The organism is Mesorhizobium sp. B2-6-4, from assembly GCF_006441495.1.
GTDB lineage: Bacteria > Pseudomonadota > Alphaproteobacteria > Rhizobiales > Rhizobiaceae > Mesorhizobium.
On record NZ_VFUE01000014.1, the window covers coordinates 1 to 57,000 of the forward strand.

General features: G+C 63.2%; 53 protein-coding genes (1 of these 53 only partly in view). 27 read left to right on the forward strand and 26 right to left on the reverse strand.

From position 1 onward, the window contains the following. Both FJ426_RS19910 and FJ426_RS19915 read left to right on the forward strand, forming a co-directional pair. A partial coding sequence (locus FJ426_RS19910; RefSeq protein ID WP_140732253.1) for an FAD-dependent oxidoreductase occupies nucleotides 1-1,816 on the forward strand: 1,816 nt, incomplete at its 5' end. Nucleotides 1,817-1,825: 9 nt separating this feature from the next. Continuing rightward, nucleotides 1,826-3,181, forward strand: coding sequence for a Xaa-Pro peptidase family protein (locus tag FJ426_RS19915; RefSeq protein WP_140559624.1), 1,356 nt, complete (start codon nucleotides 1,826-1,828; stop codon nucleotides 3,179-3,181). Here FJ426_RS19915 and FJ426_RS19920 read toward each other — a convergent pair. Both FJ426_RS19920 and FJ426_RS19925 read right to left on the reverse strand, forming a co-directional pair. After that, nucleotides 3,146-3,976, reverse strand: coding sequence for a PhnD/SsuA/transferrin family substrate-binding protein (locus tag FJ426_RS19920; protein ID WP_140559623.1), 831 nt, complete (start codon nucleotides 3,974-3,976; stop codon nucleotides 3,146-3,148). The genes FJ426_RS19915 and FJ426_RS19920 overlap by 36 nt on opposite strands. A gap of 91 nt (nucleotides 3,977-4,067) precedes the next feature. After that, nucleotides 4,068-5,075, reverse strand: coding sequence for a fatty acid desaturase (locus FJ426_RS19925; protein WP_140555051.1), 1,008 nt, complete (start codon nucleotides 5,073-5,075; stop codon nucleotides 4,068-4,070). A gap of 229 nt (nucleotides 5,076-5,304) precedes the next feature. Here FJ426_RS19925 and FJ426_RS19930 point away from each other — a divergent pair, with 229 nt between their 5' ends. After that, nucleotides 5,305-6,162, forward strand: a complete 858-nt coding sequence (locus FJ426_RS19930; RefSeq protein ID WP_140495665.1) for a helix-turn-helix transcriptional regulator — start codon at nucleotides 5,305-5,307, stop codon at nucleotides 6,160-6,162. A 115-nt stretch (nucleotides 6,163-6,277) separates the two neighbouring features. Then, nucleotides 6,278-7,300 (forward strand): betaine--homocysteine S-methyltransferase, encoded by a 1,023-nt coding sequence (bmt, locus tag FJ426_RS19935; RefSeq protein ID WP_181167334.1) that lies wholly within the window; start codon nucleotides 6,278-6,280, stop codon nucleotides 7,298-7,300. Nucleotides 7,301-7,316: 16 nt separating this feature from the next. Here bmt and FJ426_RS31450 read toward each other — a convergent pair whose 3' ends face one another. From FJ426_RS31450 to FJ426_RS19965, 6 genes are all read right to left on the reverse strand, one after another. Beyond that, nucleotides 7,317-7,580: a hypothetical protein gene (locus FJ426_RS31450; protein WP_181170866.1), complete on the reverse strand. Its 264-nt coding sequence runs from the start codon at nucleotides 7,578-7,580 to the stop codon at nucleotides 7,317-7,319. Nucleotides 7,581-7,788: 208 nt separating this feature from the next. Further along, nucleotides 7,789-9,903 (reverse strand): VWA domain-containing protein, encoded by a 2,115-nt coding sequence (locus FJ426_RS19945; protein ID WP_140559621.1) that lies wholly within the window; start codon nucleotides 9,901-9,903, stop codon nucleotides 7,789-7,791. Between the two features lie 2 nt (nucleotides 9,904-9,905). After that, complete coding sequence (locus FJ426_RS19950) at nucleotides 9,906-10,466, reverse strand: RNA polymerase sigma factor (RefSeq protein ID WP_140495662.1); 561 nt, start codon at nucleotides 10,464-10,466, stop codon at nucleotides 9,906-9,908. Nucleotides 10,467-10,612: 146 nt separating this feature from the next. Further along, entirely contained in the window at nucleotides 10,613-11,350 is a 738-nt protein-coding gene (locus FJ426_RS19955) for a dienelactone hydrolase family protein (protein WP_140559620.1), read from the reverse strand. 105 nt (nucleotides 11,351-11,455) lie between these two features. Continuing rightward, nucleotides 11,456-12,145, reverse strand: coding sequence for a 4Fe-4S dicluster domain-containing protein (locus FJ426_RS19960; protein WP_140559619.1), 690 nt, complete (start codon nucleotides 12,143-12,145; stop codon nucleotides 11,456-11,458). 89 nt (nucleotides 12,146-12,234) lie between these two features. Then, nucleotides 12,235-13,809, reverse strand: a complete 1,575-nt coding sequence (locus FJ426_RS19965) for a trimethylamine methyltransferase family protein (RefSeq protein WP_140559618.1) — start codon at nucleotides 13,807-13,809, stop codon at nucleotides 12,235-12,237. 289 nt (nucleotides 13,810-14,098) lie between these two features. On the opposite strand from FJ426_RS19965, the gene FJ426_RS19970 reads away from it, so the two are divergent. From FJ426_RS19970 to FJ426_RS20025, 11 genes are all read left to right on the forward strand, one after another. Next, nucleotides 14,099-14,797 carry a B12-binding domain-containing protein gene (locus FJ426_RS19970; protein ID WP_140495658.1) on the forward strand — a complete coding sequence of 233 codons (699 nt, stop codon included), beginning with the start codon at nucleotides 14,099-14,101 and terminating at the stop codon, nucleotides 14,795-14,797. A gap of 285 nt (nucleotides 14,798-15,082) precedes the next feature. Further along, nucleotides 15,083-15,709 (forward strand): DUF1638 domain-containing protein, encoded by a 627-nt coding sequence (locus tag FJ426_RS19980; RefSeq protein WP_140555044.1) that lies wholly within the window; start codon nucleotides 15,083-15,085, stop codon nucleotides 15,707-15,709. Between the two features lie 262 nt (nucleotides 15,710-15,971). Further along, entirely contained in the window at nucleotides 15,972-16,547 is a 576-nt protein-coding gene (locus FJ426_RS19985) for a DUF4893 domain-containing protein (protein ID WP_140559617.1), read from the forward strand. A gap of 93 nt (nucleotides 16,548-16,640) precedes the next feature. After that, complete coding sequence (locus FJ426_RS19990) at nucleotides 16,641-17,423, forward strand: formyl transferase (RefSeq protein ID WP_140559616.1); 783 nt, start codon at nucleotides 16,641-16,643, stop codon at nucleotides 17,421-17,423. A gap of 56 nt (nucleotides 17,424-17,479) precedes the next feature. Next, nucleotides 17,480-17,746 (forward strand): DUF6290 family protein, encoded by a 267-nt coding sequence (locus FJ426_RS19995; RefSeq protein ID WP_140559615.1) that lies wholly within the window; start codon nucleotides 17,480-17,482, stop codon nucleotides 17,744-17,746. Beyond that, nucleotides 17,734-18,264, forward strand: coding sequence for a GNAT family N-acetyltransferase (locus FJ426_RS20000; RefSeq protein WP_140559614.1), 531 nt, complete (start codon nucleotides 17,734-17,736; stop codon nucleotides 18,262-18,264). The genes FJ426_RS19995 and FJ426_RS20000 overlap by 13 nt, the downstream gene beginning before the upstream one ends. A gap of 142 nt (nucleotides 18,265-18,406) precedes the next feature. After that, on the forward strand, nucleotides 18,407-18,709 hold the full coding sequence (locus FJ426_RS20005; protein ID WP_140516337.1) for a virulence factor: 303 nt from the start codon (nucleotides 18,407-18,409) through the stop codon (nucleotides 18,707-18,709). Then, the gene (locus FJ426_RS20010; RefSeq protein WP_140555039.1) at nucleotides 18,702-19,325 is read left to right on the forward strand and encodes a methylenetetrahydrofolate reductase C-terminal domain-containing protein; all 624 of its coding nucleotides are present in this window, start codon (nucleotides 18,702-18,704) and stop codon (nucleotides 19,323-19,325) included. The genes FJ426_RS20005 and FJ426_RS20010 overlap by 8 nt, the downstream gene beginning before the upstream one ends. Beyond that, nucleotides 19,322-20,413 carry a methylenetetrahydrofolate reductase gene (locus FJ426_RS20015; RefSeq protein WP_140516341.1) on the forward strand — a complete coding sequence of 364 codons (1,092 nt, stop codon included), beginning with the start codon at nucleotides 19,322-19,324 and terminating at the stop codon, nucleotides 20,411-20,413. The genes FJ426_RS20010 and FJ426_RS20015 overlap by 4 nt, the downstream gene beginning before the upstream one ends. A gap of 81 nt (nucleotides 20,414-20,494) precedes the next feature. Next, entirely contained in the window at nucleotides 20,495-21,469 is a 975-nt protein-coding gene (locus tag FJ426_RS20020; protein ID WP_140495648.1) for a methyltetrahydrofolate cobalamin methyltransferase, read from the forward strand. After that, nucleotides 21,420-23,549 carry an ASKHA domain-containing protein gene (locus FJ426_RS20025; protein ID WP_140559613.1) on the forward strand — a complete coding sequence of 710 codons (2,130 nt, stop codon included), beginning with the start codon at nucleotides 21,420-21,422 and terminating at the stop codon, nucleotides 23,547-23,549. The genes FJ426_RS20020 and FJ426_RS20025 overlap by 50 nt, the downstream gene beginning before the upstream one ends. Nucleotides 23,550-23,590: 41 nt before the next feature. Here FJ426_RS20025 and FJ426_RS20030 read toward each other — a convergent pair whose 3' ends face one another. Further along, entirely contained in the window at nucleotides 23,591-24,619 is a 1,029-nt protein-coding gene (locus FJ426_RS20030) for an acyltransferase (RefSeq protein ID WP_246675576.1), read from the reverse strand. Between the two features lie 132 nt (nucleotides 24,620-24,751). Between FJ426_RS20030 and FJ426_RS32190 the strand changes: the two genes are divergently transcribed. Together FJ426_RS32190 and FJ426_RS20040 are read left to right on the forward strand one after the other, a co-directional pair. Next, complete coding sequence (locus FJ426_RS32190; protein ID WP_318012538.1) at nucleotides 24,752-25,111, forward strand: hypothetical protein; 360 nt, start codon at nucleotides 24,752-24,754, stop codon at nucleotides 25,109-25,111. Between the two features lie 246 nt (nucleotides 25,112-25,357). Beyond that, a complete protein-coding gene (locus FJ426_RS20040) occupies nucleotides 25,358-26,338 on the forward strand; it encodes an alpha/beta hydrolase (RefSeq protein ID WP_140559611.1) in 981 nt (326 codons plus the stop codon). Here FJ426_RS20040 and FJ426_RS20045 read toward each other — a convergent pair whose 3' ends face one another. Beyond that, nucleotides 26,339-27,238, reverse strand: coding sequence for a LysR substrate-binding domain-containing protein (locus FJ426_RS20045; protein WP_140495644.1), 900 nt, complete (start codon nucleotides 27,236-27,238; stop codon nucleotides 26,339-26,341). A 217-nt stretch (nucleotides 27,239-27,455) separates the two neighbouring features. On the opposite strand from FJ426_RS20045, the gene FJ426_RS20050 reads away from it, so the two are divergent. From FJ426_RS20050 to FJ426_RS20060, 3 genes are all read left to right on the forward strand, one after another. Next, entirely contained in the window at nucleotides 27,456-27,641 is a 186-nt protein-coding gene (locus FJ426_RS20050; protein ID WP_140495643.1) for a hypothetical protein, read from the forward strand. Between the two features lie 358 nt (nucleotides 27,642-27,999). Further along, complete coding sequence (locus FJ426_RS32065) at nucleotides 28,000-28,134, forward strand: hypothetical protein (protein WP_127853696.1); 135 nt, start codon at nucleotides 28,000-28,002, stop codon at nucleotides 28,132-28,134. Nucleotides 28,135-28,406: 272 nt separating this feature from the next. Then, nucleotides 28,407-29,408, forward strand: a complete 1,002-nt coding sequence (locus FJ426_RS20060; protein ID WP_140495642.1) for a GlxA family transcriptional regulator — start codon at nucleotides 28,407-28,409, stop codon at nucleotides 29,406-29,408. 9 nt (nucleotides 29,409-29,417) lie between these two features. On the opposite strand, the gene FJ426_RS20065 is transcribed toward FJ426_RS20060, so the two are convergent. From FJ426_RS20065 to FJ426_RS20135, 15 genes are all read right to left on the reverse strand, one after another. Next, entirely contained in the window at nucleotides 29,418-30,203 is a 786-nt protein-coding gene (locus FJ426_RS20065) for an ABC transporter ATP-binding protein (RefSeq protein WP_140559610.1), read from the reverse strand. After that, nucleotides 30,200-30,976 carry an ABC transporter permease gene (locus FJ426_RS20070; RefSeq protein WP_140495640.1) on the reverse strand — a complete coding sequence of 259 codons (777 nt, stop codon included), beginning with the start codon at nucleotides 30,974-30,976 and terminating at the stop codon, nucleotides 30,200-30,202. Before FJ426_RS20070 ends, FJ426_RS20065 begins: the two co-directional genes overlap by 4 nt. A gap of 62 nt (nucleotides 30,977-31,038) precedes the next feature. Next, complete coding sequence (locus FJ426_RS20075) at nucleotides 31,039-31,983, reverse strand: ABC transporter substrate-binding protein (RefSeq protein WP_140516347.1); 945 nt, start codon at nucleotides 31,981-31,983, stop codon at nucleotides 31,039-31,041. A gap of 140 nt (nucleotides 31,984-32,123) precedes the next feature. Continuing rightward, on the reverse strand, nucleotides 32,124-32,468 hold the full coding sequence (locus FJ426_RS20080; protein WP_140495638.1) for a peptidase inhibitor family I36 protein: 345 nt from the start codon (nucleotides 32,466-32,468) through the stop codon (nucleotides 32,124-32,126). A gap of 210 nt (nucleotides 32,469-32,678) precedes the next feature. Next, on the reverse strand, nucleotides 32,679-33,524 hold the full coding sequence (locus FJ426_RS20085; RefSeq protein ID WP_140495637.1) for a DUF1194 domain-containing protein: 846 nt from the start codon (nucleotides 33,522-33,524) through the stop codon (nucleotides 32,679-32,681). Nucleotides 33,525-33,624: 100 nt separating this feature from the next. Beyond that, nucleotides 33,625-36,186, reverse strand: a complete 2,562-nt coding sequence (locus tag FJ426_RS20090; protein WP_140559609.1) for an FAD-dependent oxidoreductase — start codon at nucleotides 36,184-36,186, stop codon at nucleotides 33,625-33,627. A gap of 148 nt (nucleotides 36,187-36,334) precedes the next feature. Continuing rightward, complete coding sequence (locus FJ426_RS20095; protein WP_140521114.1) at nucleotides 36,335-37,093, reverse strand: FkbM family methyltransferase; 759 nt, start codon at nucleotides 37,091-37,093, stop codon at nucleotides 36,335-36,337. After that, nucleotides 37,090-38,322, reverse strand: coding sequence for a DUF2029 domain-containing protein (locus FJ426_RS20100; RefSeq protein ID WP_140825514.1), 1,233 nt, complete (start codon nucleotides 38,320-38,322; stop codon nucleotides 37,090-37,092). Before FJ426_RS20100 ends, FJ426_RS20095 begins: the two co-directional genes overlap by 4 nt. An 11-nt stretch (nucleotides 38,323-38,333) precedes the next feature. Beyond that, nucleotides 38,334-39,764, reverse strand: a complete 1,431-nt coding sequence (locus FJ426_RS20105) for an aspartate aminotransferase family protein (protein WP_246675578.1) — start codon at nucleotides 39,762-39,764, stop codon at nucleotides 38,334-38,336. A gap of 104 nt (nucleotides 39,765-39,868) precedes the next feature. Then, a complete protein-coding gene (locus FJ426_RS20110) occupies nucleotides 39,869-40,876 on the reverse strand; it encodes an NAD(P)-dependent oxidoreductase (RefSeq protein ID WP_140559607.1) in 1,008 nt (335 codons plus the stop codon). Next, complete coding sequence (locus FJ426_RS20115; RefSeq protein WP_140559606.1) at nucleotides 40,873-41,322, reverse strand: EamA family transporter; 450 nt, start codon at nucleotides 41,320-41,322, stop codon at nucleotides 40,873-40,875. The genes FJ426_RS20110 and FJ426_RS20115 overlap by 4 nt, the downstream gene beginning before the upstream one ends. A 123-nt stretch (nucleotides 41,323-41,445) precedes the next feature. Then, a complete protein-coding gene (locus tag FJ426_RS20120) occupies nucleotides 41,446-42,798 on the reverse strand; it encodes an FAD-binding oxidoreductase (protein ID WP_140559605.1) in 1,353 nt (450 codons plus the stop codon). A gap of 2 nt (nucleotides 42,799-42,800) precedes the next feature. Continuing rightward, entirely contained in the window at nucleotides 42,801-44,234 is a 1,434-nt protein-coding gene (locus FJ426_RS20125) for a UbiA family prenyltransferase (RefSeq protein WP_140559604.1), read from the reverse strand. Between the two features lie 206 nt (nucleotides 44,235-44,440). Continuing rightward, entirely contained in the window at nucleotides 44,441-44,704 is a 264-nt protein-coding gene (locus FJ426_RS20130; protein ID WP_140495629.1) for a hypothetical protein, read from the reverse strand. 152 nt (nucleotides 44,705-44,856) lie between these two features. Further along, entirely contained in the window at nucleotides 44,857-47,346 is a 2,490-nt protein-coding gene (locus FJ426_RS20135; RefSeq protein WP_140559603.1) for a mechanosensitive ion channel family protein, read from the reverse strand. A 452-nt stretch (nucleotides 47,347-47,798) separates the two neighbouring features. Here FJ426_RS20135 and FJ426_RS20140 point away from each other — a divergent pair, with 452 nt between their 5' ends. From FJ426_RS20140 to FJ426_RS20160, 5 genes are all read left to right on the forward strand, one after another. Then, a complete protein-coding gene (locus FJ426_RS20140) occupies nucleotides 47,799-49,058 on the forward strand; it encodes a sarcosine oxidase subunit beta (protein WP_140559602.1) in 1,260 nt (419 codons plus the stop codon). A 54-nt stretch (nucleotides 49,059-49,112) separates the two neighbouring features. Beyond that, nucleotides 49,113-49,409, forward strand: a complete 297-nt coding sequence (locus FJ426_RS20145; RefSeq protein WP_140559601.1) for a sarcosine oxidase subunit delta — start codon at nucleotides 49,113-49,115, stop codon at nucleotides 49,407-49,409. Beyond that, nucleotides 49,406-52,399 (forward strand): sarcosine oxidase subunit alpha, encoded by a 2,994-nt coding sequence (locus FJ426_RS20150; protein WP_140825511.1) that lies wholly within the window; start codon nucleotides 49,406-49,408, stop codon nucleotides 52,397-52,399. The genes FJ426_RS20145 and FJ426_RS20150 overlap by 4 nt, the downstream gene beginning before the upstream one ends. Beyond that, nucleotides 52,392-52,979, forward strand: a complete 588-nt coding sequence (locus FJ426_RS20155) for a sarcosine oxidase subunit gamma (RefSeq protein WP_140559599.1) — start codon at nucleotides 52,392-52,394, stop codon at nucleotides 52,977-52,979. The genes FJ426_RS20150 and FJ426_RS20155 overlap by 8 nt, the downstream gene beginning before the upstream one ends. Nucleotides 52,980-53,139: 160 nt before the next feature. Continuing rightward, the gene (locus tag FJ426_RS20160) at nucleotides 53,140-54,582 is read left to right on the forward strand and encodes an MFS transporter (protein ID WP_140559598.1); all 1,443 of its coding nucleotides are present in this window, start codon (nucleotides 53,140-53,142) and stop codon (nucleotides 54,580-54,582) included. A 24-nt stretch (nucleotides 54,583-54,606) separates the two neighbouring features. Here the strand turns inward: FJ426_RS20160 and FJ426_RS20165 are convergent, their stop codons facing one another. Continuing rightward, entirely contained in the window at nucleotides 54,607-55,311 is a 705-nt protein-coding gene (locus FJ426_RS20165; RefSeq protein WP_140495622.1) for a nitroreductase, read from the reverse strand. A gap of 223 nt (nucleotides 55,312-55,534) precedes the next feature. Between FJ426_RS20165 and FJ426_RS20170 the strand changes: the two genes are divergently transcribed. Continuing rightward, the gene (locus FJ426_RS20170) at nucleotides 55,535-56,077 is read left to right on the forward strand and encodes an XRE family transcriptional regulator (RefSeq protein ID WP_181168529.1); all 543 of its coding nucleotides are present in this window, start codon (nucleotides 55,535-55,537) and stop codon (nucleotides 56,075-56,077) included. A 30-nt stretch (nucleotides 56,078-56,107) separates the two neighbouring features. Beyond that, nucleotides 56,108-57,000, forward strand: partial view of an FAD-dependent oxidoreductase gene (locus FJ426_RS20175; RefSeq protein WP_140495620.1) — the 5' portion only. It continues 1,561 nt past the right edge of the window; only the first 893 of its 2,454 coding nucleotides appear in the window; its start codon is at nucleotides 56,108-56,110; the stop codon falls past the right edge of the window.

A 57,000-nucleotide genomic window follows, 5' to 3' on the forward strand; every position in this document is an offset into this window, starting at 1 on the left:
GATCTACACCCGCCAGGAGCGCAACGGCATCCTGCTTGGCACTTACGAAAAGGCGTGCAAGCCGTGGTCGCCGGTCAACACGCCCTGGGATTTCGGCCACGAGCTGTTGCAGCCCGACCTCGACCGCATCGCCCCGTCGCTGGAGGTCGGCTTCAAGCATTTCCCCGGCATCGAGAAAGCCGGCATCAAGCAGATCATCAACGGTCCCTTCACTTTCGCATTGGATGGCAATCCGCTGGTCGGCCCGGTGCAGGGCCTGACCAACTTCTGGTGCGCCTGCGCCGTCATGGCCGGCTTCAGCCAGGGCGGCGGTGTCGGCCTGGCGCTGTCCAACTGGATGGTGCATGGCGATCCCGGCTTCGACGTCTGGGGCATGGACGTCGCCCGCTTCGGCGAATGGGCGAGCCTGCGCTACACCAACGCCAAGGTGCGCGAGAACTATTCGCGCCGCTTCTCAATCCGCTTCCCCAATGAGGAACTGCCGGCAGCACGCCCGGCGCAGACGACGCCGCTTTATGACACCATGCTCGCCAACAACGCCGTCATGGGCGACTCCTGGGGCCTCGAGACCCCGCTATGGTTCGCGCCGAAGGGCAAGGAGCCCAAGGATATCGTCTCCTTCCACCGCTCCAACGATTTTGGCCCGATCGGCGAGGAAGTGCGCGGCACGCGCGAGCGCGTCGGCGTCACCGAAATCGCCAACTTCGCCAAATACGAGGTCTCCGGACCGGGGGCGGAGGATTTCCTCAACCGGCTGATGACCAACCGCATGCCGAAGGCGGGCCGCATCGTGCTGACCCCGATGATCAACGAATTCGGCAAGCTGATCGGCGACTTCACAATCGCCAAGGCCGCGGAAGACCGCTTCATGATCTGGGGCTCGTCGGCCGCGCAGAAATATCACATGCGCTGGTTCGAAAAGCACCTGCCGAAAGATGGTCGAAGGGCGTCAGAGGTGCGCATCCACCGCTTCGACCAGACGCTTGTCGGCCTGTCGATTGCCGGACCGAAGTCGCGGGATCTCCTGCAGAAGCTGGTCGATGTCGACATCTCGACCAAGGCCTTCCGCTTCATGGATTTCCGCGAAATGGCGGTCGGCGGCGCGCCCTGCATGGTCAACCGCATCACCTATACCGGCGACCTCGGCTACGAGATCTGGATGGCGCCGGCCTATCAGCGCTTGGTTTACAAGGCGATCAGGGACGCAGGCGAAGAATTCGGCCTGGTCGATTTCGGCATGCGCGCCCTGCTCTCCATGCGCCTGGAAAAGAACTTCCCGACCTGGTTCCGCGAATTGCGCCCGATCTACGGACCGTTCGAAGGCTCGATGGACCGCTTCATCAAGCTGGAGAAGAACGACTTTATCGGCCGCGACGCGGCCGCCAGGGAACGGGCCGAAGGACCGAAGCTGCGCCGCGTGTCCTTTATCGTCGAGGCGGCCGACGCCGACGTGATGGGTGACGAGCCGATCTGGGCCAAGGTCGGCAAGGACTACGGTACGGTGGAAAAGCCGCATGGCTTTGGCGCGCCGCGCTTCGATGCTGCCGGCAAGGAAGTGCGGGGCTCCAAGGCGGCACAAGGCGCATCCGCCGTGCGCGGCATCGTCGACGGCGACTGGCGCGTGGTCGGTTGGGTCACCTCCGGCGGCTATGCCCACTACGTCCAGAAGTCGATGGCGCAGGGCTACGTGCCGGCGGCGCTGGCCCAGGATGAAAGCGCCGGCCTGTTCGAGATCGAAATCCTCGGCCATCGCCGTCCGGCCCGCATCAATGTCGAGGCGCCGTTCGACCCGAGCGGCGAGAAGATGCGGAGCTGAGGTTTCGCCATGGACAGCGCGGCGCCAAAGGGGAGCTTCGGCCGCCACCGCAAGATCATGCCGTTTGTGCCGGGCTCGATCGAGGCGCTGCGCGACGCCTCCCGCCGGAAGGCGGCTGATCTCAACCAGCATGTGCTGGGCTACGGCGCGACAGCCGAAGCGGAATGGGCGGCGGCAGGCATTGCCGCCCCCGACCTGGCCGAAATGCGCCAATACCGGCTGGCGCGCATCCGCGCCGAGCTGAAGCGCCGCGGCTATGCCGGCGCGCTGCTCTACGATCCCGTCAACATCCGCTATGCGATCGATTCCACGAACATGCAGCTTTGGGTGGCGCACAACCCGACACGGCATTGTTTCGTTGCCACCGACGGGCCGGTGGTGCTGTTCGACTATTTCTCCTGCGAACATCTGTCGGACCATTCCGGCGTCGTCGACGAGGTTCGCCCCGCCGTCTCGTGGATGTATCTGTACAGCGGCGAACTCACCGAGCAGAAGGTCCGCCGCTGGGCGGCCGGGATCGCCGATCTGGTGCGGGAACATGGCGGCTGCAACAGCCGCATCGCGGTCGACCAAATCAATCCGGAAGGCGTCGAGGAACTTGCGCGCCGCGGCATTTCCATCGGCAATGGCGAAGCGGTGATGGAGAATGCCCGGCTGATGAAATCGCCGGACGAGATCCTTGCCATGCGCCGCGCCATCGTCGCCTGCGAGGCGGCAATGGGCGAGATGGAACAGGCGCTGAAGCCCGGCATCTCTGAGAATGAATTATGGGCCGAACTGCACCGCGGCAACATTGCCCGCGGCGGCGAATGGATCGAGACGCGGCTGTTGGCATCCGGCCCGCGCACCAACCCCTGGTTCCAGGAATGCTCCTCGCGCCTCATCGAGGCGGGCGATCTCGTCGCCTTCGACACCGACCTGATCGGCCCCTACGGCTTCTGCGCCGACCTGTCGCGCACCTGGCTGTGCGGGGATGTGAAGCCAACCGACGAACAGCGCGATCTTTTCCGCATCGCCGCCGACCAGATCGCGCACAACACCGAATTGATACAGCCGGGCACCGCCTTCCGCGACCTTGTCGACCGCTCGGCGGTGCCGCCCGGCGACTGTTTCCCGACCCGCTATGGTGTGCTCTACCATGGCGTCGGGCTGGCCGACGAATACCCCACCTTGCCGCATGCCGACGACTGGACATCGGACACGCCCGACGGCGTGATCGAGCCAGGCATGGTGCTGTGCGTGGAGAGCTATATCGGCAGGCTCGGCGGGCGCGAGGGCGTCAAGATCGAGGAACAGATCCTGGTCACCGGCACCGGCAACGAAAAGCTTTCAACCTATCCGCTGGATGCGAGGCTGCTCGGCTAAGCCGGCAAGGGCCTCCCGCATCGCGGCAACCGTTTTTTCCGGCGTCGTTTTCGCGGTGATGAAGGGCAGGCCCTTGCGCAGGCCTGTCCAGCCGACGACCTTCACCTGCCGGGCGGCCGGCTCGAAGCGCTGCGCCAGCGCCCAGCTCTCGCAGTCGATCGCCGCGACATCGGCCCTGCCCTCGGCCACGGCGACGATCGAAGCGCGATGTCCGCCGCTTTCGCTGCGCGAGGAAAATATGTCGAGGCTTTCGCCCAGCGCCTCCAGGTCTCGCGTCGGCGCAATGATACCGGACATTGAATCGAGGCTGTTGAAGGTAAAGCGTTTGCCGCGGATCAGATCGAGCGGGATGACGGGCCTGCCATTGGCAGGCGCAGGCACCGACGCCTTGCCGTCCGCCCGCATGACAAGCGCGCTCGAATAAAGCGGCCCCTGCCCGCCTTCGTAGGCATTATAGCTCGGCTGGCTGACAACCTGCACATGGCCAGCGAGGCCAAGCTCCATCGGCCCCCAGCAAGTCTGCGCGAACAGCAGTGCGGGATGCAGCCAGAGCTGGTGAAAATCGAGCGCGTCCGGCGGCAGTGTCGCGGGGTCGGGCGCGATCAGAACGCCGGTGCCACTATGAATGCCACCCGGCACCGGCGGCAGATCGCCGTTGCGGCGAATGACGGTCTCCGGCGCATCGATTACCCCCCCTTGACGGAAGGCATCGCGCAGCAGTGCCCATTGGGCGTCGACCTCGCGGCGCACTTCCGGCCAGTCATACATCGGCAGCGCTGCAACGAATTCGCTCATGCCGGGATCTGACCATTAAATCTGGAGAGAGGTTCACAAAAACGCGGCGTCGGATTTGAGTTAGCCGACACCGTCCGTCGTGTCGCGGGCTTCATTCCTTGGGCGGCTCGGCCGGGACTGGCGCGGTGCCGAGCCCGCTGATGCTGCGCGCCCTGACGCGCGGCTTGAACGCCCTGCCCGGCTCCGGCTGGCGCCGCAACACCGGATGCACGATCGGCTCCTTGGCCTTGAAAGCATAGGACCTGATCAGCGCGAAATAGTTGGGATAGGCATAGCCATTGTTCATCCGCAGCCATTCCTCGCGACGCTCGCGAAACAGCTGAGGCAGTCTGTACCAGGCCACCGTTGGGGTCTTGTGGTGGACGAAGTGCAAATTGTTGTTGAGGAACAGGAACGACAGCGGCGAGCGCTCGATGATCACCGTGCGGCCTTCGGGATGCTCGGACCATTGATGCTCGGCAAAGGTGCGGATCGCGATCAGCGACTGGCCGAGCCACACCGGGAGAATATAGAGCCAAAGCGGAATGCCAAAGCCGAACTGCACGATCGGCGCCACGACGGCGAGGCCGATCGCATGCAGCAGCCAGGCTTTGCGGATGGCCTTGTCGCCGGCCATTATGTGCTTGGCGTCGTCGATGAAGAAGCCGATGCAGGACAGCCAGGGACCGAGAAAGAACCGGCCGGCCATGGTGTTGTTGATCCTGAGCAGGAATTTCATTGCTCGCGGCAGGTCGTCATGCTGCCAAAGCGCCTGGTAGTAGCTTTCCGGATCGTCGAGCGGATCGGTCAGGCGCTCGTCGGCATGATGGCGCAGATGAAGCGTCTTGAAGCGGCGGAACGGCCAGACCAGACCGATCGGCAGGAAGACGAAAGCCTCGTTGATCAGCGCATTGCGCGTCGGATGGCCGTGCAGCACTTCGTGCATGATCGACGACTGAAGTGCCAGGATGAAACCGAGGAGAGCGAGCGCGAAGATCGGATAGGACGGCCAGAGCAGAAGGCCGGTGGCGAGCCATGCTCCGTAACAGAAGAAAGCGAGGGCTACGGTTGGCCACTCGATGGCCGGTGTATTGCGTCGCCTGATGCTCTTGCCAGTCATGCTATCGACCACTGCCCCTCAGTCGCCGGAACCCCAGTGGCTCCTGACAGCATAGTGTCAGGAGAAACGATTCCACTCAACGAGACAAAGTGTACAAAATGTTGCGATTGCGCATTTTCAACCGCACATGTTACAGATTGTAAACAGGCCTAGGGATTCATTTACGCCTGGAGCGCCTCGTCAGGACGTCTCGGCGAAAATTTTTCCTCATGATTCGGAGACTTGGAAGATGGACAAACGAGATCTGTCAGCAATCTTTCGGGAGCGTCTCAAGTTGCTCCTGACAAGGTCCGACCTCAACCAGTCCGCCTTCGCCACCGCCGTCGGCATCGATCGGTCGGCGCTGTCGCAGCTGATGTCGGGCGCGTCGACGCGCTTGCCGCGGGCCGAAACGCTGCTCAACATCGCGGCCGAGTTCAAAGTGTCGCTGGATTGGCTGCTCGGCCTCAGCCAGGACGAGGGCGTCACCGGTGAAATCCGCGAAAGCCTGGAGATCGAGGAAGCCCCCGACGGTTTCGACCGCACGCTTCTGGCCAGATGGTTCGCCGAGGCCGCGGGCACCAAGATCCGCTATGTGCCGGCCGGCATCCCCGATCTTCTGCGGACCCACGCGCTGGTCGACTATGAGGCAAACATCACCAACAGGAGCAGGCTCGCACAGGCCAGCGAGACCCAATACCGCATCGAATACAACCGGCGCCCGGAGACCGACATGGAAGTCTGCATGCCGCGTCACACGCTGGAGATTTTTGCACGCGGCCTCGGCGTCTGGGACCGCTTTCCGGAGGCCGACCGTCGGCAGCAACTCGCCCATATGGCGACGCTGCTTGACGATCTCTATCCGACTTTCCGGCTGTTTCTCTACGACGGCCGCATGCGCTATTCGATCCCGCTCACCATTTTCGGACCTTACCGCGCCGCCATCTATGTCGGCGACATGTACGTCGTGCTGAATGCCACCCAGCCGGTCCAGGCCTTGACCCGGCATTTCGACAATCTGATCCGGGCCGCCGACGTCAACCCGCATGAGGCAGCAAGCTTCGCGCGCAATCTGGCTGGCCTGTCGTTTCCATCAGGTTCCGCATGACAGCGGCACCCGTAACCGCGCCCTTCAACTGCGACTCCGCCGTCGCTATTTCATTGACTGGACATAAAGACTTCTTTATATCCTTATCCGAATTCAGAATGTGAAAGCCAATCCGATGACGACGACCAACCCGATCGACGCGCTGCTGGCGCAAAAAGGCGTGCTTTTGGCCGACGGCGCCACGGGCACCAATTTGTTCGCAATGGGTCTGGAGGCTGGCGAGGCGCCTGAGTTGCTGAACGAGACCGCGCCCGACACCATCACCCGCCTGCACCAGAATTTCGTCGACGCCGGCGCCGACATCATCCTGACCAATTCGTTCGGCGGCACCCGTCACCGGCTGAAGCTGCATCATGCCCAGGACCGCGTGCACGCCCTGAACAAGCGCGCCGCCGAGATCGCCCGCGCCGTTGCCGACAAGGCCGGGCGCAAGGTGATCGTCGCCGGCTCCGTTGGCCCGACCGGTGAGTTGCTGGTGCCGCTCGGCGCCATGACCTATGACGAGGCGGTCGACGCCTTCGCCGAGCAGATCGAAGGCCTCAAGGAGGGCGGCGCCGAGGTCGCCTGGATCGAGACCATGTCGGCGCCCGACGAGATCCGTGCCGCCGCCCAAGCGGCGATCCGCGTCGGCCTGCCCTATACCTATACCGGTTCCTTCGACACCGCCGGCCGCACCATGATGGGCCTGCTGCCGAAGGACATACACGGCGTCGCCGATGGCTTGTCGCAAGCACCGCTCGGCGTCGGCGCCAATTGCGGCGTCGGCGCTTCCGACATCCTCGCCTCGCTGCTCGACATGACGCAGGCGAAGCCGGAGGCAACCGTGATCGTCAAGGGCAATTGCGGCATTCCCGAATTCCGCGGCACCGAGATCCACTATTCCGGCACGCCCGAACTGATGGCCGACTATGTGCGCCTTGCTGTCGACGGCGGCGCGAAAATCATCGGCGGCTGCTGCGGCACCTCGTTCCAGCACCTGGCCGCCATGCGCAAGGCGCTCGACGCCCACACCAAGGCGGATCGTCCGACCGTCGAGACGATCGTCGAGCGCATCGGTCCGATGCGCAACAAGGTGGCCACGGCGAACAGCGCCGAGACCAGCGAGGCCCGCCGCGAGCGTCGTCGCAGCCGGGCCTGAAGCCACCGCTTTCTAATTATTCGCTGTTGTCGGCGTAGCTCGACTGCGCCGATTTGAGATCGACGACATTGTCGCCGCGCATCGTCATCAGCGCTCCGGATGAAACCGGATCGGTGATCTGCTCCAGCATAATGCGGAAACGGTCGTTGGTCAGAGCCGACATGGCGGTGTGGCGCGCCTGCGCGACATCGTCGCCGATGCGCCTGGATTTGGCTGATTGGGCGGCCGCCGAAGCGTCCCGTGCCGGCGGTGTCGAGTTGGCGGTAGTCCTGATCTGCAATTCCGGCTCCCTCAGCCCCACACACCTATCCGGCGTAACAAGAGGAAATTGCGATCCGGTACCGGAAATGCCGCGCAATTTAACGATCGCAAATTCCGAAAAAAACGGGCCGGCAGGGAATGCCCCCTCGCCGGCCTCGCCTCACCCGCCCGTGGCCGGTTTTCCCATCAGAACGACCCCATCTGGAAGAAACCGACCGTCATCAACATCAGCGGTTGCCGCTCAGCGCCGAGGCAAGGCGCACAAGCGAGAGGAACTCGGACCTGTACCCAAACGGGTCGGCTCCCCGGGCGGCTGTGGCGATCTCCAAGATCTTGTCGTAGCCGAACTTCGCCGTTGCATCCTCCTCGCGCAGCTTCTGGCCGAACGCCGCGACGGCGACGGAGAAACGCTGGTCGGCGCTGGCCTCGCCGAAGGACGCAACTTCGTTGGCCGACGTAACCGGCGTGGTGATCAGCTTCGAGACGTCCTCGTTGGGCAGCTTGTAGCGTATCTTGACGAAGGCGTATTCGTCCGCATTGGCGACGCCGCCATTGTTCACCGCGGCTTGGCCATAGCGCAGCGGGTCGATCCGTTCGCCGCCGCTGCCCTTGGGCGTGATCTCGTAGATCGCGGTGACCGAATGGCCCGAACCGATGTCGCCGGCATCGACGCGGTCATTGTTGAAATCCTCGCGGTTCAAGGCGCGGGTCTCATAGCCGATCAGCCTATATTCCGAGACCTTGGCGGGATTGAACTCGACCTGGATCTTCACGTCCTTGGCGATGGGGAACAGCGTCGAGGAGGCATCCTCCACCAGCACCTTTTCCGCCTCGGCCAGCGTGTCGATATAGGCGGCGGTGCCGTTGCCGTTCTGCGCGATGGTCTGCATCATCTGGTCATTCAGATTGCCGCGGCCGAAACCGAACACCGACAGGAAGACGCCGCTCTTGCGCTCTTGTTCGATCAGGCGCTTGAGATCGTCGTCGTCGCTCTGGCCGACATTGAAGTCGCCGTCGGTGGCGAGCATCACGCGGTTGACCCCGTCCTTGATGAAGGACTGCTCGGCCAACTTGTAGGCCTCCTTGATGCCGGCCTCGCCGGCCGTCGAGCCACCCGGCTGCAAATTGTCGATGGCGTTGAGGATCTTGTCCTTCTCGGCAACCTTTGTCGGCATCAGCACCGTGCCGGCATCGCCGGCATAGGTGACGATCGAGATGGTGTCGTCGGCCTTCAGCTTGCTGACCAGCAGCCGGAATGCCGACTTGAGCAGCGGCAATTTATCCGGTTCGTCCATCGAGCCCGAGACGTCGATCAGGAACACCAGATTGGCCTTGGGCTGCTCGGCCGGCTTGACGTCGAAACCCTTGATGGCGACATGCATCAGCTTGCTGTGCGCGTTCCACGGCGTCGGCATGACGCTGACGGTCGAATTGAACGGCGTCGACGCCGCATCCGGCCCCTTCCAGTCATAGGGGAAATAGTTGATCATCTCTTCGACGCGCACCGTGTCGGCCTGCGGCAGGAAACCCTCTTTCAGCGAACGACGCACGAAGGAATAGGAAGCGGTGTCGACATCGATCGAAAAGGTCGAGACCGGGTCCTCGAGTGCCGAATGCACCGAATTGGTCTTGAAATCCTGGACGCGGTCGCGATTTTCCTCCGGTGGTGCGATCTGGTCCGCCGGCGCCATGGCCGGCTGCTGCGGTGCTATCATTTTGGACATGCGTGCGGCTCGCGACGTGCTGGGCGCGGCAGTGCTATCCAGGGCGAACGCGCCCGTTGGCGCAGGTGGCGCAGGTTCCGCCGGCGCAACCTGTTCCTGCGCATTCTGCGGCGCCAGGCCTCCAGCAACGGCCGATTCGGATCTGCTCGGCGCCGCCAAGGCCTCCGTTTCGTCGCGGCTTTCCGCGTCGGTCTTCTTGTCTTTCTCAGGCGCGCTCGTTGCGAGCGGTTTGTCGATCGCCTGATCGCCCGTGGCCTGTTTAGCCAGCGGCTTCACCGTGGCGGGCTTGTCGGCCAGCGTCTCGGTGATCTTTTCGCCGCCGCCGAAAGTGGACGGCTGTTCCCTCAGCATATGGAAAGTGGCGTATCCGGCGATCGGCAGGGCGACGAGCCCGGCAATAGCCGGCGTGGCAATGAGTTTCTTTTGCATGATTTCGCTCCAGAGCTTTCGTGCTCGCTCTGTGAGACGAAGGCCGCCGGCCGATCCTTGGCTGACGGCGGAAATATTTTCCTCATCATAGGCGCGCAAGGCGGCCTCGAAGGCGCGCGCCTTCGCGCTCTCGCCGGGAGCCGGGATCACTATGTCGCGCAGCCTCTTGAGTTCGTTCTCGTCGACCATGGTCACACTTCCCCGGCTGAACGCATGAGCGTCTTCAGCCGTTTCTTCGCTTCATGGATGTGCCAGGAAACCGTCGTCTCCGAGATCGCCATCGCCTCGGCGGCGGCGGCGTGGCTCAAGCCCTCGCCATAGACCAGCAGCACGGCGTCGCGCTGCTTGTCGGGCAGTTGCCGCACCGCGACCCACATCGCCTCGGCAGGATCCTCGTTCTCGGCAGGATCCTCGCCCGAAATCAGCGCATGGACGCCATAGGCTTCGGTCTTGACCGTCTCGCGGGCGCTCTTGCGCATCATGTCGCGCGCGGCGTTCAGCGTCATGGCATAGAGCCACGTGGTGAAGGCGCTGCCGCCGCGATAGTCGCGGATCGCCTTGCCGAGCCGGACGCAGACTTCCTGGGCGATGTCTTCGGCGTCCGCCTTCCGACCGCACCAGCGGTAGGCGGCGCGATAGACGAAGTCATAGTGCCTTTCGAGCAACGCGCCGAAAGCTCCCCTGTCTCCGCCCTTCGCCCGCCCGATCAGTTCGGCGTCGGAGGCTTCGCTCTCATCCAGCATCATCGCCATCATTTGCCTGTTGGACGAAGGCTAATGGCCAATCCTTGGGGTGAGGGAAAGATTTTTTTACTGGTACCTCTTCCTTCTCCCCGTTCTACGGGAGAAGGTGCCCGAAGGGCGGATGAGGGGCGGCGCCGACCTCTCGAAGATTGGCTTTACCCGAGCGTCTCGGAAAACAGGGTGATCAACCGGTTCCAATGCCGCTCGGCGCCATCTTCGTTGTAGACGCTGTGGTCCGGCACGCACCAGCCATGCGCCATGCCGACATAATTCTCCAGCACGTAATCGACTTCCGCCGCCCTGAACGCCTCGGCCAGCCGCGCTGATTGTTCGGGCGGAAAACTCCTGTCGACGCCGGCCATGCCGACATGGACGCGTGCCTTGACCGACCCCGCCTTGCGGTGCGGACTGTCGGCCGCGTCGCTGGCGAGATTGCCGCCGTGGAAACTGGCCGCCGCCCTGATGCGATCCGGATAGGAGGCGGCTGCGTTCAGCGCCCGCGCGCCGCCCATGCAATAGCCGACAACGCCGATCGGCCCGGTGACGCCTTCGGCAGCGAGTGTGTCGAGGAAGGCGCCGCTGTCGGCAATCGTCATCTCCTGCGTCGTGCCGCTGATCAGCGCCATCAGCGGCACCTTGGTTCTCTCCTCGACGAAGGCGGTCTTGGCATCGAAAGGACCGTAGGGCGCGTTGCGATAGAAGAGATCGGGCACCAGAACCGCGTAGCCCTCCTCCGCCAGCCGCTCGGCCATGCCGTCGAGCGCCGGGCGCGGGCCGAAGGCATCCATATAGAGGATGATGCCGGCCTTGGGCGGGGAAGCGTTGGCCGGGCGGAACAGCCCCGCCCTCGCCGTGCCGTCCCTGGTCTTGATCTGAAGGTCCTGTTTCGGCATCGCCAGCTCCGTTCGGTTGCTGGGCGATACATATCCGGGCACGCCGACAGGGCAAGCTGTTGCCTGATTTTGGCAGTCAACATTTCGTGCGGCAGCGCGACGAGCTTACCGGCCCGCGAACGCTGCCATGTGGAAGGCCTGCACCTCTGAGGGGTAGCGATAGGCTGTGCCATAGGGACAGGCGTTGCGGTCAAGGCAGCCGCCGTCACAACAGGGCCCGCCACTCGGCCCGCGCACATGCGCCAGGCAGGCCTGGTAGGCGAAACCTTGGATGGAATAGGCATCGACCGGACAGGATTTCAGGCACGGTTTGTCGACACAGGTGTCGCAAAGATGGACCGCCTCGCGAGCCTCCGGGAGCGCGATCTCGTCCTCGAACAGCAGCGCGCCGCGATAGGCATGCCAAAGCCCATATCGCGGATGCATGAGGATGCCGAGCGGTGACGGCTTCAGGCCCTCGGCCCGCATCGCCCATCGCTGGAACGGCAGATAGGGCTTGTCGGACGGCGACACGGCGCGTGCGCCGAATTCTTCCGCGACCGCGCCTATGACCTGCCGGGACCAGGTGTCGAGCGGATTGGCGATTGCTCGCGGCTGCTTTTCACGCCAGCGCAGAAAATGCGGCCAGGGTGCTGCCCCCGCCTGTCCCACCAGCAGCGCCGACCTGGTTGGTGCACCGGAGCGGCCACAAGGCGCTGCCTCGCCGTCCGCAAAGGTGAAGCCGCCACGCAGGATGAGGCCGTCGGCGCCAAGCGCGGCCGCAATCTCCTCCATCCTGCCGCGCGAAGGAATCATCCCTTCTTGACCGGATCGGAGAAGGCGCTCCGCCAGACTTCCTTGTGGATGATGTTGGCGACTTTAGCCCCGCCTGACTCGGGCTCCTTTCACGTGAAGGCGTCGGGCATCGACCCCTTCTTCTTGGCGATGAAGTCCTTCAGCGCTTCGTCGATCGCCGGATCGAGATGCGGCGCCTCATAAGATTCCAGCCAGCGGCGGGCGAGTTCGTTGGCGCGCTGCGGCGCGGTCTTCTCGCCTTCGGCCAGCCACTGCTCGTATGAATTGTTGTCGGCGATGTTGGAGCGATAGAAGGCAGTCTGGAAATTCGCCTGCGTGTGGTCGCAGCCGAGATAGTGGCTGCCCGGCCCGACTTGGCGGATGGCGTCCATCGCCTGGCCGTTTTCCGACAGGTCGACGCCTTCGGAGAATTTTTGCGTCATGCCGAGCTGGTCGATGTCCATCATGAATTTTTCGTAGCAGGACGCCAGCCCGCCCTCGAGCCAGCCGGCCGAATGGAGGACGAAATTGGTGCCGGCCAGAATGGTCGAGTTCAGCGTGTTGGCACTTTCATAGGCTGCTTGCGCATCCGGGATTTTGGAAGCGCAGAGCGAACCGCCGGTGCGGAACGGCAGGCCGAGGCGCCGTGCGAGCTGTGCGGCGCCGTAGGATACCAGCGACGGCTCCGGCGTGCCGAAGGTCGGCGCGCCCGACTGCATCGAGATCGACGAGGCGAACGTGCCGAACAGCACCGGCGCGCCCGGCCGGATCAGCTGCGTGAACGAAGCGCCGGCAAGCACCTCGGCAAGCACCTGGGTCAGCGTGCCGGCCACCGTCACCGGGCTCATCGCGCCGGCGAGGATGAACGGCGTGACGATGCAGGCCTGGTTGTGGCGCGCATAGACCTTCAGCGCGCCAAGCATGGTCTCGTCGAACACCATCGGCGAGTTGGCGTTGATCAGGCTGGTCAGGACCGTGTTGTTTTCGACGAAGTCGTCGCCGAACACCAGCTTGGCCATGGCGACCGTGTCTTCAGCACGTTCCGGCGCGGTGACCGAGCCCATGAACGGTTTGTCGGAATATTTGATGTGCGCGTAGATCATGTCGAGATGGCGCTTGTTGACCGGTACGTCGACCGGCTCGCACACGGTGCCGCCCGAATGGTGGATCGAAGGCGCCATGTAGGCGAGCTTCACGAAATTCTGGAAATCCTCGATCGTCGCGTAACGCCTGACGCCGTCGAGGTCGCGCACGAAGGGCGGTCCGTAGACCGGGGCGAAGACGGTGGCATTGCCGCCGATCTGCACCGAGCGTTCGGAATTGCGGGCATGCTGGGTGTAGATGGAGGGCGCGGTCTTCAAGAGCGAACGGCAGAGCCCCTTCGGGAAATGCACGCGCTCGCCCTTGACGTCGGCGCCCGCCTCTTTCCACAGCTGCAACGCCTCCGCATCGTCGCGGAAGATGATGCCGATTTCTTCGAGCACCGTGTCGGTGTTCTTCTCGATCAGCGCCAGGCCTTCCTCGTCCAGCACTTCATAGACGTTGATCTTGCGCTTGATGTAGGTGAGCTGGGTGCCGGGACCGCCGCCCGACCGCGCTGCCCGCCTTGCCGCCGCTCCGCCGCTGGCGCCGCGTCCACGTCGCGCGTTTGACGCTTCCTGGTCCACTGCCGCGTGTTCGCTCATGATCGTTCTTCCCTGAATTTGGACCGGCTTGACTAGCGCCCGGCCCGGAACCGTTGTGGCCGCCTATCGCGGCTTCCGGCGGATCGTAGCCATGCACCCTATTCGAAACGGCCCGTCCGCGCCAACGCCTGTCGCAAAATCGACAAGAAAACCGATAGATTTTTCAGTCGCTTTCCTTTTGCGGGAAGTCGCAAATCAGCTATGGATACCCGCCCCTTGCGGGTTAGGTATTGGCGCGTTGATTTTAAGCTGCCATGGTCGTTCCCGGCAGCAAGGAGCCTGAGAAACAATGTCCGACGACGAGATTATCCTCTCCGAGCTTTCCGACGACGAGTTGGTGCAGCAGATGCACGACGATCTCTACGACGGTCTGAAGGAAGAGATCGAGGAAGGCACGCGCATCCTGCTCGAGCGCGGCTGGGCACCCTACAAGGTGCTCACGGAAGCGCTGGTCGAAGGCATGCGCATCGTCGGCGAGGATTTTCGCGACGGCATCCTGTTCGTTCCCGAAGTGTTGCTGTCGGCCAATGCGATGAAGGCCGGCATGTTCATCCTGCGCCCGCTGCTCGCCGCCACCGGCGCGCCCAAGCAGGGCAAGATGGTGATCGGCACCGTCAAGGGCGACATCCACGACATCGGCAAGAACCTCGTCGGCATGATGATGGAAGGCGCCGGCTTCGACGTCATCGATCTTGGCATCAACAATGCGGTCGAGAAATATCTCGATGCCATCGAGCAGCACCAGCCGGACATTATCGGCATGTCGGCGCTGCTGACCACGACCATGCCCTACATGAAGGTCGTCATCGACACGATGAAGGAAAAGGGCATCCGCGACGACTACGTGGTCCTGGTCGGAGGCGCGCCGCTGAACGAGGAATTCGGCAAGGCGGTCGGCGCCGACGCCTATTGCCGCGACGCCGCTGTGGCGGTCGAGACCGCCAAGGACTACATGAAGCGCAAGCACAATGTGCGCGCTTCCGCCTGATACAAGGCAAGGCGGACGCTCAACAGACGAAGCCGCGCCTTGCAGCGCGGCTTTTTTGTTCCCAGATGTCGGGAGCGGCGGTCAGGGTTTCTTGACGGTATCGTCAACGGCTTTCGCGGTAGACTTGATATCCCTGCCGACGCCGCGAACGGTGTTGGCACAGGCCGAAAGGGCCAGGGCACAAGCCAGGATTGCGATTGGCGCAATGCGTAACAGTTTCATCGACGGTTTATCCCTCTCTCGGTAGATCGCCCCACAGCAACGAAAGCCGGCTCGGCTGGTTTCATGAAGATGCCCAGACCCAAGCAGAATCAAGCGGACAAGCTGCTCATCATCGCCTGCGGGATGATTGCGCGCGAGGTGTTGGCCGTCAAGGAACAGCTCGGGCTCCATCACCTCGAATTGACATGCCTTCCGGCCGAGTTTCATTTTTATCCGGACCGCATCGCGCCGGCGATGGACAAGGCCATCGAAAAGGCCAAGGCGGAAGGCTACAGCAACATCTTCGTCGGTTACGCCGATTGCGGCACCGGCGGCCTGCTCGATCGGGTCTGCGAGAAGCATGGCGTCGAACGCATGGCCGGTCCGCATTGCTTCGCCTTCTACCAGGGCATGGATGCCTACGCGAAGGTCGCCGACGACGACATGATGTCCTTCTACATGACCGATTTCCTCTGCCGCCAATTCGATGCCTTCTTCATGAAGCCGCTCGGTCTCGACAGGCATCCGGAGCTGATCAAGGACTATTTCGGCAATTACGAGAAGCTGATCTACCTGGCCCAGACCGACGATCCGGAGCTCGACAAGGTCGCGGAAAAGGCCGCGAAACTGCTTGGCCTCGTCTATGAGCGGCGCGCGACAGGCTATGGCGATCTGACGGCTGGGCTGGCCAAGGCCGCGGCTGACGTCTGACGTCTGACGCTGGCTGGGCTGCGGCCCTCTTGCGCGGCGATTGGCGATTATCGCCCTTTCCGAAGGCGAAGACAGGACGGATCGCCGCCTTCTACTGGAGAATGGCCTTGATCTGTTCCCAGGCCAATTGCCTTAATTTGGATCGCGGCGTGGTTTCGTTGTTAAGCACGGATGACAGCCTGCCGCGAATGGGTAAATTGCGCGCAAGCCATGCAAAGGCGCCGTCCAGCGGTCGGCTGCCGGACACCGACGAGGAATGCCGATGACCCTTCGCGCGATGCTTGCCGTTGCCGGCCTTCTCTGCTGCACCTTGCCCGCGCTTGCTGACGGCGAGGTGCAGAAGCTGATCACCGCCGCCGACAAGGCGCGGCTGGACAAATATGGCGAGACGCGCAAGGCGGCTCTTGCCGAGGCTAAGGCGGGCAATCCTGGCGAGGTCAGGCAGCTCGACGCCTTGCTGGCCAAGCCGCTGGTTGCCTTCTCCGACAAGGACCTCACCGGCAAGTGGCAATGCCGCACCATCAAGGTGGGCGGGCTGAGCCCGCTCGTTATCTATGGCTGGTTCAAATGCAGGGTGACCGACGACGGCTCCGGCTGGCGGCTGGAAAAGCTCACCGGCTCGCAGCGCACCAAGGGCCGCTTCTTCGACGACGGCGAAAAGCGTGCGATCTATCTCGGCTCCGGTTCCGTCAACAACGATCAGGCAAAACCCTATGGCAGCGGCCCCCGGACCGACCAGGTCGGCTACGCCTTCCGCAATAGCGCCGGGGAATGGCGCATCGAGTTCCCCGCTCCCTATTACGAATCGAAGCTCGACATCATGGAGTTCAAGCGCTGAGCGGAGCCTTCCTGACGACTCCGGCATACCAAGGATTAACCCGCCTCGTCTAATCTCCGGCCGTGGCAGTTGGTCCCGGGGGTGGCAAGATCAATGGCAGTACCGGAAACCAATCCGAGACCGATCGTGGTTGTCACCGGAGGCGGCCAGCACGTATGGGCAATGGTCAACGCCATTGCCGATCGTGTCGGCCCAGTCATCGTGATCCTGGAAGTCCCTGAATCCAAAAAGCGATTGCTGCTTGGCCGTGCCCGTCGCCAGGGCTGGCTGCAGGCCATCGGCCAGTTCGGCACGATGGTGCTGAGCAGGCTGGGCAAGCGGCTCTACGCCAGCCATGCCGCCCGGTTGATTGCGCAGGAGAAGCTCGATACCGAGCCGCGGCCGGGCCAGGAGATCATCCATGTTGCCTCGGCCAATGGGCCGGAGTGTCTCGCGGCGATCCAGAGAATCCAGCCAGGCGTCGTCCTGCTTAACGGCTGCCGACTCCTGTCGAAGGACATGTTGGCCAGGATGCCTTGCCCGGTGCTCAACTATCATGCAGGTATCACGCCGAAATATCGCGGCATGAACGGCGGCTACTGGGCGTTGGCATCGGGCGATTCCGCGAATTTCGGCACCACGGTGCATCTGGTCGATGCCGGCGTGGATACGGGCGGCGTGCTGAAACAGGCCTACGGTCAGCCGAAACCAGGCGACACGATCTCAAGCTATGCGCTGCGCCAAACGGCGTTTTCGCGCGACATCTGCGTCGAGGCGGTCAGCGATGCTCTGGCCGGAAAACTCGTGACGTTCGATCCAGGCCTGCCATCTAAACAGTGGTACCACCCGACGATCTGGTTCTATCTCTGGACGGGGCTCAGAACCGGCATCTGGTAGCGCTGGCGATACTGGCGATCGTATGCTATTGTCATACAAAATATGGAGCCCTATCGATGTCCAGCATGGCGCCTGTCAGCGTTCGCGTCACCTCGGACGAGCGTGACATTCTCGAGGCCGCCGCCAGGCAGGCTCATACAAATCTGAGCGACTTCATTCGGCGCAAGGCTGTTGAGGCGGCCGAGATGGAGGTTTTGGGCGGCCGTGTCGTCGTTATTCCCGCAGTCGATTGGGAACAATTCGAGGCCTGGGCGAAATCGACGCCAACGACCATGCCTGGACTGCAAAGGCTTGCTGCGTCCAGGCCAGTATGGCGGGACTGACGCCACCCCGCCCGCTTGCCGGAGATGACAGCTGGGACGCTTTCGATTGCGGTCGTGAGTCGTTGAACAACTGGCTTCGCCGTCATGCATGGCGCAACCAGCAGGATGGATTGTCGCGGACGAGCCTCATCTGTGATTCCGAAACCGGTGGGATAGCGGCTTACGTTGCGCTGAGCGCTGGCCATATCGAACGCGCATACCTGCCCAAATCGGCACAGCGTAATCGGCCTGATCCCATTCCGGTAATCCTGCTCGGCCAGTTGGCCGTCGATCGCAAATATCAGGGACGCGGCTGCGGGCGCTCCCTTCTCCTGTTTGCGCTCAGGACGGCGGTGCGGTTTTCCAGCAATATCGGCTGCTTCGGCGTTATCACACACCCGCTGGACGAAGGCGTAAGAGACTTCTATCGCGACTTCGCTTTTCAGGATCTTCCATTCGATCCCAAACGGAGCATGATCGTCCGCATTGCCGATCTGAGGCACAATGGCTTCGATGGCAGCATCGATCATTCCTGCTGATTTCTACCTCAGGCCGACATTGAAGATTGCCTTTCATTTTACGACATCCAAATGCGTCGCTTTTGAATGCGCGCGCGTCGTCCCATAACAAGCGGCCCAATTGCGCATGCGGCAATGCTCGCAGATCGAGGAGTGAGAATTCATGGCCGATCTGATCGTCGTCTACTGGCGCGACATCCCTGCCCAGGTCATCGTCAGGAAAGGCCGCCAGAACGCCAAGCGCGAACTGCCGCTGCGCTTCACCGAGGCGATCGACATGTGCGCCATGCGCACCGGCGCCGGCGGCACGGACGACTATCTAGCCGAATGGCGCAAGGCCGATCCGGTTCCGGTCGGCGACGACCTCGAAGCCGAGGTCGAGAAGGCATTCCAGGACATCGACGCGAAATATGACCGCGAGCGGCTGGTCGCTCTGGTGAAGGCGGGCGGCAAAGAAAATGTCTGAAACCATTCCCGCCAAGGAGAGCCCGGCGGCCCTCCAGCCGGTCACCCAGGCCACCCTGGTCAAGAAGGCGGCACCGAAATCCGACTACAAGCCGGCCGACGTGTCGCCACAGCGCCGCGTGCAGCGTTCTTTCGCGGTGAGATTATGGTCAGTCCGGCACTCGCGCCTGCTCGAATGGTTCTATGCCCGCTTCGCCGACACGTTCCTCCTGCTGCATCCTTTGTGGAAAGGCATCGGCTACAGCCGTGTCGAGGCCCCGGTGAAGTTTGTCGAAAAGCGCGTCAAGGGCTTCATGTTCGACTGCCGCATGTGCGGCCAGTGCATCCTGTCCTCGACCGGCATGTCGTGCCCGATGAACTGCCCCAAGCAGCTGCGCAACGGCCCTTGTGGCGGCGTGCGCGCCAACGGCAATTGCGAGGTCGAGCCCGATATGCCTTGCGTCTGGGTCAAGGCCTGGGAAGGGGCGCGCAACATGGAGCACGGCGACAGGATTCTTGCAGTGCAGAAGCCGGTCGACCAGTCGCTGCGCGAAACGTCCGCCTGGCTGCGCGTCACCGCGCAGGCGGCAGCCGCCCGTGAAGCCGCGGCCGATGCGAAGACCGGAGCGGCCGCATGATCGCCCGCCAGCGTGACGAGAACCCGGCCGGCATCCATCTGCCGCTCGACCCCTTGCCCGGCCACACCTCGCGCGGCCGGCTCGAACGCGTCCTGCGACGCGGTGAATTCGCGGTCACCACCGAGCTCAACCCGCCCGACAGCGCCGACCCCGAAGACGTCTACAACAGGGCGAAGATCTTCGACGGCTGGGTCGATGCCATCAATGCGGTCGATGCGTCGGGCGCCAACTGTCATATGTCGTCGGTCGGCATCTGCGCGCTCCTGACCCGCATGGGCTACGCACCGATCATGCAGATCGCCTGCCGGGACAAGAACCGCATCGCCATCCAGGGCGACGTGCTGGGCGGGGCTGCCATGGGCGTCGCCAACATGCTGTGCCTGACAGGCGACGGCGTGCAGGCCGGCGACCAGCCCGGCGCCAAGCCGGTGTTCGACCTCGATTCCATGTCGCTGCTCGAAACCATCCGCATCATGCGCGACAACGGCAAGTTCCTGTCCGGCCGCAAGCTCACCACGCCGCCGCAGTTGTTCCTCGGCGCGGCCGTCAATCCGTTCGCACCACCCTTCGACTTCCGCCCGATCCATCTCGGCAAGAAGATCGCCGCCGGCGCTCAGTTCGTCCAAACGCAGTATTGTTTCGACGTACCGATGTTCAAGACCTTCATGCAAAAGGCACGCGATCTCGGCCACACGGAGAAAGTGTTCGTCCTGTGCGGTGTCGGACCGCTCGCCTCGGCCAAGACCGCCAAATGGATCCGCTCCAACGTGCCGGGAATCCATATTCCCGATACCGTCATCAAGCGGCTGGAAGGCGCCCAGGACCAGAAGAAGGAAGGCAAGCAGCTCTGCATCGACATCATCAACGAGGTGAAGGAAATCCCAGGCGTTTCAGGCGTCCATGTGATGGCCTACCGCCAGGAGGAGTATGTCGCCGAGATCGTCGATGAATCGGGCGTGCTGAAGGGCCGCCAGCCGTGGAAGCGCGAAATCCGCCGCGACGACCAGATGGTCGCCGACCGGCTCGACCATATCCTGCACGACGATGTTACCGAAACCCAGGTGGACATGGTGAAGACCGCGCATTGACTTGCGCGGAGAACCACCATTCGCTTGATCGACAAGAGATAACGATATAAAGAACTCTTTATATCACGACGGAGAGATTTCATGACCCGGACCATCGTTGCCTCGGCGACACGAGAAATCATCATCGGCTTCGACCAGCCCTTCTGCGTGATTGGCGAGCGCATCAACCCGACTGGCCGCAAGAAGCTCGCCGCCGAGATGATCGCCGGCAATTTCGAAACCGTCATCAAGGACGCGCTGGAACAGGCCGCTTGCGGCGCCACCATGCTCGACGTCAATGCCGGCGTCACCGCCGTCGACCCCAACGCGACCGAGCCGGCATTGCTGGTACAGACGCTGGAGATCGTCCAGGGCTTGGTCGACCTGCCGCTGTCGATCGACTCCTCGGTCACCGCCGCGATCGAGGCGGCGCTCAAGGTCGCCAAGGGCCGTCCGCTGGTCAACTCCGTCACCGGCGAGGAGGAAAAACTCGAAGCCATCCTGCCGCTGATCAAGAAATACAACGTGCCGGTCGTCGCCATCTCCAATGACGAGACCGGCATTTCGATGGATCCGGATGTGCGCTTCGCCGTCGCCAAGAAGATCGTGCAGCGCTGCGCCGATTTCGGCATTCCGGCGCATGACGTCGTCGTCGACCCGCTGGTCATGCCGATCGGCGCGCTCGGCGACGCCGGCCGCCAGGTGTTCGCCCTGCTGCGGCGCCTGCGCGAGGAACTGAAGGTCAACACCACCTGCGGCCTGTCCAACATCTCCTTCGGCCTGCCGCACCGCCACGGCATCAACGCCGCCTTCATCCCGATGGTGATCGGCGCCGGCATGACATCGGCCATCATGAACCCGGTGCGTCCGCAGGAAATGGAAGCCGTGCGCGGCGCCAACGTTCTGAACGGCACCGACGAGAATTGCACCAACTGGATTCGCACCTATAAGGATTACAAGCCGGCCGAAGGCGGCCAAGCGGTCGCCGCTCCGACGGCGGTCAATGCACCAGGCGAAGGCGGCGGCAATGGCGGTCGCCGTCGTGGCGGTCGTGAAGCCCGCATGGCAAGGGGATAAGCGCGCAATCGTGAATTCGCATACCAACATCACCGATCCGCTCGTGCTGTTCATGCCGTCGGGCAAACGCGGGCGGTTTCCGGTCGGCACGCCGGTGCTCGACGCCGCGCGCCAGCTCGGCGTCTATGTCGAGAGCGTGTGCGGCGGGCGCGCCACTTGCGGGCGCTGCCAGATCGAGGTGCAGGAAGGCAATTTCGCCAAGCACAAGATCGTCTCCTCCAACGACCACATCTCGCCCAAGGGGCCCAAGGAAGAGCGCTATGAGCGCGTGCGCGGCCTGCCGGAACGGCGCCGCCTCTCCTGCTCGGCGCAGATCCTCGGCGACCTTGTCATCGACGTGCCGCAGGACACGGTCATCAACGCACAGACCATCCGCAAGGATGCCGACACCAGGGTGATCGCGCGCGATACGGCAATCCGCATGTGCTATGTCGAAATCGAAGAACCCGACATGCACAATCCTTCAGGCGATCTCGACCGGCTCAAGATCGCGCTGATGAAGGACTGGAACTTCAAGAACCTCGAATTCGATTTCTATTTGCTGCCGCAGGTGCAGGGCATCTTGCGCAAGGGCAACTGGACCGCGACCGCCGCCATCCACAAGGATGCCGACAGCGATATCGCGCGCGTCATCGCTTTGTGGCCCGGCCTCAAGAACGAGGCCTATGGGCTGGCCTGCGATATCGGCTCGACCACCATCGCCATGCATCTGGTGTCGCTGCTGTCGGGCCGCGTCGCCGCTTCGTCAGGCACGTCGAACCCGCAGATCCGCTTCGGCGAGGATCTGATGAGCCGCGTCTCCTATGTGATGATGAACCCGGATGGCCGCGAAGGCATGACGGTCGCGGTGCGCGAGGCGATCTCGGGCCTCGTCGACAAGGTCTGCGCGGAAGGCAGTGTCCAGCGCAACGACATCCTGGATTCCGTCTTCGTCGGCAATCCGATCATGCACCATCTGTTCCTCGGCATCGATCCGACCGAGCTCGGCGGCGCGCCCTTCGCGCTCGCCGTCTCGGGCGCGGTGCGCATCAAGGCCTCGGATATCGGTCTCAAGCTCAACCCGGGCGCACGTCTCTACATGCTGCCCTGCATCGCCGGCCATGTCGGCGCCGACGCCGCGGCGGTGACGCTGTCGGAGGGCCCGCATCGTCAGGACGAGATGATGCTGATCGTCGACGTCGGCACCAACGCCGAGATCGTGCTCGGCAATCGTGCCCGGGTCGTGGCTGCTTCCTCGCCCACCGGTCCGGCCTTCGAAGGCGCCGAAATCTCCGGCGGCCAGCGCGCCGCGCCCGGCGCCATCGAGCGCGTGCGCATCGATCCCGACACGCTCGAGCCGAAATACCGCGTCATCGGCTCTGAACTGTGGTCCGACGAGCCGGGCTTCCTCGACAGCGTGCAGGCGACCGGCGTCACCGGCATTTGCGGCTCCGGCATCATCGAGATCGTCGCGGAGATGTATCTGGCCGGCATCATTTCCGAAGACGGCGTCGTCGACGGATCGCTCAGCATGCGCTCGCCGCGTATCGTCGCCAACGGCCGCACCTTCTCCTACGTGCTGAAGGAAGGCGAGCCGAAGATCACCATCACCCAGACCGACGTGCGCGCCATCCAACTCGCCAAGGCAGCACTTTATGCCGGCACCAAGCTGTTGATGGAAAAGCAGAACACCGAGCATGTCGACCGCATCCACTTCGCCGGCGCCTTCGGCTCCTTCATCGATCCGAAATACGCCATGGTGCTGGGCCTGATCCCCGATTGCGACCTCGACAAGGTCTCGGCCGTCGGCAACGCCGCCGGCGCGGGCGCGCGCATGGCGCTGCTCAATCGCGGCTATCGTCGCGAGATCGAGGAGACGGTGGGCCAGATCGAGAAGATCGAGACCGCACTGGAGCCCAAATTCCAGGAGCACTTCGTCTATGCGATGGCGTTGCCGAACAAGGTCGATCCGTTCCCGAAACTGTCGGCGGCGGTGAAGCTGCCGCCGCGCAAGACGGTGAGCGAAGACGGCATCGCCGGCGACGCCACCCCGCGCCGGCGCTCGCGCGAAGGCCACGCCGCGCGACGTGGCCGGGAATAAAATTAGGGCACAATGCAACGCCGAGGCGCCTTGGCCGCTTGTCAGTCGTTTGCCTCATTCGATGGCAAGCGCAAGCTGGGCCGCTGAGCCAGCAACGGCATGCTTTTGACGCGCGACCGGTTGAGAAAGCCCGTCAGCGGCTTTTCAATCGACAGGTAAAGCATCGCGGAAAGCGCGATGCTGATCAAGGCAATCGGCGCCGGCTGCCAATTTGGCGGAACCCCAAGCCGCAGCATGATGCCAGTTACCACGACAACCACCAGCACATGCCACAAGTAGATCGAATACGAGGCACTACCAAAAAATGTAAGCAGGGCCACGGGGTTGAACGGTCTGGCACGCTCGGCAAAAACCGCTCCGGCAACGATCAGGGTCGCCGGAATACCCCAACGCAGAACACGAGGCAGCTCGGGGTCAAGCATCTGGATCGTCATCAACAGGAGAAATCCGCCAACAACCAGCGCCAGCGCCGGCACAAGCCGGAGCCGAATATCCTCCATCCACAGCCGCCCGATAACAATGCCGGCCGCGAACTCGAGCATGAGGGGAGAGGTAAAGCGGTAGCCTTTGAGCAGCAAGTTCGATGCGACCATCACCGTCAGCACGCCGATCAGCGCGGCAAAACGCTGCTTCTCGCCTAAAAAGAGCGCCAAGGCGAAAATGACGTAAAACATCATTTCATAGCACAGCGTCCAGCCCTGGATCACCACGGGATGAAGTACCCCATCCTGCACGATCGGAAGAAACACCAGCGAGCCGAAAAAATTTTCCGGGCTCAGCACATGTCCGTAGAGAAATTGCGGCTTGAGGAAAATTGCCAGCGCGGTCAGCACCGTGACGATCCAATAGAGCGGCACGATGCGAACAATCCGACGCCATATGAAACGCCGTGGATTGGCAGGGCGATCGGCCGTGGTCACCCACATGATGAAACCGCTGATGACAAAAAACAGGTCGACGCCAGCAGCACCGACCGCGAACGGACCGCCGAACTGTTCGTTGATGTGAAAGCAAACTACCGCGGAAGCGGCGAGTCCTCGAAGGTATTGGATAGTGTGAATGTCATTCACGCCATACTCCTTACCCGCACCCCCGATGCTGCAATGCACAATAGCAGACATCCGCCATCTGCTGTCAACGGGCAAGCTAGGTAGGATCGCGGCACGCCCTCTTGGACGCGGCCAAGAAGCGATCGCTCGGGGGTGTCAATCGCCCTGCAATTTCATTTGTATGCAAATGTTTCCGGAATGACTGATCCGGAAACCAAATCACCGTTTTCGCGAAATCCGACCGATACATGGCAGGCGCATTTACCCGGCATCGAACGGCGGCCGAAGATAATCCTCGGCCGCCGCCGTTCTTCAAGGGAGATGAAAATGTCGATGTTCGAAAATCTCGGCCGCTACGGTGCGACCATCAGGCAGGCCCATGCCAGGAACAAGGCCGTCCGCGCCCTGAACAGCCTGCCGGCGCATGTCCAGAAAGACATCGGCTGGCCGGCCTCGCCGCCCAGCGACCCGCAGGCGGCGCTTTCCGCCCTGCTTTTGGGCTTTACGCGCTGATGACCTTCGCCGAAAAGTGCAAACTGCTCGGCACGCGCCGGAGCCCGCGAGGGGCTCCGGCCGTCACCAGCAACCGCCTGCGCGCAGCCCTTCTGCCGCAGCGCTGATCCCTCCCGCGAGAAATGCGGCGCCCATCACAGCGACGTGTGCACACAGCGTAAATCTTGACATCTTCGACCAGGGCACGATCTTCAAATATGAAGGGGACTTCTCTTAGTCGGCTGCCGCCGAAGTTCGTGTATCCGCATGCCAAGTTTGAAAAGCCACGTCGTATCCTTCGTGCTCAGGCACAGTCGCAAGAAGGCGTTTTCCAGCCCGGAAAACCTGCAGCGCTGGATCGCTGCGGCGCGCCGGACAGAGGACCATCACCCTCCGGTGTCAGTGCAGCAGCGCTTCAACATCGAGACGCGCACCGTCGACGGCTTTCCCGTCTACGAGATCGCCCCCAGGGCCGGCGAGCGCAAGCGGGTTCTCTATCTGCACGGCGGCGCCTATGTCTTTGAAATCACGCCCTATCATTGGCACCTGATCGCCGACATGGCCGACCGGCTGGGCTATGCCTTTACTGTGCCCATCTATCCCATCGCGCCCGAGCATGACTTCCACGCCATGTTCGGCATGGTCGGCGACGTCTATCGCCGGATGCTCGGCGAGACGGAGGCGGAAGACATAATCTTCATGGGCGATTCCGCCGGCGGCAACATGGCCGTGGTGCTCACCATGATGGCTGCCGAAGAAGGCCTGCCCTTGCCGTCGCGCCATGTGCTGATCTCACCCGGCCTCGACGTCTCGCTTGCAAACCCCGAGGTGTTCGAGGCGGAGCGGAACGATCCCTGGCTGGGCATCGCGGGCGGACGGGAGGCCATCCGGCTCTACAGTGCCGGAATAGACCCGACTGACTGGCATATCAGCCCCGTCTATGGCGATCTCTCGGTACTACCCAGGACATTGCTCCTGGCGGGCTCTCGCGATCTTCTCACGCCCGACAATCTGATCTTCGCACAAAAAGCACGGGCCGCTGGCGTCGAGGTAGAGCTCGTGCACGAGGAAGGCATGTTCCACGTCTGGCCGCTGATCGATATGCCGGAATCGCGCCGCGCGCGCGAACGGATCGTGGCGTTTCTGACCGAGAACCCCTCACCCCCTGTTGAAGGCGCCGGAGCAGGCTTCGAAGCGCCGTCCACCGAGGCTTCGGGGCAGGGCCTCCAGTCAGAGTACCCCGGTTGATCAGAACTTGCCGGTTTCCCGGAAGACTTCGAACGTCGCCCGGATGTGGTCGGCCACCGCCTTGACCGGCGCGCTGGCGTCCGGCGCTACCACCATGGCGAGGTTGTAGGTGCCGATATCGGGCATGCCGTCCTTGGGGCAGAGCTCGACCATGTCGTTGCCGAGGAAAGACTTCGGCAGCGGCGCCACGGCGAGATCTGACATGATGGCGGCGCGCTGGCCGGCCGTATGCGCGCTCATATACGCGATGCGGTAGTTGCGGCCCTCGCGGCTCAGCGCTTCGAGCGCCCCTGCCCGCCAGGCGCAGCCCTCTTCCCACAGCGACACCGGCAAGGGTTCGCGCAGATGCGCGCAGCCGCCCTTGGCGCCGGCCCAGACGATCGGCTCCGTCAACAGCACCTCGGCGCCGAGCGCGCTGGTCTTGTAGGAATTGGTGAGCAGCGTGATGTCGAGCGCCCGGTCATCCATGCGCCGGCGCAGATTGCTGCTCTGGTCGATGGTGACGTCGACGGCGATCGATGGATGCGACTGCGCAAAACGCTTCAGCACATGCGGCAGCACGCGCTCGCCATAATCGTCCGGCGAACCCAGCCGCACCACGCCGACAATGTCGGGAATGATGAACTTGGACACCGCCTCGCGATTGATCGACAGCAGACGACGGGCATAGCCCAGCAGCATTTCCCCGTCGGTGGTCAGCGTCACCGAGCGCGCATCGCGCGCGAACACCGAGCGGCCCAGAATATCTTCCAGCTTCTTGATCTGCATGGAGACCGCCGAGGGCGTACGGAAGACGGCATTGGCCGCGGTGGTGAAGCTGCCGGTTTCGGCGATCGCCACGAAAGTGCGCAGCACGTCGAGGTCCAGCAGCGGCAGCGGATGATTGAGTGGGGCGTTCATGACGATCGACCTTCAATTTTTCTGATGCAAACTATCATTCCATTTCGTTTGATTGAACATCAGTTCGGGCGCATAGTCAACTCCATCGAAGCAGGATGCTGCCAAGGCAGCCACGAAACGATCACGACACAGACCTGCCTTCGACATGCAATGAAGCTGATACAGACCTGACGTAAGGCATTGCCGGGCACTTCCGCCCCGACACGAGGAGATCGAAATGTCTATCCTGTCATCCATCGGTCGGCTTGCGACCGAATTCAGCGCGGCCCGCGCCCGCTACCAGACCGAACGCGCCATCCGCTCCCTGCCGATCGAGCTGCAGAAGGATATTGGCTGGCCTGAAGCGGCCGACACGAAGGCCGGCATACGCGCCGGCGTCGGATCCTGGGCTGGAGCAAAGTAAACCGTGTGTATCATGCATTGAAGGCCTGCCGCGCAAACCGCCGGGCAGGTCTTCTTGTTTTACCGACCTGTTTTGCCGTTTTATTTGCGTTCACATGAATTTCGGAGCCATGCTGCCGCTGCATGGCGCATATGAACAAGCCGCATAGCGGCTGGGTTTTGAGCTAACGCTTTGTAAGCTAACGAAAAATCCGGGAGTGCCTACAAAGGCTCCCGCCTTGCGTGTCGCTTTTCATATGAAGTGCTTCGCTTTTGCGATTTAGTTTTTACTTACACAAGCCTATATCCACGCCAGCAAACGAGCTGCCCCACTCCATCAAGCGAAGGCGACCCGTCTGAGCAACCGATTGGAGATGAACATGAAGCTTTTTGCCCGCCTTTTCCCTCGCCGCGAAATGAACCTGACCACGGCCCTCGAGCGCCAGCGCCTTGCCAACACCATGCCCGGCCAGACCGGCGCCATGGCTGCCGCACGCCTCGGTTTCGTCGCCTGAACCGATCCCGCAGGCAGCGCTCCTTCGCGCTGCCTGAATAGATGACGCCGCCCGGTTCCGCCGAGGCGGCGTTTGTTTGCACACCCCTGACGGCGCTTCCATCATGGACGGCGCCGCGGCTGCGCGGCATCGCAACACGATTGCCCATTTGCGACCCATGTCGCAAATTAAATCTTGCTAAAGCTCCTTAGCCGATTGACAAGGATGGTTTTTCCTGTTGTCGCTATGCTATTCGCGACATTCTGTTCGCGCCATGGCTGCGTGAGGTTCCCGTGAACGCCGTTAAGCATCCGATCAAGCGATCGTTTGTATTTTTTCTCATTCCCGACTTCACCATGATCGCGTTTGCGACGGCGCTCGACCCGCTGCGCTCGGCCAATCGCATGCTCGGCTACGAGGCCTATCGATGGCGCCTCGCCAGCATCGACGGCAAGCCGGTGCGCGCTTCGAACGGTGTCGAATGCGCGGTCAACACCTCGCTGGAGGAGGAGCGCAGGAAAATGGGAGGGCCGGATCGCCCCAACATGGCCATCGTCTGTAGCGGCACCAATGTCGAGCGCTATCAGAACAAGTCCGCTTTCGCATGGCTGCGCGAGGAATACAATCGTGGCGTCTCCGTCGGCGGCCTGTGCACCGGAGCGCATGTTCTGGCCGCTGCCGGCCTGTTGTCCAACAAGCGCTGCGCCATCCATTGGGAGAACCTGCCGGGCTTCTCCGAGGCATTCCCGAAGGCCAATGTCTTTGCCGACCTGTTCGAGATCGACCAGAACATCTACACCTGCGCCGGCGGCACCGCCGCGCTCGACATGATGCTGAAGCTGATCGGCGACGATTTCGACGAGAATCTCGTCAACCGCGTCTGCGAACAGGTGCTGACCGACCGTGTGCGCAGCCCCACCGACCGCCAGCGCCTGCCGCTGCGCGCCCGGCTCGGCGTACAGAACTCGAAAGTGCTGACCATCATCGAACTGATGGAAGGCAATCTGTCGGAGCCGCTGTCGCTGATCGAGATCGCCGACCATGTCGACCTGTCGCGTCGCCAGATCGAGCGGCTGTTCCGCACCGAGATGGGACGCTCGCCGGCCCGCTATTATCTCGAAATCCGCCTCGACCGTGCAAGGCATCTCTTGATCCAGTCCTCGATGCCGGTGGTCGAGGTGGCGGTCGCCTGCGGCTTCGTTTCGGCCTCGCATTTCTCGAAATGCTACCGCGAGCTCTACGCCCGCTCGCCGCAGCAGGAACGCGTCGACCGCAAGCAGCTGCTGGCGGCATAGAGGCGCGCCTCAGAGCGCCTCTGCCGACCGCATCGCCTCGACACGTATGTCCTCGGTCAGCCGCGCCTTCAACACGGAGAATTCCGGACTGGTCTTCAGCGTGTAGTGGCGCGGGTGCGGCAGGTCGATGGCGACGTCCGACTTGATCCGGCCGGGCCTGGCCGTCATCACCACCACGCGCGATGCCATGAAGATCGCCTCCTCGATGTCGTGGGTGACGAACAGAACCGTCTTCTTGCGCCGTTCCCAGATGCCGAGCAGCAACTCCTGCATCAGCCCGCGCGTCTGGTTGTCGAGCGCGCCGAACGGCTCGTCCAGCAAAAGGATCGCGGGGTCATTGGCCAGCGCCCTGGCGATCGCCGTGCGCTGCTGCATGCCGCCGGAAAGTTGCTTCGGCCAGTGGTTCTCGAAGCCCTTCAGCCCGACGAGGTCGATATAGGAGGCGACGATTTCGCCCCTCTCCCGCTCGGCCATGCCGCGTTCGCGCAGGCCGAAGGCGATGTTTTCGGCGACCGTCAGCCATGGGAACAGCGTATAGGACTGGAAGACCATGCCGCGATCCGGCCCCGGCCGGATCACCGCTTTGCCGTCGAGCAGCACGCGCCCTTCGCTCGGCGCCTCCAGCCCGGCGACGATGCGCAAGAGCGTCGACTTCCCGCATCCCGAAGGTCCCAGGATGGTGATGAAATCATTGGCCGCGACCGCCAGGTCGACAGGCATCAGCGCCTGGACCGGTGAGCCGCCGCGCACGCCGGCGAACGTGCGCGAGACGCCCTCGATGAGAAGCTTGCTCATGCCAGGCTCCATGGGAAGAGCCAGCGATTAAGCGCCTTGAAGGCAAGATCGGACAACAGCCCGATCAGCCCGATGACGATGATGCCGAAGATGATCTGGCCGGTTGCCAGTCGCGACTGGCTGTTGATGATCATGTAGCCGATGCCCGACGACGAGCCGATCAGTTCAGCGACGATGACATAGGTCCAAGCCCAGCCGAGCACCAGCCGCAGCGTCTCGGCGATCTCGGGCGCATTGGCGGGCATGATTACACGCTTGACGATGCCGTTGTCCGTGGAGCCGAGCGTGTAGGCCGCCTCGACGAGATCGCGGCGCGTTGAGCCGACCTTTACCGCGATGATCAGGATGATCTGGAACACGGAGCCGACGAAGATGACCAGCAGCTTCTCCAGTTCGCCTATGCCGGCCCAAAGGATGAGCAGCGGAATGAAGGCCGAGGCCGGCAGGTAGCGGGCGAAGGAGACGAACGGCTCCAGGAACGCCTCGACAGGTTTCCACGCGCCCATCGCTATGCCCAGCGGCACGGCGACGGCCGATGCCAGCACAAAGCCGCCGAAGACGCGCCAGATGGTGATTAGTATGTCGAGCCAGAACCGGTCCTCGACCAGCAGCCGCCAGCCATCCCGCAGCATCGACAGCGGATCGGCGAGAAAGATGCGGTTGACGTGGCCGCCAAGCGTGATCCACGCCCAGAAAACGACGAACAGCACGAAGAAGGAAATGCCGAGCACGGTTCGCGTGCCCGGCGAGATCGGATGCAGGGGGCGCGGCATTTACAACGGTCCTTGTGGAAGCGAAACGGCGGCGCGGGGCGCCGCCGCAAGACAGCGGCCGCTCAGTTCGCCACGGCGCTGGTATCGGCCAGCGTGGAGACGTCAGGCGCTTCCTTGATCAGCCCCATCTGCAGCAGAAGCTCGCCGGCGGTCTTGGAGAAATCCTGGAACTCCTTGGTGAAGAACTGCTTGTTCTCCGCCCGGTCGGCCCATTTCAGGTACTTCGCCGAATCCTCGAACTCCTTGGCCGACTGTTTCACGTCCGCGCCCATGATGCCGTAGGATTTCTGCGGGTCCTTCTTGATCAGGTCGAGCGCGTCGAAATAGCTGTCGGCAAGCGCCTTGGCGGCGTCCGGATTGGCTTTGAGGAATTCGGGCGTGCAGCCGACCGTGTCGAGCACCATCGGGTAATCGAGCGTGGTCGCCAATATGTGGCCCTGGTCGGCCTTGTCGCGCACCGCCGAGATGAACGGCTCATAGGTGACGGCCGCGTCGTTCTGGCCGGCAAGGAAGGCCTGCGCCGCCGCGTCCGGCTCGAGATTGACGACCGTGACATCCTTTGTCGACATGCCGTTCTTGTTCAGCACCCAGGCCAGCAGGAAATAGGGCGAGGTGCCCGGCGCCGAGGACGCGACAGTCTTGCCCTTGAGGTCGGCGACGGTCTTGATGTCGTTGCGCACCACGATGCCGTCGGCGCCGTAGGATTTGTCGAGCTGGAAGATCTGCTTGGTGGTCACGCCGCTGGCGTTCCACACCTGCCACGTCTCGACCGTGGTGGCGGCGCATTGCAGGTCGCCGCTGGCGATGGCGAGCGGCCGGCTGGCCTGCGGCACTTTCTTCAAGGTCACGTCGAGGCCGTGCTTCTCGAAGAGCCCCGCCTGTTTGGCGAGCGTTAGCGGCGCGAAGCCGGTCCAGCCGCTGATGCCGATAGTGACCGATGTGGCGGCCATCGCCGGCGCGGACAAGCCGGCGGCAAGCGCCAGCGTAAGGATAATGGTCCTGTTCATGTCAGTTCCCCTTTGTTTTCTCTGGGGGAATGTTCACGGACGCCGCCCGGCTGTCAATGAACAGGGCCGTGTTTGCCCACATCGTCGGCGACGAAGGTTCGCCTTGCCGCCACAAAACGGCAAGGCCGAGGACCTTCTCGTCAATACTGGTCGCAGTAGCACTCCGCGGACGAGATTCGGTCGTTCCAGTCGCTACCGCCGAAATCGCGGACCCTGCGCCTGATCTCGATCGATCGGCCTCCCCTGCGCGAATCCTCATAGGCAACGAGAGTGCAGCCTCGGCGAACGATCACCGACGACACGCGGTCGTTCCAGAACTCGCGGCCGCGAAAATTGACCGAATCGTCGGCCCCGAGCGCGATCGACCGTCCGCGAAAATTGCCATTTTCGAACATGATGCAGGCGGCCTGATCGTCGTATTGGGCGCTGGCGCCGTCGGCGTAAAGCATGGACGCGACCGCAGTCAGGATAGCTAGACGTCTCATCTGGTGTTTCCTCGGTTTGACCGCGTCACCCCGCCCGCCGGATGGCGCGGCAAGGCCAGTTTGCCACTGCTTCTGCCGGACTGGCAAGCCTGGAACAGTTCGGCATTTCACGGAAACGCCGAACCGCTTTGACTATTTTTTTCAATCAATTCCAAAGGGAAAGCGTTACGCGCGTACCGGGAAGGCGCTATGCGCTTTTTCTGGAATTTCTCAGCGGCTATCGAGCATCCAATTGCGGTTGCGCCACATCTTTTCGCCGACCAGGCAATCGCTGGCCTGTTCGGCCTGCGCCAGCACCACCGGCGGACGATCGGCCTGGTCAACCGGCCGCGGCGAGGCCGGGCCGGCGAGTTCAAGCACAAGCTTGCGGCGGATAGCTTCGGGAAACTGCGTCCAGTCGTTGACCGGAACCATGAAGGCTCCGGGACCGCCAATGACGCAGTCGCTGTAATAGCGGTCGAGATCGTTGACATCGTAGGCGCTGGTGAAGCCGCCGCGGGTCATCAGCGGCAAGCCGTTTATGACGATGCCTTGCTTGACCACCTCGTCGCGGATGATATCGACCGGCGCGCCCTGGTTGTTGGGGCCGTCGCCGGAAATATCGATGACCCGCTTCGTCCCTTGAAAGCCACTTTCGGCGAAAAGGTCCGCGCCGAATTCCAGCGCGCCGGAGATAGACGTGCGCCGCGCGCTGTTGGGAGGCTGGGCGGACAGCCGCGCCACCACCTGCTCGGCGTCGGCGCGAGTGGAGATCACCGTCCACGGCACGATGACGTGCTGCGAGTTGGTGCCAGCCCATTCGACATAAGTAACGGCGATCCTGCCATAAGCGCCAGCGGCGATGGCTTGCAGCACATGATCGTGCGTCAATGCAGCAGCGTAGCCGCGACGCTGGATCTCGAGCTCGTCCGCCGACATGGACAGCGAGACGTCGACCGCCAGCACCAGTTCGACGTCGACGGGTTCGTCCGCGAGCGACACCGGGGCCAGCCACAGCATCAGCGCCAGGGCGGCGGCGCCTGAAAGCAGATGTCTTGCGCGAGCAAAAGCAGACATGCCGCAGGGTAAGCCAGAATCGCCAGCCGAAAAAGAGAAAAGCCCGACCATAGCCGCCGGGCTTATCAAAATTTGCTCACGAGCCCTGCTGGGAGGTTGCCTAGCTTCTCGGCTTCAAATTCTCCGGATCGTAGAGCGGCTTGTAGCCGACCCCGGCGACCTCGACCGGATAGGTCTCGCCGAAATACTCCACCTTCAGCTTGCGGCCCTCTTGGGCATAGGCCCATGGCAGATAGGCGAGCGCGATGTTCTTGCCGATGGTCGGGCCGTAAGCGACCGACGTGGTGAAGGAACGGCGGCCGAGTTCGTCGACCAGCGTCTCGCCGGTCTCGGGGTCCAGCACCGGCATCGTGCCCACCGGATAACGCGCCACACCCTTGGAATCGGTGTTTTCGGTCATCACCAGCGTGCACAGCATCGCCGGCTGGTGCTCGCGGGCGCGGTATTCCAGGTGCTTGGCCTTGCCGCAGAAGTCGTTCTCCTTGACTTTCGGGCGGGCAAGATCGGCCTCGAGCAGGTTGTACTCGGTGAGCAGATCGGCATTCTGCAAACGCAGGCTCTTTTCCATGCGCCGCGTATTGGCATAGGTCTCGACGCCGAACGGCATGACGCCGGTCGAGCGCAGCGCATCCCAGACGGCCAGGCCGTCCTCGTAGCGCATGTGCAGTTCCCATCCCTGTTCGCCGACATAGGAGATGCGGAAGGCGGTGACGTCCTTGCCGGCGATCCGGATCGGCTTGATCGCGGCGAACGGGAAATTCTCCAGCGCAAGGCCCTCGGGATTCTCGACCACCTTTTGCAGGGTTGCTCGCGCGTTCGGGCCCCAGATGCCGATGGTGACGTATTTTTCCGTCACATCGGTGATGGTGACATCGAAACCTTTATCCTGCGCGGTGCGGCGCATGTACTGGAAGTCGCGCGGGCCGGCGTCCGCGCCATCGATCAAACGGCAGCGGTCGGCCATGCGGATGACCGTGAAGTCGGCGCGCACCATGCCTTCCTCGTCGAGGAAGTGGGTGTAGATGCCCTTGCCGATATTGTTGTCGCCGCCGATCTTGGCCGCGCACAGCCACTCCAGCAGCGCGACGTGGTCGCGTCCCTCGATGTCATACATCGAAAAGTGCGACAGGTTGACGATGCCGCAGTCTTCGCTCATCGCCAGATGCTCGGCATTGGACACGCGCCAGAAATGGCGGTTGTCCCATTCGTTCTCGCGCACCGGCACCCGGTTGGCGTATTTCTCCAGAAGATGCTCGTTGGCGGCATAGCCGTGCGCGCGCTCCCAGCCGCCCAGCTCCATGAAATAGCCGCCGAGTTCCTTCTCGCGCTCCCAGAACGGCGAGCGCCTGATATTGCGGCCCTTGGAGAAGGGCTCGCGCGGATGCACGGCAGGATTGTAGACCTTCATCGCCGTCTCGGTGCAGCGATCCCAGATGAACTGCTCCTTGGTCTGGTGCGGATAGAAGCGCGCATAGTCGATCGCGTGATGGTCGATCGAGGTGCGGCCGTCCGTCATCCAGTCGGCGATGAGCTTGCCCATGCCGGGGCCGTCCTTGACCCAGATGGCGACGGCATACCACAGCCCCCTCACCTTCTGGCTCTCGCCCATGGACGGGCCGCCATCCGCCGTCACCTGCAGCAGGCCGTTGAAGGAATGGCTTTCGTTATAGCCGAGTTCGCCCAGGATCGGCGTCAGTTCCATGGCGCGCTCCAGCGGCGCCAGGATCTGCTCCATGTCGAGGTCGCGCTGCGAAGGCGAAAGCCGGGCCTGGTCCTTCTCGAGCAGGTCGCGCGGATGGCAAAGGCGCGGATTGGTCTCTTCGTAATAACCCCACTCGATCTGCCCGCCCTCGGCGGTCTTGGGATCACCGGTGTCGCGCATATAGGCCGAATTGCCCTGGTCGCGCAGCAGCGGCCAGCCGATCTCCTTGCCGGTGCCGGCGAACTCGTTGTAGGGCCCGAAGAAGGTGAGCGGATGGTCGATCGGCATGACGGGCAGGTCCTCGCCCACCATCTCGGCGATCAGCCGCCCCCAGATGCCGGCGCAGACGATGACGTAGTCGGCCTCGATGGTGCCGCGGTCGGTCACCACGGCGCTGATGCGGCCGTCCTTGACAACGAGCGACCGAGCCGGCGTGTTGGCGAAGGATTTGAGCTTGCCCGAGGCTTCCGCCTGGTCGACGAGCTTGCCGGCGACCGTCTGCGAGCGCGGGATGACCAGGCCGGCGTCGGGATCCCACAGGCCGCCCTGCACCATTGCCTCTTCGATGAGCGGGAATTTCTCCTTGATCTCGGCGGGTTCGATCAGCCGGGCGCGCGTGCCAAAAGCCTTGGCCGAAGCGATCTTGCGCTTGATTTCGTCCATGCGGCCGTCATCGCCGACGCGCGCGACTTCGAGACCGCCGATGCGCGCGTAGTGGCCCATCTTCTCGTAGAAATCGATGGAGTAGAGCGTCGTCCAGCAGGACAGGAAATCGTGGCTGGTGGTGTAGCAGAAGTCGGAAGCGTGCGCCGTCGAGCCGATGTCGGTCGGGATGCCTGATTTGTCGATACCGACAATGTCGTCCCAGCCGCGTTCGATCAGGTGATGGGCGATCGACGCGCCGACAATGCCACCCAGGCCGATGATGACGACCTTCGCCTTGTTCGGAAACTCTGCCATTGCCCGCGACTCCAGATGCTGTTGCGGGCGGCGTCGGCGCCCGTCTGATCGGCGCACAATATGCAGACGACGATGAGCGCGCTACCGCCTGTTTGCGACACGCCGCGAATGCGTCGCGACCCGATTTGGATCAGGAAAATCGCTGCCGTCAGGCGAAGGCCCAGATGTCCTCGGCCTGGAAACCGACCTGGTAGCCGGCGGTCTTGAGCTTGACCACGACCTGGCCGATCTCCGGAGCGGGCAGTGCGCCGACCTCGACCTTGATCATGCCCGGACGGTAGCGTTGGAGATCGAGTTGCTCGAAGACCATCCAGTCTGCGCCCTCGCAATCGACGAGGAAGGCGTCGATATGGCTGATGCCGTTGCGGTCGAGCAATGTCTGCAAGGTCTCGGACGGCACTTCGATGTCCCTGAGATAGGGCGCGAATTTGTTGAAATTCACGTCATCCTCGCCCCAGGCATTCTTGCCCGACATCAGGTTGGTGTCGGTAACCGAGGAGCAGCCGATGAACTCGATCGGCAGCGTGCCGGCCTCGAGCGCGGCGGCATCGAAGGTGTGGACGGTGATCGTCCCCCTTATTTTCGTGACGGCAACCGGCTCGATGATGAAGCGGCTGGTATCGGGATAATTGGCGCGCAGGCGCTTCTGGTTATAGGGGATCGGCTCGACCAGCAGGGCACGGGCGCCCGGTATGCGATGCAGCCACGGCGTGACGTCGTCGAACAGGGCGCCGTCGCAGGCACCGACATTGACCATCTGGAAAGGCCGCCTTGTCCCGCCGAAGCGCGCTTTCAGTGCCGCCCCGGCCAGGAATTTCGTGCCGCGCAGCGACGGACCGCGGTCGAGCAAACCAGCCGGAAGGCCAAGCGACAGCGCGATGCGCGTCAGGCTGGATAGCGAACTCATGGCGTGTCTCCGGGAATGGCATGCAAGGCGGCGCGGTGCTGGCCGCGGGCGATCGTCGCCCACAGCGCCATGAAAGGGGCGGCCAGCAGCAGGAATGGCGGGACCAGATGCGGGAAATAGATGCGCGTGTCGTGGATCGGGAAGACGGTGAATTTAGCCAGCGCGCCGAGCACGAGCGCCGCGAACAGAATGCCGGCGCGTCGGTTGATCCGGAAGCCGGCACGGCCGACCGCGTACCAGCCGGCCAGCGCCAGCACCGAGACGCCGACCCAGCTGTTCAGGTTGACGGCGCGCAGCAGCGATGCGGCAAATGCCTTGAGATAGGCAACGACGGAGAACGGCGGCTCGAACCCGTCCATATTGTAGTGCTGCTCGACGCTGGAGAACCACAGATGCGGCCACCAGCCAGGATGATGCGCCCAGTGCGAGATGGCGAAATAGGCGACGAAGGACGCCGCAAAACCGACCAGCGCACCCCATGCCTGCTGCCGGAAGGCGATGAGCAGAACGGCGAAAACGGCAAGAAAGACAATATTGTCCGGCCGCACCATGAAGGCGAGGAAGAGCAGGATCGCCGTCGCCGCCTCGCGGCCCCTGACATAGGCGTAAAGCCCGCCGAGCAGCAGCGCCGAAGTCAGCAGATCCGGCGTCGAGGCGCGCGCCGCATCGCCGAAATCGGCCATGATCAACACCGCGCCGATCACCGGCACCAGCGCCAAGGCCTTTTCCGAGCGCAGCCAGAGCAGCGTGATCGCGCCGAACAGCAGCACCGAGGCCACCTGCACCAGCCGCATCGCTTCGACCGGCGACATCGCCGCGCTCAGCGTCGACAGGATCTCGGCGTAGAGGAACTTGATCCGGTACATGCCGAGCAGCGAATGGAAGTCGGCGGCATTCTCCGCCATGTGGCTGCGGAAGCCGCCGCCATCATCGGTTAGCGTCTTGTAGTCACCTGCCGAGACCCCGGCCTTGACGGTGTTGTAGGCATAATCATGCAGCGCCTGCGCATCGGGGTATGTGCCTTCCTCTGATATGGCGAGATAGGGAAGCATGTCCCAATTAGAATCGGGCATCAACCAGGCCGTCAGCGCCGTCAAAAGGATGTAGAGCGCGAAAGCCGCCGCGCCGATGGGTGCCGCCAGCCGCGCATAGGTCCCCTCACCCCACGCCAGGCCGGCCGCTGTGAGCCGGTCGAGCGGGTTTTGCGGAGTGGGCGACTTGGTCAGCATCGTCGTGGGGCTCAACGAACCTGGCTTTTGACGAAATCCTTCACGATTCCCACAATGCCGCGCGACAAAAGGCTGTCGAAAGCATCGACAAACCGGTCGACATGCTCGCGCTGGCAGATCAGCGGCGGCTCGAGCCGGATGACGTTGCGGTTGTACTCGGTGAAGGCGACGAGCACGTCATAGTCACGCAGCAGCAGCGCGCCGACGAAACCCGACAGCGAGCCCTTCAGCTTGTCGTCAAGCACGCTGACCACCGGCCGCAACACCGTGGGCAAGGTCTGCGAGAAATCATGGAACTCGAGCCCGATCATGAGCCCCTTACCGCGGACGTCCTTGATGACCTTGGGGTATTTGTCCTTCAGTGCCTGGAGGCGCTGCAAAAGGTACTCGCCGGTAGCGGCGGCATTGTCGATCAGGCCCTCGTCATAGAGAACGTTGAGCGCTTCGATCGAGGTGACGCAGGCCTCGCCCATGCCGCCGAAAGTCGCCATGGCATGGATCATCGCCGTCTTCGGCGTGCCGTAGGCCTTCATATAGATCTCGCGCCTGGCGACCATCGCGCCGACCGCCGCCTTGCCGCCGCCGAGCGACTTGGCGAGCGCCGTCACGTCGGGAACGACGCCATAATGTTCGAAGGCATAGAAGCGGCCGGAGCGGCCATAGCCGCACTGCACTTCGTCGGCCACCCACAGCACACCGTATTGATCGCACAATGCGCGCAGCTTCCGCCAATATTCCGCGGGCGCCTGGATGATGCCGCCGCCGCCCTGGATGGTTTCCAGCACGATCACGCCGATCTCGGGATCGGCGCGGAATGCGCGCTCGACCGCTTCGATGTCCGCGAACGGAATCCGGACCGCATTGTCCGCCACCTTGAAATCGGCGCGGTAGAGCTGGCCGTCGGTGATCGCCAGCACACCCTTGGTCTTGCCGTGGAAGGAATTCTCGGCATAGACGATTTTCGGCCGCTTCGGGCCGGCGGCACGCTCGGCGAGTTTTACCGCCGCTTCCATCGCTTCCGAGCCGGACGAGCCCAGAAACACCATGTCGAGATCGCCGGGCGAACATTTGGCGATGTTGTGGGCCAACGCGGCCGCATATTGCGACATGAAGGCGATGGCGATCTCCTGGCGCTTCTCCTCCTGGAATTTTTTCCGCGCTTCGAGGATGCGCGGATGGTTGTGGCCGAAGGCCAGCGAACCGAAGCCGCCGAAGAAATCCAGGATCTTGCGGCCGTTCTGGTCGATGTAGAACATACCTTCGGCACGCTCGATCTTGATCTTGTGGAAGCCGAGCAGCTTCATGAAATGCAGCTGGCCCGGGTTGAGATGCGCCTTGAACAGGTCCGTCATTGCAGCGACGTCCATCGCCTTCGCCTGCTCGACGCTGATCAGGTCAGGTTTGGCGATGGTGGTTGGCGACAGCGCCGGCGCGCTGATCATGGTGCGCGCGCTCGCCTGATCGGGCTTGGCCATGACGGTCATTTCAATCTCCTGTCCGCGCGCAGGATCGGGGATCGTGCGCAAATGAAACTGTTGGCGGGCTGCTATTCGGCGGGCACATGTTTGGTGGCGACGGCGTGGCCGGCCTTCCTGGCGCGGTATTCACTGTAGGCGGCGATCAGCATGTCCTCGTCGCGATGTTGCGGCACCCAGCCAAGCTGGCGTCCCGCTTTGGAAACGTCGAGCACGCACTCCTCGTCGGCGATCAGATATTGCTCCGGATCCATGATCGGCAGGTTCATCAGGTCGAGCAGGTCCAGCGTGCGCTTCACCGCCCAGCCCGGTGTCGGGATCAGGATCGATTTCGAACCGGCATGCCTGATCAGGTCGCCGAGCAATTTCCTGACCGGCGGCGGGTTGAGCGAACCCAGATTATAGGCCTCGTTTGGTACGCCGGCTTTCCAGGCCGCGCGGGCAGCTTCCGCACAATCGAAAACAGAAATGAACTGGTATGGATTCCGGCCCGAGCCGATCATCGGCACTGGAAGGTTCCAGTCGATCAGCTTGAACAGTTTTTCAAGGATGCCGAGGCGGCCGGGACCGATGATCAGGCGCGGACGAAACAGCGAGATCGACATGCCGCGCTTGCGCCATTCGGCGGCCAGTTCCTCGGTCTTCTGCTTCGACCAGCCATATTCGCCGAGCGGCGCGACCGGATGTTCCTCGGTCATCGGGAAGGTGACTGTATGGCCGTAGATCATGTCGGTCGTGTAATGCACGAGCCTGGGCGCGCCGGCCTTGTCCATCGCCTGCATGATATGCTCGGTGCCATGGAAATTGACCGGAAAGAAGAAATCGTGCCGCTTGGCGCGCACCTGGATCGGCGACAGCATCTTTGCCGACAGATTGTAGATCATGTCGTCGGCCTTTAGCCCAACCGCCGCCACCGATGCTGGATCGGTCACGTTGCAATGGATGAAGCCGGCGTTGCGATAATGCGCCAGGTCGCTCTTGACGATGTCGGCGACGACAACCTCCTCGCCATCCGCCACGAGCTTCGGGGCAAGGTGGCGACCGACAAAGCCGTCGCCGCCGAAAATCACATGTCTCATCGAACTATCTCGCTGGTGCCGATCTTGCCGGGAGTGATGGAAACGGTCTGCTCGTCATGCCCGCGGACACCCAAGTCTCGGCCGCTTTGGGCGATCAGCACCGTGCCCACGCAAATGCAGGCGATACCCGCGATGCGCCAGCCATTGAGGTCCTCGCGGAAGACGAAATAGGCGAAGACCGCGACGGCGACATAGGCGAGGCTAAGGAAGGGATAGGCAAAGGAAAGCTCGACCTTGGACAGCACGTAGAGATGCGAGGCCATGGAAATGACGAAGGTGCACAGGCCGAGGAACACCCAGGGGCTGAAGACGATCTGCAACAGCTTGATAAGCGGGTTGGCGCCTTCGAACGAGATCGGCCCAAGCGACATCATGCCTTGCTTCAGCATCAGCTGCGCGGCCGCATTGGTCATGACCGTAAAGAGAATGAAGACGATATATTTCATGTCCGCTCACCCACCCGTGACGCTTTCTATTACAAACCCGAAAAGATTTCGTGAACTCACAAGGACGTTTTGAGTAAATCTTCTCGTTAACCGATCGCTAACCACGATCCATTTCAATTTTATCTATTCGGCGGCCTCGGCACCCCGTCTTCGCAGGTCGATGTTTTTGGCTGTGCGCGCCCAGAAGCCGGACATGAAGGCCGGGTCGCGCTGCGCCTCCAGCCGCGACCACTCCGGAAAGGACGCGGCGAAGGTCGCGGCGCTCATACGCGCATCCTTGTAGGGGTTGACTGCCCCGCCGGCTCCGATGGCGATGCGGTCGAGTTCGTCCAGCAACGCCAGGGTCGCGGCTCCCCTGTTGGGGAAATCCAGCGTCAGCGTGTAGCCAGGTCGCGGGAAGGAGAGCAGCGCCGGGGATCGGACGCCGCCGAAGCGTTTCAGAACAGTGAGGAACGAGCCCTGCCCGGCCCGCCTGGCAGCCGCGAGCAGCATCGGCACCGCTTCACGCGCGGCTTCTTCCGGCACAACGCTCTGGTGCTGGAACAGCCCGTTCGGACCGTAAAGCCGGTTCCAATCGCGCACGCCGTCCAGCGGGAAGAAGAAGCCCTGGTAGCCGACCTGGCGCGGCGCGGCGGAGCGGCCCTTCCTCCATCGGTAGGCCGCATTGAAGGCGCTCAGGAACGGTCGGCTGAGCACATTGAACGGCGGCTGGAACGGCACCGCGAAATTGCTGCCGGCGCGCGCGGCGGTATGCGAGCCATGCTCGGCGTGGTTGCCCGTGAACAGCAGGCCGCGCCCGCTGCGCCGGCCGCCGGCGAGTTGATCGATCCAGGCGACCGCATATTCATTGGCCTGGTCCGCCGCCTCGGCCAGCTCGAAAAATTCGCCCAGGTCGCGAAACGGCGTCACCTTCTCGATGAGGTCGAGGGAATGCACCCGCATCAACCGGATCGAGGCCGACAGGATCAGGCCTGTCAGCCCCATGCCGCCGATCGTCGCCCGGAACAACCGCGGATTGTCTGTCGCGGAGCAGCGGTAGGTCCTTCCATTGGACCGCAGCAGTGTGAAACTTTCGACATGGCAGCCGAACGTGCCGCGCCGGTGATGGTTCTTGCCGTGGACGTCGTTGGCAATGGCGCCGCCGAGCGTGACGAACTGCGTGCCCGGAACGACTGCCGGGAAGAAGCCGTAGGGCGCGGCGTGGGCAATGATGTCGGACAGAAGCACGCCCGCATCCGCTTCGAGAAGGCCAGTCTCGGCATTGAAGGCGCGGATGCGGTTCAGCGGCCGCATGTCGACGACGGCACCGGCCTCGTTCTGGCAGGAATCGCCGTAGGATCTGCCATTGCCATAGGCAAGCAGCGAGGCGTGCCTGGCCTGACCGCCCTTCAGCAGCACGATAGCGTCATCGATGCCGATGGCGCGCGGTGCGGGCGGCGTCGCGCGCCCGAAGCTGTCGAAGCGCTCGCCGGCCATGTCTACCAGCCCCCGATCACCAGCAGCACGGCGCCGATCAGCACCACGATCTGGCTGCGCCAGTCGCGGATGATGAACACGACCGGATCGTCATGCATCTCATCGCGACGCGCCAGGATCCAGACCCGCATGGTGAGATAAAGCACGATCGGCGGCAGCGGCCAGATCAGCCAGGGATGCGGGTAGAGCTCACGCACCGCGACACTGTCCATGTAGAGCGCCAGCACCAGTGCCGAGGAGAAGGCCGAAGCCATGCCAGCCTGGGCGACGATCTCCTGGTCCTCGGTGCGATATCCGCGCCCGGCAATGCGCTCGCCGGGTAGAATGGCCGTGGTGCGCAATTCGACGAAGCGCTTCACCAGCGCCAGCGACAGGAAGAAGAAGATCGAGAAGGCGAGCAGCCAGAACGAAACCTCGACGCCGGTCGCGGCCGCGCCCGCCAGAACGCGGATCGTGTAGAGGCCGGCCAGCGTCAGCACATCGACCAGCAGCATGCGCTTGAATGACAGCGAGTAAGCCGTGGTGACAGCCATGTAGCCGCCGAGCACGGCGAGGAATTCGGGCGCCAGAAACAGTCCTGTGCCGATGCCGATCGCCAGCAGCACCGCGATCGCGCCGATCCCGAACGGGATGGAGAGCGCGCCGCTGGCGAATGGCCTGTGACGCTTGGTGGCATGCTTGCGATCGAGCGCCAGGTCGAAGAAATCGTTGAGGATATAGATGGCCGACGCCACCGCGCTGAACGAGATGAACGCCAGCACGCACTCCCAGATCATGCCGGCGTTGAAATATTCGTGCGACAGCACCATCGGCACCGCGATCAGCGAATTCTTCAGCCACTGATGCACGCGCAGCATTTTGACGATGGTCCGCAATGTCGGTTTCGGCGCCGACATGGTTTCGGCGCCATGCGCCGCCTGCCAGCGCGCGGCGTGGCGGTCCGGCGCCACCACGATCGCGCTGCGTGCCGCATCGAAAACCTTGAGATCATGGCGGCTGTTGCCGGCATAGTCGAAGCCGCCATCGCCATAGGCCGCGACGAGCGAGGCACGCTTCTTGCCGGAAGTCAGATTGTCGACCCCGTCCGTCGCCAGCACCCTCTCGAAGACACCGAGATGGCGAGCGATGGCGTCGGCGAATTTGCGCGGCGTGCCTGTCGCCAGCACGATCTTGCGGCCTTCGGCATGCTCGGCCCGGATGCGGTCGAGCAATGGCGCGCGGTAAGGCAGCGACGCGGGATCGATATCGACGCGCTGGGCGATGGCTTGCTTCAGCCGGGCCGGCCCGGCGGCGGCCCAGAAAGGCACGAGGAAAATGTAGAGCGGGTTCTTCTTGAGAAGGATGAACAGTCCTTCCCATAGCAGGTCGGTCGCGATCAGCGTGCCGTCGAGATCGACCGCAAGCGGTATTGCGTTTCCGTCGGACCGCGCGTCCATGTCGTCCTGCCCTGCCTCGAACCCGTCGCGCCGTTTGTCGGCGTCTTCACAAGACGTATAGCGGGGAGACGGCGTAACGAACGTTAAAACGCCGGGTTGTGGGCGGCTGTCACCGCGGTATTTCCCGTGTCATTGTTAAACAACCGCTACCGGAAACAATAAAAGGCCGGGCAAATGTCCGGCCTCTCAAGAGATGTGGACAAAAATTACTTGATGCGGGCGATGCCGCCCGAGATCTCGACCGTTTCCGAGCCGGTCAGGGCTTCGAGATCGCCATTGGGCAAGGTGACGAAGCAGCCATTCGGGCAGAATTCCACGGTTTCGCCGGCGGCCAGCGCCAGGTCGGTCTTGCTGCCGCCTTCCGTCACGATCAGCGTGCGGGTCTCGGCGTCCTTGTTGACCGCGCTGGCGGAATGGGCCGACCCGCTCACGGCGAGCAAGGCGACGGCAGCGACGAGAGACTTCCACATGTGCAATATCGGTGTTCCCACCGCCTCTGTTGCATTTCGCAAGGCATTCTCGCCTTTGCATGGGAGCTTATATGAGATGGAAGCTGAACCGCAACTGAATGCCGCATTCATGCCGCAATTGGTTTGATGGCCTGAACCTTACGACCGCCGATCTAATCCGGATCAGGCTTCTTCGCCTTGCGTCCTGATTTGGAGAGACGTTTGGCCCCGGCCGCGGCCTCCGCCTTTGCTCGTTCCTGCTCGGCGAAATCGGCCTCGATCTTGTCGTCGTCGGTCGGCCAGGCCTTCGCATGCTTGGGCTCGACGACGGCGCGTGGCGTCGAGGGTATCTCGATATGCTGATCGCTGAATGTTTCCAGCACGGTGAAGCGGATGTCGTTCTGCACGATATTGCCGTTCATCACATCCGCCAGGAACAGGCGGATCTCGAATTCCAGCGCGGCAGGCCCGAAATTGGAAAACAGGACGAAGGGTTCGGGGTTCTTCAGCACCAGCGGATGACCGCGGGCGATCTCGAGCAGAACGGCGTGCACCTGCTTGACGTCGCTGCCATAGGCGACGCCGACCTTGATGTCGATGCGGCCGAGCTTGTTGCGGTGCGTCCAGTTGCCGACGGCGTTGTTGATCAGGTTCGAATTGGGCAGGATCACCGACTGCCGCTGGAAGGTCTCGATCTCGGTGGCGCGCACGCTGATCTTCTTGACGGTGCCGCTGATGTCGCCGGCGACGATCCAGTCGCCGACCTTGAACGGCCGCTCGGCCAGCAGGATCAGGCCCGAGACGAAGTTCGACACCACGTTCTGCAGGCCAAAGCCGATGCCGAGGGAAAGCGCGCCGGCGACCAGCGCCAGGCTGGACAGATCGATGCCCGCCGCCGAGATGCCGATCAGTGCCGCAAGTGCCACGCCGGCATAGCCGACGGCCAGCCGGATCGAGTTGCGCACGCCCGTGTCGACCTTGCCGCGCGCCATCACCGAACCGTCGAGCCAGCCCTGGAACCAGCGCGTCAGGAAATAGCCGATGATGAAGACGACGATGCCCGACAGGATGCCGGTGACCGAAATCGTCACCGAACCGATATTAATCCCGGTCGCCAGTTTGTACGCCCAGGCCTGGATGTCGCCCAGTTGGAAGCCCCACATCAACAGGATCAGCGGCAGGAAGACCAGCACGATCATCACATTGATGGCCACGCTGACCACAAGGCCGAGCTGGTCGAGCGCGGTGTCCTCGTAGCTGGAATTGGCCGACAGCCAGCGCCCGACCGACGTATTGGCGAAGGCGCCCTCGTCGCCGATCGCCTGTGCCGACAGGAAGCCGATATAAGCGGTGACGAGCGTCGTGCCGGTGACCACCACCTGCAGCGACACGAACAGCGCAAGGCCGATATAGCCAAACAAGGCGGCTATGATGGTGAAGAGCCCCAGAGCCAGAGCCAGGTAGCGCAGCCATGCCGGCCAAGGCCGCCAGCTGCCGTCACGGGCCTTGAACGGCCGCAGCATCGCCATCAGGATCAGGATGATGCCGACGACGATGGTGGCCACGAAACTGCGCGCGATCGTCAGCGACAGCGGCGATCCCATCTTGTCGTTGATGACGGACAGGAAGGTGTTGACGCTGATGACCACGGCCATGGCGGTAGTCAGGCGCACCAGCCAGCGCGCCGGGCCGGATTCGACCGGGATCAGGCGCCAGTTCGGCAGCCTCGGCTCGAGCGCCGCATTGGCCAGCCGATTGACGCAGAACACCACCCCGATGACCGTCGCCAGCGCGTTGAGGAAAAGGCCAATGTCGCCGCGCAAAACGTTGTAATAGTTGAAAAAGAAAATCGTCGACCCAAGAAAGGCGCCGACTGCCAGCGTCGGCAGCAATGTCGACCAGAAGGCCACCGACAGGCGGCTGAGATAGGACGGGTCCTCATTGGACGGATCGGCTTCGAACACCCGTCCAAACAACCGCCTGCCGCCGACCAGAAGCACCAAGGCCAGCCCGAGCGCCACGAAGGTTGCCGCCAGAATGGCCTGGAACTTGAACCTGAAGGCGAAGCTCAGCCAGGACGAGACCGCCTTGTAGAAATTGCCGAACTCGTCGCGGGCGTCGGAAAAGACCTGTGGGCTCAGCGCATCCGACAGCACATAGCGCTTGGTCAGGAGATTGCGGAAAAGCGCGCTGCGCATGTTGCCGATCTTGTCGATCATCCCGCTGATGCGGATCGACAGCGTCTGCGCCTGCGCGATGACCGCGTTGATCTCGGCCTTTTCGGAGACCAGCGCCTGGCGCTCGGTGCTGACGATGTCGGGTTCCGGCGGCTGGCCTGCGGCGGGTGCCGGGCCAAGCTGCTCGAGCCGGCTGTTGATCTCGCTAAGGCGGGTGCGGAAGGCCAGCGCGCTGTTCAGCGATTGCCGCGACAGTTCCTCGAGTTGCAGGCGGATATCGACGAGAGTGGCGTCGTCGTCGCCGTCCTGCTGGATCTTCTTGTCGAAATTATCGGTCTTGGTCGTCAGGTCCTGAAGGATTTTCTGCTGGTCGGCGACCAGTCCGGCAGGCGCCTGGCCAAGCCCTTGCGCCGACGCATCGAACGAAAGCGGCGCCGAAACGACAAGCGCGAACATCAAGACGAGACGAAGCAATTTGAAAAACATGATTTGTTGGCGACTCAAGGCGGCAATGGCAATTGAATTTGCCTGTCCTTGATAAAGACGGCCATATCATGGGGCAAGCCGTCGCATCCGACCGCCAGGGCTCCGAACTCGGGGCAACAAAGACCTGACGACCGCCAGTCCCGTTGTGCCGGCAGCTTTATGATAGGAATTTTTTCTTGACTGGGTGAAGGCAGCTATGGTAGATATTCAGTCATGGTGCTGAGTTGCGCCAACGACCCGCCGCACAGGCGGGTTTTTTCGTTCAATGCTCCATCAACAGCGCGCCGGCGAAGGACCCCGTCACCCGGACTCGTCCCCTGATCCGACCGCACCTGCGCTGATCTGACGGTGGCCGGAGCGTCGGCCAGTCGAAAGGCGATGGCGCAATATTGGCTTTGCGCGTGCGGCCTGCTCTATAGTCTGCCGCATCGCCCGAAACGGACATCATATCCATGGCAGAGTACTCGGCCCTTTCGCTGCTCGCGAACGCGCTCAAGGGAAACAAGGACTGGAAGCCGGCCTGGCGCAAGCCGGACCCGAAGGCATCCTACGACGTCATCATCATCGGTGGCGGCGGGCACGGGTTGTCGACCGCCTATTATCTCGCCAAGGAACACGGCATCACCAATGTCGCGGTGCTGGAAAAAGGCTGGCTCGGCTCCGGCAATGTCGGCCGCAACACCACCGCCGTGCGCTCCAACTATCTGCTGCCCGCCAACACCCGCTTCTACGAGCATTCGATGAAGCTGTGGGAGAACCTGTCGCACGATCTCAACTACAACGTCATGTTCTCGCAGCGCGGCTGCCTGAACCTGGCGCACACGCCGGCCCAGTTCGACGACTATGCACGGCGCGGCAACGCCATGCGCCATCTCGGTGTCGACGCCGAACTGATGACGCCGGCGCAAATCAAGCGCCTGATCCCCGCGCTCGATATTTCCAGTGATGCACGCTTCCCCGTGGTCGGCGGCCTGATGCAGCGGCGCGCCGGCACCGCCCGCCACGACGCCGTGGCCTGGGGCTATGCGCGCGGCGCCGACCGGCGCGGCGTCGACATCATCGAGAATTGCGAGGTCACCGGCTTCCTGCGCGACGGCGACCGCATCACCGGCGTCACCACATCACGCGGCGACATCCGCGCCAAGAAGGTGGCGGTCGCGGTGGCCGGCAGCACCGGCCGGGTGATGCAGCTTGCCGGCATCGAGACGATGCCGATCGAGAGCCATGTGCTGCAGGCCTTCGTCACCGAATCGCTGAAGCCCTTCATCGATACGGTCGTCACGTTCGGCATGGGCCATTTCTACATGTCGCAATCGGACAAGGGCGGCCTCGTCTACGGCGGCGACATCGACGGCTACAACAGCTACGCCCAGCGCGGCAACCTGCCCATCGTCGACGAGGTGATGAGCGAGATGCTGGCGCTGTTCCCGGGGCTTGCCCGCGTGCGCATGCTGCGCTCCTGGGGCGGCGTCTGCGACATGTCGATGGACGGCTCGCCCATCATCACCACCGGGCCCCTGCCCGGCATGTATCTCAACTGCGGCTGGTGCTATGGCGGCTTCAAGGCGACGCCCGCCTCCGGCTGGTGCTTTGCCTGGACCGTCGCCAAGGACGAGCCGCACGACCTCAACGCCCCCTTCACGCTCGACCGCTTCCATCGCGGCCTGGTGATCGACGACAAAGGCCAGGGCGCCAATCCCAGACTGCACTGAACAATATCTCTCCAAGCAAGGCTTCACCGAGCAAGGCTGCACCAGGAATATCCGATGTTGATCACTTGTCCCTATTGCGGCCCGCGCGACGTCATCGAGTTCACCTACCAGGGTGACGGCAACCGCGAGCGTCCCGACCCCGCCTCGCAGAACTTCGAAGCCTGGAACGCCTATGTCTATGACCGGCTGAACCCGGCCGGAGACCACAACGAGATCTGGCAGCATTCCGGCGGCTGCCGCTCGCATCTCAGGGTCGTGCGCAACACGCTGACGCATGAGATTTCCAGCGTCGCCTTCGCATGCGGCGATCACGGCCCGGTCGCGCGTCGCAAGGCGGAGGGCAGATCGTGAGCCCGCGCCGGACCGAGACCGGCGGCCGCATCGACCGGCTGAAGACCATCCGCTTCACCTTTGATGGCGCGTCCTACACCGGCCATGCCGGCGATACGCTGGCTTCGGCACTGCTGGCCAACGGCGTCACGCTTTACGGGCGCTCGTTCAAATACCACCGCCCGCGCGGCCTCCTGACAGCAGGCGTGGAAGAGCCGAACGCGCTGGTGACGGTGCTGAAGGGCGAGGTTCGCGAGCCCAACATCGCGGCGACCATGGTCGAGATTCATGACGGGTTGGTCGCCGTCAGCCAGAACCGTTTTCCGTCGCTGGCCTGGGACGTCAGCGCCGTCAACCAGCTCGGCGGCAAGCTCCTGTCGGCCGGCTTCTACTACAAGACCTTCATGGGTCCGGTGATCGGGCCGCTGAAGGGCACGCGCTTCTGGATGTTCTGCGAGCATTTCATCCGCCGCGCGGCCGGCCTCGGCCGTGCCGGTTCCGCCGCCGACCCGGCGCGCTATGAGCGCATGAACGCCTTTTGCGACGTGCTGGTGGTCGGCTCCGGCCCTGCCGGGCTGACGGCCGCCAAGGCCGCTGCCGACCAGGGCGCGCGCGTCATGCTTGCCGAACTCGATCCGCGTTTCGGCGGCTCTGCCAACTGGTCGAACGAGACGATCGATGACCTGCCGGCGGCCGACTGGGCCAGGCGAACCGTGGCCCAGCTCGAGGGTTACGACAATGTCCGGCTTCTGCCGCGCACCACGGTCTGGGGCTACTACGACAGCAATACGCTTGCCGCCCTTGAACGGGTCACCGATCACAAGGAGACACACGGCAAGGGCGAACCGCGCCATCGCTACTGGGCGATCCGCGCACGGTCGGTTGTGCTGGCCACCGGCGCTTTCGAACGGCCGCTTGTATTCCCGGGCAATGACCGCCCGGGCGTCATGCTGGCGCATGCCGCGGAGCGCTACGCCAACGAATTCGGCGTGCTGGCGGGGCAGACGGTCGCGCTGTTCACCAACAATGACAGCGCCTATCGCTGCGCCCTGGCGCTGAAGAAGGCCGGCGCAAGGATTGCCGCGATTGTCGATGTCCGCCCCGAGCTTTCTGGCCAAATGCGCAAGCTGGCCGAGGAGACCGAAGCCGAGATCTTTCCCGGCCATGCCGTGATCGCCACTGAGGGCGGCAAGGCGCTCTCCGGCGTCAAGCTGCAGCGCTTCGACATGACCAACGGCACGCTCACCGGCGATTCTCGCAGCATCCATGCCGACTGCCTCTTGATGTCGGGCGGCTGGTCGCCAACCATCCATCTGGCCAGCCAGGCCGGCGGCAAGGCGCAGTGGAATGCCGCCCGACAAGCCTTCCTGCCGCCGAAGCCGACGCAGAACTGGATTGGCGCCGGCGCCTTCACCGGCAGCTTTTCCACGGCCGAAGCAATGATCGAGGGCCGCGCCGCGGGCCTTGCCGCGGCAGGCGCGCAAGCCACGCCGGCCGCACTGCCCCCGGTCGAAGCCGTAGCTTGCGATCCCGATCCGGCGCCGGTGTTCGAGATCAGGGCCAGCGGCAAGAGCTTCGTCGACTTCCAGCACGACGTGACGTCGGAGGACGTGCGGCTGGCGCACCGCGAAGGCTTCGTCTCGGTCGAGCATCTGAAACGCTACACCACGCTCGGCATGGCGACCGACCAGGGCAAGAATTCCAACGTCCCCGGCCTGGCCATCATGGCCGAGGCGCTGGGAAAGCCGATCCCGGAAGTCGGCACGACACGCTTCCGGGCGCCTTTTGCACCGGTTTCGATCGGATCACTGGCGGCGGAGCGCTTCGGCGACCTCAAGCCCGAACGGCTGACGCCGATGCATGACTGGCATGTCGCCAATGGCGCGACCATGTATTCCGCCGGCCTGTGGTACCGGCCGATGATCTACGGCCTTGCCGGCGAAACGGTCGAGCAGGCCTATGTGCGCGAGGCCAGGGCGACGCGCGAAAGCGCCGGCATCGTCGATGTCTCGACGCTGGGCAAGATCGCGGTGCAAGGTCCGGACGCGGCCGAATTCCTCGACCGTATCTACACCAACATGTTTTCCACGCTGGCCGTCGGCAAGGCGCGCTACGGGCTGATGCTGCGCGAGGACGGACTGGCCTTCGACGACGGTACCACATGGCGGCTCGGCGAACAGGATTTCCTGATGACCACCACCACGGCCAATGCCGGCAAGGTTATGCAGCATCTGGAATATTTCCTCGATGTGGTCTGGCCGGAGCTCAAGGTTCATGTCACCTCCGTGACCGACCAGTGGGCGGGTGCCGCGATCGGCGGGCCGAAAGCCAGGCAGATCCTGGCCGGCTGCGTCGCCGGCACCGCTGTCGACAATGCGGCGCTGCCGTTCATGGGCATCGTGCATGGCCAGATCGCTGGCGTGCCGGTGATGATCTGCCGGCTCTCCTTTTCCGGCGAAATGACGTTCGAGGTCTATTGCGGCGCCGACCATGGCACGCATGTCTGGGAAGCGCTTATCGAGGCCGGCAAGCCGTTCGGACTGGTAACCTACGGACTGGAAGCACTGGGCACCATGCGCATCGAGAAAGGCCATGTGACGGGCGCCGAGATCGACGGCCGCACCACGGCGCGCGACCTGCATCTCGACTGGATGCTGTCGAAGAAGAAGCCGTTTATCGGCTCGGCGATGATGGACCGCGAGGGCCTCATCTCGCCCGACCGGCTGGAACTTGTCGGCCTGGTCTCGCTCGACAACAGGCCGCTCAACGGCGGCGCGCATCTCGTCGAGGAGCTTGACGAGTCCAACCCGCACGGCTCCATCGGCCACATCACGGCCTGCTGCTATTCGCCGGCGCTCGGCAAGCACATCGCGCTGGCGCTGATCAAAGGCGGCAAGGCCAGGCACGGCTCGCGCGCCCATGTCTCCGATCCGCTGCGCAACCGGTTCGGACCGGTCGAGATCGTTTCCAACCACTTCTACGATCCGGACGGGAGCCGCATGCATGGTTGAGCGCCTTTCACCGCTGGAACCGGAATTCCATGTCGGCTCGCACGGCAATTTCGAACATGGTGTCGAGGTCATCCTGACCGAGACGAGACCGGGTTCGATCGTGCAGCTCGCCGCCTGGCCGGGCGAAGAGAAGAAACTGATATCAGGCATCCGCGCCGTCACCGGGCTTACGTTGCCCGACGGTGCCGGCGGTGGCGCCACCAATGGCGCCAAATCGGCATTCGGTTTCGCACCGGGAAAGTTCACCGTAGCCGACGAAGCCGAGGGGCTGGCCGCGGCTTTCGCGGGCGTGGTGACCCCCGCCATCGGCACGGTGACCGATCTTTCGCATGGCCGCACCGCGATCCGCATCGCCGGTCCGAAGGCCGAATGGGTGCTGGCGAAGTTCTTCGCCATCGATTTCGCGCTGCCGGCCTTCCCGCTCGGCGCCGGCCGCTCGACCACCCATCACGATGTCTTCGCCCAGATCCAACGCACCGGCGGCGACCAGTTCGACATCTACGTCTTTCGCTCGTTCGCGCGCTCCTTCTGGAAGGCGCTGTGTCACGCCAGCGAGGAAGTCGGCTACGAGGTCCAGTAGGCTCGGGGTCGACGAATTCTGGCATCAAGGCCGGCCGGCTCTGACGCTACAGCAATGCGCCGGCGGCCGTCATACTGGCATGACATGGCCGTCAAGCCGGTCCGAAGGGTAACAAAACCCGTCTCCAGAATCCGCGCATCCGTTTGGTTCGAATATCTCCATGACCGCAGAAATATCCGCCGGCGCCACCGATCGCGCCGATGTGCCAGCCAGAGCCCTGCTCCTGCTGCCGCTGACGGTCGCCTGCGGCGTGTTCATGACCAGCCTCGACCAGAATGTCGTGGTGACGGCGCTGCCCGGCATCAGCGAAAGCCTTGGCCGCCCGCCCAGCCAGCTTGGCCTGCTGATCACGGTCTATGTCGCCAGCCTGATCATCTCAATGCCGCTCGGCGGTTGGGCCGCCGACCGCTTCGGCCTGCGCAACGTCTACTGCTTTGCGCTGCTGGTATTCGCCGCCTCGTCGGCGCTGTGCGGCCTGTCCGACAACATCTGGACTCTGGTCGGCGCCCGCGCGCTGCAGGGCTTCGGCGGCGCGCTGATGGGCACGCTCGGTCAGGTCGTCATCCTGTCGACCTTCCCTCGAAGCCGGACGCTGAAGATCAACATGTATATCTCGCTGGCGGGCCAGTCCGGGTCGCTGGTCGGTCCGCTCGTCGGCGGCGCGCTGACCACCTACATTTCCTGGCGCTGGATCTTCTTCATCAACGTGCCCTTCGCGCTGGCGGCGGCTGTCCTTGCCGCCTCGCTGTTTCCGACGGTGACCAAACCCGTGCGCACGCCGTTCGATTTCCCGGGCTTCCTGCTGGTCGGCAGCGGCATGGTCCTGCTTGTCTTCGGCATGGATTCGCTGGCGGCGAAAGATGCGGCCGCCGGCGTGATCGCGGCCGAGCTTGTCCTGGCGCTGGTCATCCTGACGGTCGCCTCGTTCTATTGCCTGCGCGTGCGCAATCCCCTGCTCGACCTCAAGCTCCTGCGCATCCGCACCTTCCGCATCTCCTTCCTCACCGGCGGCGGTCTGGACACGATCGGCCTCAGCTCCGTCGTCTTCCTGCTGCCGCTGATGTTCCAGCTCGGCTTCGGCATGAGCGCGGTACAGGCGGGGTCGCTGACCTTCGTCGCCGCGGTCGGGTCGGTGGTCATGCGTGTCTTCATGCCTCGCCTGCTCAACCGCTTCGGTTTCCGCCGCGTGCTGGTTTTCAACACGCCCGTCGTCGCGGCCATGGTTGCGGGCTTTGCCCTGATGCAGGCGACCACACCGGTGTGGATCGTGCTTGCCTACATCTTCATCTTCGGCGTCTTCCGCTCCGCGCAATGGGCGTCGACCGGCAACCTTGCCTATTCCGACATCGCGCCCGAGCAGCTCGCTCGCTTCAGCGCGCTCTATTACATATTGTGGCAACTGGCGGTGGCGATCAGCGTCGGCCTCGCCGCCGCTGCACTATCGTTTCTGGCCGGCGGCGGCCCGGCCGTCGCCAATCACTTCCGGATACTGTTCGTGATCGAGGGTGTCATCACGCTGTGCGCGCTATCAGCCTATCTCAAGCTGACGCCGCAGGATGGCGCCCATGTCAGCGGCCATGGCGCCCAGATGAACACGGAATAGCGGATGTCGCAGCGCAGCAGCGGCCTACTCGCTGAACGTCACCCATTCCTCCAGCGGCACGCGGTCGGTTCGGAAGGCATTTTCGGGCTTGGACGTATCTTCATAACCGAGCGCCATGCCGCAGACGACGATCTCCTCGTCGGGAATGCCGAGCACCGGCCTGATCTGCCGGTGATAGGGCGCGAACGCCGCCTGCGGACAGGTGTGCAGGCCCCTGCCCCGCGCGGCAACCATGATGTTCTGCAGGAACATGCCATAGTCGATCCAGGAACCCTGGTTGAGGCGGCGGTCGATGGTGAAGATCATGCCGACCGGCGCGTCGAAGAAGACGAAGTTGCGGTCGTGCTGGGCACGCATCTTGTCGACCTCGCGGCGACCGATGCCGAGCGCGCCATAGAGGCCGAAACCGTTGGCGCGGCGGCGGGTCAGGTAGGGTTCGAAGAACTGCGTGGGATAATAGCGATATTCGTCCCAATCGGCCTTTTCAGCACGGATGCCGGAATTCAGGATGGCATCCGATATCCGCTGCTTGGTGTCACCCTTGGTGACATAGACCCGCCATGGCTGCATATTGGTGCCGGAAGGGGCGCGTGCCGCGACCGCCAGTATGTCGCGGACCGTGTTGTCGTCGACCATGTCGGGCAGAAAAGCGCGCACCGACCGGCGCGATACGATCGCGTCGTCGACGATCTCGGCATCAACCGTGATTCGAGCCTTCTTTCCAAGCATGGGCCGTCCTTACCCTGTGTCCCGATCGGACGTCCCCACTCGCCGCTCGCGGCCGAGCCTTTGCATGAACCGCCAAAATCGCGCAAGCAAATCTTGTGCACCCGTGAAAATCCGCTTGATTTTTTCACCGCTCCGGCATCTCATGAAATTTGATGGGATTTTTTCACGAGAGCGCGATTTGCCTCCAACTACAGCGAAAGGATTGCAGGGAAATTACGAGCGATTGCTGGCCAGCGACATCAGGGCGCTGCGCAAGGCGCGAGGGTTGACGCTCGCCGAGATCGCCCTGAAACTCGGCCGGTCGGTCGGCTGGGTCAGCCAGGTCGAACGCGGCCTGTCGACACCGTCGCTCAGTGATCTCCGGGCTTTCGGCGAACTGTTCGGCGTGCCGGTCAGCCTGTTCTTCGGCCACGACGTGCCTGTCGAAAGCGAGCGCGGCGCGGTCGTGCGGGCCGGCAGCCGCCGCACCCTTGGCACAAGCGAATCCGGCCTCATGGAGGAGCTTCTGTCGCCTGATCTCGGCGGTAGCTTCGAGATGCTGCGTTCCGTCTTCGCGCCGGGCGCTGAGCTCAAGAGCGAGGCGCGCCGGCCAACCGAAGAGGCTGGATATGTCGTGTCGGGGACGTTCGACATCGAAATATCGGGGACATGGCACCGGCTCGGCGAAGGCGATTCCTTTCGCTTCGAGGGCAAGCCTTTCCGCTGGCGCAATCCGGGATTGGAGCCGGCGGTCGTCATCTGGGTGGTTTCGCCGCCAGTTTATTGAATGAAATTGGACCAAGGGTTGGAGAAGAACATGGCCGGTTTGCCGAGCACGGCACGCGTGGTGATCATCGGAGGCGGTGTCGTTGGCGCCTCCTCTCTGTACCATCTCGCCAAGGCGGGCTGGACCGACTGCGTTCTCCTGGAAAAGAATGAACTCACCTCCGGCTCGACCTGGCATGCCGCCGGTAATGTGCCGACCTTCTCCTCGTCCTGGTCGCTGATGAACATGCAGCGCTATTCGACCGAGCTCTATCGCGGGCTGGCCGAGGCCGTCGACTATCCCATGAACTACCATGTCACCGGCTCCCTGCGGCTTGCCCACACGCAAGAGCGCATGCAGGAGTTCCAGCGCGCCAAGGGCATGGGCCGCTACCAGGGCATGGACATCGATATCGTCGGCACGGACGAGATCAAGCGCCGCTATCCCTTCATCGAGACGCATGAGCTGGAAGGCGCCCTCTACGACCCGAGCGACGGCGACATAGACCCGGCGCAGCTGACCCAGGCGCTGGCCAAGGGCGCGCGCGACATGGGTGCCCGGATCATACGCTTCTGCCCGGTGACAGGCGTGCGCCGCGAAAGGGACGAATGGGTGGTCGTGACGCCGCAAGGCGAGATCCGCTGCGAGATCGTCGTCAACGCCGCCGGCTACCGTGCCGCCGAAGTTGGAAAAATGTTCGGCCGCGAGGTGCCGATGATGGTGATGAGCCATCAGTACATATTGTTCGAGGAGATCCCCGAACTCGCCGCATGGTCGAAGGAACAGGGCAGGAAGCTGCCGCTGCTGCGTGACGTCGACACTTCCTACTATCTGCGCCAGGAAAAGAACGGCATGAATCTCGGCCCCTATGAGCGCAATTGCCGCGCGCATTGGGCGGGTCACAACGATCCGATGCCGGAGGATTTTTCCTTCCAGCTTTTCCC

Excerpts from the sequence above, each read along its gene's own strand:
- FJ426_RS20130 (WP_140495629.1), bottom strand. The coding sequence starts at position 44,704 with ATGTGGAAGTCTCTCGTCGCTGCCGTCGCCTTGCTCGCCGTGAGCGGG.
- FJ426_RS32065 (WP_127853696.1), top strand. The coding sequence starts at position 28,000 with ATGAAGCTTTTTGCCCGCCTTTTCCCTCGCCGCGAAATGAACCTGACC.
- FJ426_RS20115 (WP_140559606.1), bottom strand. The coding sequence starts at position 41,322 with ATGAAATATATCGTCTTCATTCTCTTTACGGTCATGACCAATGCGGCC.
- FJ426_RS20080 (WP_140495638.1), bottom strand. The coding sequence starts at position 32,468 with ATGAGACGTCTAGCTATCCTGACTGCGGTCGCGTCCATGCTTTACGCC.
- FJ426_RS20050 (WP_140495643.1), top strand. The coding sequence starts at position 27,456 with ATGTCTATCCTGTCATCCATCGGTCGGCTTGCGACCGAATTCAGCGCG.
- FJ426_RS20065 (WP_140559610.1), bottom strand. The coding sequence starts at position 30,203 with ATGAGCAAGCTTCTCATCGAGGGCGTCTCGCGCACGTTCGCCGGCGTG.
- FJ426_RS20000 (WP_140559614.1), top strand. The coding sequence starts at position 17,734 with ATGGCGGGACTGACGCCACCCCGCCCGCTTGCCGGAGATGACAGCTGG.
- FJ426_RS20110 (WP_140559607.1), bottom strand. The coding sequence starts at position 40,876 with ATGAGACATGTGATTTTCGGCGGCGACGGCTTTGTCGGTCGCCACCTT.
- FJ426_RS19920 (WP_140559623.1), bottom strand. The coding sequence starts at position 3,976 with ATGAGCGAATTCGTTGCAGCGCTGCCGATGTATGACTGGCCGGAAGTG.
- FJ426_RS19980 (WP_140555044.1), top strand. The coding sequence starts at position 15,083 with ATGAAGATGCCCAGACCCAAGCAGAATCAAGCGGACAAGCTGCTCATC.
- FJ426_RS20045 (WP_140495644.1), bottom strand. The coding sequence starts at position 27,238 with ATGAACGCCCCACTCAATCATCCGCTGCCGCTGCTGGACCTCGACGTG.
- FJ426_RS20075 (WP_140516347.1), bottom strand. The coding sequence starts at position 31,983 with ATGAACAGGACCATTATCCTTACGCTGGCGCTTGCCGCCGGCTTGTCC.
- FJ426_RS20090 (WP_140559609.1), bottom strand. The coding sequence starts at position 36,186 with ATGGCAGAGTTTCCGAACAAGGCGAAGGTCGTCATCATCGGCCTGGGT.
- FJ426_RS20070 (WP_140495640.1), bottom strand. The coding sequence starts at position 30,976 with ATGCCGCGCCCCCTGCATCCGATCTCGCCGGGCACGCGAACCGTGCTC.
- FJ426_RS19965 (WP_140559618.1), bottom strand. The coding sequence starts at position 13,809 with ATGAGCGAACACGCGGCAGTGGACCAGGAAGCGTCAAACGCGCGACGT.
- FJ426_RS19970 (WP_140495658.1), top strand. The coding sequence starts at position 14,099 with ATGTCCGACGACGAGATTATCCTCTCCGAGCTTTCCGACGACGAGTTG.
- FJ426_RS20040 (WP_140559611.1), top strand. The coding sequence starts at position 25,358 with ATGCCAAGTTTGAAAAGCCACGTCGTATCCTTCGTGCTCAGGCACAGT.
- FJ426_RS20025 (WP_140559613.1), top strand. The coding sequence starts at position 21,420 with ATGGCGGTCGCCGTCGTGGCGGTCGTGAAGCCCGCATGGCAAGGGGAT.
- FJ426_RS20120 (WP_140559605.1), bottom strand. The coding sequence starts at position 42,798 with ATGGCCGGCGAGCGCTTCGACAGCTTCGGGCGCGCGACGCCGCCCGCA.
- FJ426_RS20145 (WP_140559601.1), top strand. The coding sequence starts at position 49,113 with ATGTTGATCACTTGTCCCTATTGCGGCCCGCGCGACGTCATCGAGTTC.
- FJ426_RS19925 (WP_140555051.1), bottom strand. The coding sequence starts at position 5,075 with ATGACTGGCAAGAGCATCAGGCGACGCAATACACCGGCCATCGAGTGG.
- FJ426_RS20095 (WP_140521114.1), bottom strand. The coding sequence starts at position 37,093 with ATGAGTTCGCTATCCAGCCTGACGCGCATCGCGCTGTCGCTTGGCCTT.
- FJ426_RS19990 (WP_140559616.1), top strand. The coding sequence starts at position 16,641 with ATGGCAGTACCGGAAACCAATCCGAGACCGATCGTGGTTGTCACCGGA.
- FJ426_RS19930 (WP_140495665.1), top strand. The coding sequence starts at position 5,305 with ATGGACAAACGAGATCTGTCAGCAATCTTTCGGGAGCGTCTCAAGTTG.
- FJ426_RS20085 (WP_140495637.1), bottom strand. The coding sequence starts at position 33,524 with ATGTCTGCTTTTGCTCGCGCAAGACATCTGCTTTCAGGCGCCGCCGCC.
- FJ426_RS20165 (WP_140495622.1), bottom strand. The coding sequence starts at position 55,311 with ATGCTTGGAAAGAAGGCTCGAATCACGGTTGATGCCGAGATCGTCGAC.
- FJ426_RS19960 (WP_140559619.1), bottom strand. The coding sequence starts at position 12,145 with ATGATTCCTTCGCGCGGCAGGATGGAGGAGATTGCGGCCGCGCTTGGC.
- FJ426_RS20005 (WP_140516337.1), top strand. The coding sequence starts at position 18,407 with ATGGCCGATCTGATCGTCGTCTACTGGCGCGACATCCCTGCCCAGGTC.
- FJ426_RS20010 (WP_140555039.1), top strand. The coding sequence starts at position 18,702 with ATGTCTGAAACCATTCCCGCCAAGGAGAGCCCGGCGGCCCTCCAGCCG.
- FJ426_RS20015 (WP_140516341.1), top strand. The coding sequence starts at position 19,322 with ATGATCGCCCGCCAGCGTGACGAGAACCCGGCCGGCATCCATCTGCCG.
- FJ426_RS19955 (WP_140559620.1), bottom strand. The coding sequence starts at position 11,350 with ATGCCGAAACAGGACCTTCAGATCAAGACCAGGGACGGCACGGCGAGG.
- FJ426_RS20135 (WP_140559603.1), bottom strand. The coding sequence starts at position 47,346 with ATGTTTTTCAAATTGCTTCGTCTCGTCTTGATGTTCGCGCTTGTCGTT.
- FJ426_RS20125 (WP_140559604.1), bottom strand. The coding sequence starts at position 44,234 with ATGGACGCGCGGTCCGACGGAAACGCAATACCGCTTGCGGTCGATCTC.
- FJ426_RS20100 (WP_140825514.1), bottom strand. The coding sequence starts at position 38,322 with ATGCTGACCAAGTCGCCCACTCCGCAAAACCCGCTCGACCGGCTCACA.
- FJ426_RS19915 (WP_140559624.1), top strand. The coding sequence starts at position 1,826 with ATGGACAGCGCGGCGCCAAAGGGGAGCTTCGGCCGCCACCGCAAGATC.
- FJ426_RS20160 (WP_140559598.1), top strand. The coding sequence starts at position 53,140 with ATGACCGCAGAAATATCCGCCGGCGCCACCGATCGCGCCGATGTGCCA.
- FJ426_RS20105 (WP_246675578.1), bottom strand. The coding sequence starts at position 39,764 with ATGATCAGCGCGCCGGCGCTGTCGCCAACCACCATCGCCAAACCTGAC.
- FJ426_RS20140 (WP_140559602.1), top strand. The coding sequence starts at position 47,799 with ATGGCAGAGTACTCGGCCCTTTCGCTGCTCGCGAACGCGCTCAAGGGA.
- FJ426_RS20155 (WP_140559599.1), top strand. The coding sequence starts at position 52,392 with ATGGTTGAGCGCCTTTCACCGCTGGAACCGGAATTCCATGTCGGCTCG.
- bmt (WP_181167334.1), top strand. The coding sequence starts at position 6,278 with ATGACGACGACCAACCCGATCGACGCGCTGCTGGCGCAAAAAGGCGTG.
- FJ426_RS19950 (WP_140495662.1), bottom strand. The coding sequence starts at position 10,466 with ATGGCGATGATGCTGGATGAGAGCGAAGCCTCCGACGCCGAACTGATC.
- FJ426_RS19945 (WP_140559621.1), bottom strand. The coding sequence starts at position 9,903 with ATGGTCGACGAGAACGAACTCAAGAGGCTGCGCGACATAGTGATCCCG.
- FJ426_RS19985 (WP_140559617.1), top strand. The coding sequence starts at position 15,972 with ATGACCCTTCGCGCGATGCTTGCCGTTGCCGGCCTTCTCTGCTGCACC.
- FJ426_RS19995 (WP_140559615.1), top strand. The coding sequence starts at position 17,480 with ATGTCCAGCATGGCGCCTGTCAGCGTTCGCGTCACCTCGGACGAGCGT.
- FJ426_RS20020 (WP_140495648.1), top strand. The coding sequence starts at position 20,495 with ATGACCCGGACCATCGTTGCCTCGGCGACACGAGAAATCATCATCGGC.